The sequence below is a fragment of the Capnocytophaga sp. G2 genome (assembly GCF_035282625.1).
Classification (GTDB): Bacteria; Bacteroidota; Bacteroidia; order Flavobacteriales; family Flavobacteriaceae; genus Capnocytophaga.
Window position 1 is genome coordinate 1 of record NZ_JAYKBU010000019.1, and the last position, 48,902, is coordinate 48,902.

Here is a 48,902-nt window from a genome sequence, read left to right on the forward strand (position 1 = left end):
ATTTGTTGCTTTTCTAAGGCTTGAGGACGCAGGTACTTAAAGAGCAAATAAAGCTCAGTAAGTGAATTGGAAATAGTTGTGCCCGATAGAAAAGTAGCTCCCATATCCTTGCCAGTGCGCTCTTGAATAGTTCGCAAGGCAAAAAGCAGGTTGAGGGCTTTTTGACTGCCTTGAGAGTTTCCCAATCCTGCCACTCTATCGTGCCTTGTATTGAACATTAAGTTTTTGAACTTATGGCTTTCATCTACTAAGAGGTGATCAATGCCCATCATCTTAAAATCTACTGTATCATCGGTGCGCTCATTGATGTCGTGTTCTAAGGTTTTGAGCTTTACCTCTAAGTTTTCTTTACGCTTGTACATCCCCTTGATCATCGCACGAGAGACTTCACTGCCTTGTTTTTCCAACTGCCAAAGACTCTCTTCAACATCTTGGAGTTCTTCTTGCAAAATGCTCTGTTGCACTTCGGGGGATTGCGGTATCATCTTAAACTGGTCGTGGGTGAGAATCACGCAATCCCAATCATTGTTTTTGATGTCTTCAAAGATACGCAAACGCTTTTGAGGGGTAAAATCCTCCTTGCCAGGGTAAAGGATTTTAGCAAAAGGATAGGCACGGCGATAGGTCTCGGCTATTTCGTGTACATTGGCTTTAAGCCCTATAATCATCGGTTTATGCGCCAATCCTAAACGCTTCATCTCTTGAGCGGCACAGCACATAATAAGGGTTTTACCAGCTCCTACCTCGTGGTCGCAAATCGCCCCATTGTTGAGCTTTATCATCCAAATAGCATCTTTCTGACTATCATACAAATCCTCTATGCCTAAACTCTCTCTATCAAGTCCAGGGAAGGACTGAAAAGAACCATCATATTGCGGACGTACAAAACAGTTAAAAGACTGATTGTACTGCTCAGCTAAGCGGTCTTTAAACTCCTGACTCTGCTCTAAAAGCCACAGAGGGAAAGCATTGCGTATTTCATCAATCTTGCTGTTTGCCAGTTGGATTGCCTCCATATCGCGCACCTTGACTTCCTTGTCGTCTATCTTTATTTTCTTGGTAATATCAGGGGTGGTATTTACCAAGGCGTGTTTGAAGAGGGCAATACCATCGTAGGTTCTGCTCTCACTTTTTACAGCGTATTTCTCCCAGATATGTAAGTTCTTTTGTCGGCATTCCACTGAAAACTCATCGGTTTGAGCACTGTATTGCACACCTACCTTGGTATCGAAAAGCGAAGAGGCAAAATCACTATAGATTTGTGGGGAGATCCAACGCTCTCCCAAGTTAAAATCCAACTCTTCAAAAGGAATAGGGGTAGGAATTACCTGCCTGAGTTCCTCTAAAGCGTGCTCAATTTCTGATTGCTTAGGATGTTCAGGGTGAGTATTTTGATATGCTTCTACGGCTTTGATTTTAGTAAAGACATCCCCCGCTTGCCACTTTTGGGCAATTTGGTATTCGTCCTCTATAGGATTGTAAAAGAGTTTGCCCTGTAACTGCGCTTTGACTTCTTCCTCATTGGTGTTAGAAAGCTCAGCTATGTAGGGAATATCCACCCGCCCCAATTCACTTAGGGAAGTGAGTAGCGCCTCTTCAGTAGAAATGTTTTCATTCTTCCTCATAGAGAATACCACAGGCTTGTGAAAGATATCTGCTTTTTGATAAACACCGTTTTTGATACGCTCTAAGTAAGGGATTTCAGCTCCTGAGGCATCGGTTTTTATTAGCTTGATATTATCAGCACTATTTAGCCGACCATAGTTCTTGACAAAAGTATCGTAAAGGGCATTAAGATTTTCTCTTTCCGTAGGATAAGGGATATAGGTGGTAGCCTCTTTATGGTACAAGTTGGAATAAGCATCACGCAGAGTGATATAGGCAATGGCTTTTTGCCTTTCCAAAGAAGAAAGCGCAAGAGGCACAAAGGTAGCAGCTGTTTTGTTCTTATTGAGATCTTGCAAAAAGCCCACTGTATCAGCTTGTACAACCAAAGTATCTTCTCTGAAATGAGGAAAATATTCTCCCTCAAAAGGTACAGGTTCTTTTAGTAATGATACCGCAGGAGGCGTGTAATACAAAGCAGGAGAAGCTTTTGAAAGCACCTCTGTTTCATTCCCTTGATTGACAGGATAAGTAAAAGAAAACAAGTCTAACTTTTGAGCATTCCCTAATTGAGAGGTAGTTGTTTTCTTCTTTGTTTTCTTTTTAGCTCCAGTGGGTATAGTAGGGACTGTTTTAGCTGAAATGTTGGGAGGACTCACTAAAGTAGCGGTGGCTTCCTGTTCTGATAGAAAATCAAAGAGACTTAGCTGAATGACTTTGGGTTCAACTTTTTGATTCTTAAATTCTTTTGACTCTTTAGAGGTGAGATTAACATTGGAAATAGCAAAGGAAGACTCGTTGATTTTACTTTCAATTTCAATAAATTCTTGCCGTTCAACCTTTTTTACCTCAATTTCCTTTACCTCAATTTTTTGTGAATTAACCTCTTGTAGCTTGATTTGTGGTGTTTGGCTTTGTTGTGGTGTTTCAGGCGATAGATAATGTGCTTTAAAATCGCTTAGGATTCTTTCTTTTACCTCCTTGGCAATACCTTCTACTCCTTCACTATGGGTATAGACCATTGCGGGCTGTCCGTATAGGTTGGTACCTGCAAGAGCATCCGTACAAATAACGTTTTCTCTTTGTGAAAGATACTCGTTTTGTAGCATCCCCTGTGGTAGCCTTGCTGTATTGCAAAACTGCTCTTCTATAGGGTTTAAAGCGCCTCTTTGACTGTCTTTTTGAAGGATAATAAGATCGCTTCCTGCTTCGGTACCTGCATAATCGGTAAAGAGGTTGTTAGGCAGGCGCACGGCAGAGACAAGGCGCGCATTGGAGAGCATCGCTTGGCGAATAATCTCATTTTGAGGGCTATCGGCTACCCCTTGAGAGGTGATATAGGCAAGGAGTCCCCCTTCCTTTACCATATCTAAGCCCTTTAAGAAAAAGTAGTTGTGTACCCTACGGGAGGCTTGTACCTTAGCAGGATCGCTACTACGAGAGTAACTCAAATCAAAGACAGCAGTATCGGAAAAAGGGATGTTGCTGGTTACCAAATCAAACTGATTTCTTTTCAGTGGGCTGCTTTGTTCGAAGCCATCGATATGTACTTGCTCCTGAGGGTAAAGATGAGAGAGCACCTTGCCTGTGAGTAAGTCCTTTTCAAAAGCAGTGACAGCAAGAGAGGGGTGCTCTTCTTTAAAAGCACGGATAAAATTGCCTCCTCCTGCTGAGGGTTCTAACATTGTTTGCAGAGGTACGCCTGTTTCCTTTATTGCTGAAGCGATAGCCGAGGTAAGACGCATTGGGGTATAAAAAGCCGTTAGTACAGAATTTCTAAGACTTTGTACATAGTTTTGGAATTGCCTTTCATCAGTGGAATGTTCTCTAATAAGGGCATACAGACTCCTTACATCTTGCCAAAAGACTTGGTCAGCCTTTGCCCAGTACTTTAAATCAGCTTCAGACTGGTGGGGATTGAGGATAAATTTCAATCCCCCGAAGCCTGAATAGTGTTGTAAGAGTTCTCGCTCTTCTTGGCTTAGAAGCGTGCGCTTTTGCTTCTCTAAATCGAAAGCCAATGCCAGTGCACGAGCATTGCGATTAAAGCTCAGTCGTTTAAGATATGCCATTTTCTTCTATCCATAGTTCGATGGCACCCGTAAGTTCTGTGTAGAGGGATTGATAGGCAGCGGAGTGCTGAAAATCCTCATCGATTTCATTCTCGTACTTTTTAAAGTAAGGAACCAGTTCTGGGAAGATTTTTAGAGCAAAGGGGCGCAAATCCTCATCAGCTAATTGAGTGTCGAACTCCTGAGAAACGACCTCAAAAACCATATCAAAGGGAGAGAAGAAAAAAGATATTATGAAAATAGGAGATCAAGTAAAGATAAGCCGATACACTACAGACCCCGCAGGGCAACAAGGAAACATCGGGACAGTGATAGGGGTTTATGACGAAGGCGAAATGACTACCGTGGTAAGAGTAGTGTTCGCAACAGATAAGGGTGAGAAATTCTCCGCCCTATATGATATAGATTGCTTAATTCCTGTAAGTGAGGACGATTTAGAAGATTAATTAAAAAAATAGCATTATGAAAAGAAAAACAGTACTTCTGCTCAATGGCCACTTAGATGTGATAGGCAGGGAAATTATCACCACTTTCTTAGGGATCGTGGTCAAACGAGAAAAAATATTGTATAACCGAGCTGTAAAATACCGAAGGTAATGAAAAGAAAGGTAAAAAAACAGATTGCTTTATTGGTAAATAAGTTAGTTAAAGAGGAATTTAGGAAACTAAATGAACAGGTTAAAAACTCGCTAATTATAATAGCTTCCAACATAGGAAAGTCTAATGAAAATGGCACTCTTGACGATAATGAGGAAGATTCGGCGCTTCACAACAATAGTAAAAAATATATTACTGTTGGGTTTGATAGAGATTATAAACCTAAAAGTTGGAAAACTTTCACCTTTAATATTAGTTAGTTTGAAATCCCTAAGTCAGTAGGACAGACAGTCGAAAGGTTGGCGAAGCGAAATCGCATTAGGGAGCCATAAACGGATAAAAATAAAGCATTATGGAAACAAAGAAAAACAATGGCGTACGCTTTTCTGCTGATGTAAAGATAAGCGAAAAAGGAATTGGCAAGGACGTAAATATTGATATTCGCTATATAGACCTTACCAATCCTATTGAATGGGATCAATTGCAAAAGTGGCTTAGAAAGTTAAGACGTACTCTTGAGGTAACTTTTGGTAATGAGGAAACATTGGATTGGTTTTGCAATAGCGAGCATGAGCCAAGACGTAGTTGGGATGTATATATAGGAGAGTCGCAGTCACGAACTTGGTTGAATTAGTTTGAAATCCCTAATAGGCTAAGAGCCGAAGCGGTAACGTAGCAGGTCGCACCTGCATTAGGGAGCAAAGGCAAAAGCCAAAAAAACACACAAATGTACGCATACAAGAACAACATATTATCCATACCTGCACGGCTCCTATACGATGATTGGGGACTGATGAGCTATGACTACTACAAGAAGCTATGTAGCCGTGGTAAGCTCATCACTACCCAACCAGGGAAAGGCTTAGGCAACGAAGCGTGGGTGTCATTCCACGAGTTGCCTGTGGTGAAAGGGGTTAATATCAAGGAGGTTTGCGTGAGAATGTTGGGCAAGCCCGAAGATAGTAAGATCTTACAGAATGACCTCGAACCTCTATTGGTGCCCGACCTGGAAGCTATTAACTTCTTTTCAGGTCACCGCAAGCCCAATGGAAAGCCTCTAAAGATAGAAGAGCAACGGGAAAAAGCTACTTCGGCTATGATTTTAAACGCTATTGAAAGCCTCTTTAAAGGGCGTATCAAAAACCCTCTTTACAAAGGGAAAAAGGTGGAGATATGGAAAAACATTAGCGAGGCTGTCAATACACTGAATTCCGAACGTTGGCACTTTGACTTGCCGAATAATCCAAGAAGCCTGCAACGCAAATATAACCAGTATCTCAGTGAGGGCTACTATGCTTTTATCCACAAAGGAGAGGGATCGGACAACGCCAAAGTAGTAACGGAAGTAATGGAGAGGCTTTTTATCTCTATCTGCTGCATGCCAAACAAACCCTATATGAGTTCAGTGTATGATATTTATAGACAGTTCCTTTATGGCGAGATAGAAATCTTTGACAAAGCCACAGGTGAACTTTTCAATGTGGAGCAGGACTTTTGCGACGAACATGGAAACATCTTAGAAGTCTCTGAAAGCACCGTAAAGCTATGGCTGAACAAACCCGAAAATCAGTTGGTTATCAAAAAAGCTCGCAACGGAGAATATGACTTTAGCCACAAGGAACGTCCGCACGTCAATCGTCACGCACCGCTTTACTCTATGAGTAAAATCACCTTAGATGACCGAGACCTAATGCACACCAAACTGCCCAATGGCGACAAGGTTATGGCCTACTATGCTTATGATGTGATGAGTACAGCATTGATTGGTATTGCACACAGTAAAAAGAAAGACAACGAATTATTCTTGGACTGCTTCCGCTCTATGTTTCGCTTTACGGCTCAATATGGATTAGGTACCCCAATGCAGATAGAAGTAGAGCGACACCTTACAGGCGAACACGTGGAGGGCTTGCTCAAAGCCAATAACATTTTCCCGTTTGTGCGATTCTGTAACCCAACCAATTCGCAAGAGAAGTATGCCGAGACCATGATACGAGGTAAGAAGTACGGGATAGAGAAAGACAGACACCAAAATGTAGGGCGACACTATGCACGACGAGACAGCAACCGAGTAACCACACAAAAGATATTTGACGAGTTCAATGATAACTATAAGGAGGCTAAGGCTACCTACGAAGAGATAGTAGCTTCGGAAATGGAAGAGCAAATCCTCTATAACAATCAGCTACACCCCGACCAAGAGCGCTTCCCTGGAAAGACACGTTTGCAGGTGTTTTTAGAAAATGTAAATCCGAACCTACCCAAACTCAACCGAGCCCTCTTGGCGCAATATATAGGCAGATGTGTGCCTACTACCATACGCAGAAACCAATATGTAGCCGTACAATATCAAAAGTACCAATTGCCCAACCCACAAGTTATTTCCTTGCTTTCCTCCTATGAGGTACAAGCCTATTACCTCCCCAATGAGGAGGGTGTAGAGGAGGTGTATTTGTACCAAGAAAACCAATTCTTATGCGAGTGTAAGCGCCTTAAATCCTTTAACCGAGCCAATGCCGAATGGACAGAGGAGGATAAGGAGATATACCAAGAGCAAATGCATTATATCAAGCAGTTTGACCAATATACGAAAGAAAAAACCACTGAAAAGCTCTCAAAGGTAGGCACGCTTTCGGTAGAGAAAAAGACACAAAAAGTAGCTGCTTCTGCCCCCACTGTAGCCTATGAGGAGCAGAAAACTACTAACTACAAAGCCTATCAGAAAACTAAAACAGAAATGATAAATAAAGCCTTATTAGACCTATGATCACAACAGCATTAAAAGAAAAAATCATTTTGGCGATTGCCGAAAACAGAAAGAACTACCAATCCGACAGCAAGCACGCACAGAGCTTGGGGATTAACACAGCGCAGTACAGCCGTATCAAGAAAGGAGAATTGGAGGGCGTGCTTAGCGATGCCAATTGGGTCAGCATAGCCCGCAGGCTCCAAGTACAACTCAAGGACGAACGTCCCTGGGTTACTGTAGAAACAGAGACCTTCCAATACATCTACCTGCAACTTTCAGCCTGCCAAGAGCGTTCCATCTCGGCTATCCTATGTGATAGGGCAGGAATTGGCAAGACACACACTGCCAAAGTGTATGTGAGCAAGAACAAGAATGCAGTGTATATAGACTGCTCCCAGGTAAAGACAAAGCAGAAGCTCATTCGCAAGATCGCACAAGAGTTTGGTATTGCCCATACTGGGCGTTATGCCGATGTATATGAAGACTTGGTATTCTATGTAAAACAATTGGAAAACCCACTTATCATCTTGGACGAGGCGGGAGACTTGGAGTACCACGCTTTCCTTGAGTTAAAAAGCCTATGGAATGCTACCGAGTACGCTTGTGGTTGGTATATGATGGGTGCCGACGGCTTACAGGCAAAGATAGACCGCAACAAGGACATCAAAAAAGTAGGATATGCAGAGATATTTGACCGCTACGGCTCCAAGTATAGCCGCGTAAGTCCTGCCCAAGACAACGAAGCAATTACGGCTTTTCTCTTGGGACAAATAGCCCAGATAGGCGAAGCAAACGGCTCTACCCTTACCCCCGAACAGCTCTTTGCTCGTACCAAGGGAAGCCTTAGGAAAGTACGTACGGTAATAATGACGAGTGATAAATGACTAATGATAAGTAACAAATGACTAATGACTGACAACAAAACAACTATACCAAGGGCTTACACCTATGAGGACTTGGCGAGAAAGAAATATAAGACATTGCCTCTGAAAGGGGGATGGAAAGAACACTTAGGGGAGATAGAGAGAGCAGGGAGTATCCTTATCTATGGAGATTCAGGGCACGGAAAGACAACCTACGCACTACAATTGATGCGGGAGTTATGCCAAGGGGAAAAGGTGTTATACAACTCTTTGGAAGAGTGTGGAAGCCTGTCACTACTTACAAATTTGGAACGTACAGGGCTTAAACAATATAAAAACAAATACCTGGTGTGTGGAGAGCCTTTGGATAAACTGGTACAACGTCTTAGTCGCCCACAGCAACCTAAGATAGTCTTTATAGATAGCGTGCAGGCTTGTTTTAGAGGACAGAAAGCAACAGCTTATCATGATCTTATCCTGCAATTTCCTCAAACCCTATTTATTGGAATCTCACAAATGAGTAAGGGAATGCCCAAAGGAGCCGTAGCGGAGGAGTTTTACTGGTTTTGCCAAGATAGAATCTTAGTAAAGGACTTCAAGGCTTATATAGACAAGACACGAACGGGAGGAAATGAACTGGAACCCTACATCATCTCCGAAAGCAAAGCAGGAGAAAGAGAATTGAAAATGATTAGATAATAGATAATAAATATGGGAACAATAGAAAAGCAAAAAGCATTCAGGGACTGTCTGCTATACTACTTGGACTATAAACCTTTAGGGTATGAGCACTTACAATGGCTATACTTCGAGGATTGGTGTGATATTGTGAACAAAACAAAGCAAATCTCAAAAGATGTATTAGCTCTAAAGCTAAATGACCATTTACTAAATTGGTTTGCCCAGCAGTGGGAGGTGTATGTGGAGCGTGATATAGAGAGATATTACGGCAAGGCACTCAGGGAGGGCATATTTGACCGAGAGGATGTGGAGCTGATGATACACTTACAGGCGGAGGAGATTAATCATATATATCCCAAGACACTATTACAGGCAATAAGCAAAAATGTGAATGATAGATAATAATAGTACAATGAAACAGCTATATATGGAAGTACTAAGGCTGGATAACTTTCTACAAGCCTTAACAGCACAAGAGCGGATGATGATACACCAGTATCACGTTGGCTACAGGATAAGTGTACCAATAGTGGTACTTACCATTTACGAATGGATACGAGAGAATAGGTGGGAAGCTCCCAACTTCAGATATAACCAAGATAGGGTATTGACTTGGTACAATCGGGATACAAAGACTTGGGAGCCCGTAGAAACCCACGAACTATATAAAGCAAAAGTAGTAAGATAATTTTAAAAATAGAATATAATGAACGTAGATTTATCACAGATGAGTGCGGAAGCACTAAAACAATTAGAAAATCAGTTAAAAGAGAAGCAAAGAGCTGATAGACTGGCTAAACAGAAGAATAGACAGACACTTCTGGAACTTGAATCCGAATTGGTAGACAACAATATTGATTTCTGCCTTTCCCAACGGGAGGATGTAGAGGATTTGGTTGCAAAACTCTTTCAGGAAGCAACTACTATTATTGAGCTTCGTTCAGAGCTTTATGGCAATAAGAAAGAAGCACAAGACTCACATACCTTTACCAAGCCCGATGGTTCGGCAAGTATCCGTATAGGTTGGAATGTACGTCCCGCCTTTAATGGTACAGAGAGTGAGGGGCTTAAGAAAATCAAAACCTATATGTCGTCTTTGGCAGGAGATAGTGAGAATGAAAAACTTCTATTGGAGTTCCTCAATACGGCATTAAGGACAGATGCACAGGGAAACTTAAACCCACGAGAGGTGCGCAAACTGGGAACACTGAGACAAAAGGCTAACAGCGTTCTCTTTGATGAGGGTATGGATATTATAGAACAAGCTATCATAGATATACGTACCAGTATGTATATACGAGGGTATAAGTTAGTTACCTTTGAGAATGGGATAGAAAAGCGGGTTAATTTTAACTTTTCTATAGATTAGCGGGTAGCACCCGCAGGCAATTATTAGGGGCTTGTCGCCTCTATAATTAAACAACCTTTAAAAACGATTTAAAATGAAAGAAAAACCAACACATTACTATTGCTATTGTACGGATAGAAATAAGCCTAAAAACAAGTTACAAGCCGAATTCTTAGCTCTCTTGGAGGAGCTAAATGGAGACCTGTACGAGGCGAATAGAGTAGATGTTTTGAAAACCTATATACTTGAAAGCGCTAAAGAAATTAATGAAAAGCACTCGCAATGTACCCCTTTGCGTCTTTCCTTTGAAGATTATACTACCGAAAATTTCTATTTGGTGGGTTTTGAGGTAGCTTTATTCCAACTAAAGGCTGCTTACTTAATAAACGCTTCTAATGTATAATAGGAGGGCAAATTAAATAACCTTTAAAAACGATTTAAAATGTATTTTATAACAAAAAAAGATAGTGAAACAGGAAAGAAGTTTCAAAAGATAGTTGACAAATTCGATATTTGCTTTGAAAATCAAAAAGCATTAGCTAATAAGTATGGTTTTACCTCTTGGAGAGGAGCCTATTGGGTTATAGATGGGGGTATTTCCTCAGTCATATTTCCTAAAGATACTATAGTAGATACTAAGGTCTGGAAAAAAGTAAAAGATAAGGAAAATGAATATACGCCTCGGTTGAACACCAAACAAGGAAAAGCTGTACAAGCAGACTTTGACCAGGCACCTACTATCACCAGATCCGAGCTTAATGCCTGTATCGGTTGGGATGAGGCATTTAGTAATATAGGATTCGACAAAGGAAATGATAAGTACTTTGGTTTTTGTGTAAATGAAGATTGTGATGTTGTTATTCCAAAAGATTGTGAGGAAATAACAACTACTACGTATAGGGAACTTTTTGGGAAATAGTTATGATTAGCACACGACAACTAAAGATCCTACAAAGCCTCTTAGGAAAGAGGTTTAAGGATAGAGAGGGACGGCTGGCTTTCCTATCGGACTTTGCCCAAAGAGAGCTGGGCTCAAGCAAGGAGCTGACAGAGGCAGAAGCCTTTGAAGTGTTAGACTGGCTGAAGTATAACTACAGCAAGGAAGCGTACTTTGATAGCCATAACGCACAACACCTTAGCCTGTTGGCTAAGTGCCACGAACTGGGTTGGGTGCGGGCGGGCAACCCTAAGATCCCTAACCTTCAGCAATTGGGTAAGTGGCTCCTTTCCAAGAGGTGCCCCGTACAGAAGCCATTAAAGGAAATGACTACCAAGGAAGTCAGTAAGGTGATAGGGGCATTAGAAAAGATAATTGAGAAGAGATATGAGAAAAAGTAAAAAGCGAAAAGTGAAAAATGAAGAGTGCAAGCATATCCACCAAGTCTTGCGTACGATAGGCGGGTACTGTACGGTAGCTGTAACGGCTGTATTTTGTGCAGATTGTGGAAAACAACTAACAAAGACAAAAGTAGAAGTGTAAAATGACCTATATAGTAACCATACGCAGTTGTGCAGTTGTGCTAAAACTCACATATAAAGGTGGAAAGTTCTCTAAGTTAGAGGTCAAAAAAGGTACTTTAGAGGGGGAATACCTCAAGCAAATAGGTTTGCTTATTCCTCCCTTGGAGAGCCTTATAGAGGAATGGCAAGGGACTTGGGGGGATAGAGTTACCTACCGAGAGGAAGAGGCGAACCCGCCGAGCTTATACACCCTATTCTTAGATGAGTGGTTTGCCTTCTACCATAGACAATTTGGTTTGTCCCCAAAATTCACTGGTGCGGACGGCAAGGCGCTGAAACAAATCATCACCTACCTGACAGGTAACTCTGCCGACGAGGAGGAAGCCCTTGCCACGTGGCTGTACCTACTGCAACACTGGGGGCAGTTGGATGAGTTCCACCAGCGGAACACCGATTTGAAGTACATTAATTCACAATTAAACAAGATATTACAAAATGCAAAACGAGGTAATAATAAAACAAAAGGAAGAGTTAGCGACCATTTCAAACGAGAAATTCTTAGAGGTCTATGCCCCGAATAACTGTCTTATGCGCAGTGTAAATCTCAAACATATAGGGGATGCTATGGATAGGAAGACTTATTCTCTTTCGGATATTAGAAAGGAGCGAGGAGAGGAGTATCTAAGGAGTTATATTCTCTTATGGCTGGTGTATCTTAATGAATTATTAGACTTAAATAAGCCTCTGAATGAAAGTCAAATGCGCCTATGTGCTGAGGAGATACTTGCCGATTATGGTTATTTGAAAATCTCGGAGATAGCCTATATATTTAAGCGCTTAATCAATGGAGAATATGGTGCGTTATATGAGCGGTTGTCTGTGGCAAAGGTAATGAGTCTTTTTCGCGATTATGACAAGGAACGTATTGACTTTGTCATAGAAGAGCGAGAACGGGAACATAATGAGTTCCGTTATGAGGAAAGCCGAGAGGAGACCTACTCGGAAGCCTTTAAGAGAAAGGTAAAAAGGTTGATACGATAGATAGGCTTTAAATATTCCTTATTTCACGTTGAATGTCCGCTTTTCCAATTTGGAAATTAGCGGGCATTTTTTTAACTTTGCAGACGTAAAACCTATAATTATGCAGTCCTATACGATACGGAGAAAAGAGCGTTTAAAGCAACGTAATGAGAGCATTCGCAAGCTCTTTGAGAGCCTTAGCCAGCGCCACCCTCAGTGGCGGACGGAGGCTATTATTGCAGAAGTTGCCACGCAGATGTACCTTTCCTCTCGCACTGTAGAAGCAATAGTTTTCTATGAGGGTATCTACGGAGAAAAATAATTGAAAAAAGTTTTGGCAATTTAAAAAATAGTCGTACTTTTGCAATGTTGATTCTGCGGATTCGGCGATACCAACGCCTATGTTAAGATTTATCTTTTCATAGGCGTTCGGGTTTATTGTAGGAACTCTATCTTTTCTAACTCTCCACCTTCTTTTAATATCCATACTTCACTTATCTGTTTCCCTTCTCTAATACTAAACTTAATGAGCTTTTTAAGATGCTCCATTGTATAATTACCCTCCTCTATTATAATACAATCAGATTGTTTTAAACCTCTTGATAGCATTTTAGATAAAGCATTTTTAGAATTATTATGTCCCTCGTGTTCATAAAACTTATTCCCTACTTTAAAGTCGGGACATTTACCCCAATAAGGGGTTCCCCACAAATCGGCATAAAGTTGCTGATAAAGTTCACTCTTCAAAGGTGAGTTAAAGCGTGGTAATATAGTGGTTTCCTGTCCTTGCTTAGCAAAGAAGTCGCAACAGTTATATACACGCTCATAGTCTGCTCCCTCTGTATTCACAAGGTTAGAGATGTTTATTTTTCCTCCGTTAGGGTATTCTTTTATCACCTTCTCTATATAGTTTTCGCCGAGCTTTTCCAATCGTTTCTCCACCTGCTTTTCTACTTCCTTAACGGCTTTTTCACTCATTCCTTTGGTGTATGGTATTACGGGAAATATCTCTCCTGAAAGAGCAGGGTTATTAGCAAAGGCTTCTTTTATGGGTACCTCTTCTGTACGTATACCCTCGGTTACAGGGTCAGCAGTAGGCTCTACGTAGCAACGGCAACCCCAATCATTAGGGGGTAGGTGTGTTTTCCAAAAGGAATGCTCTACAGGTAGCGTAAGCCCATCCCAGGCACGGTGGCTTTCACGGGTACGGTCGTCGTGCACAGCGTGATAGGTAAGGTTAGGGTATATGCGCTTATTGGCTATATACTCCTCGTACTTTTGTGCTGAGAGTGCATTAGCCACTGTTTGGTTATACTCGGTTTGTAACCAACGCCTATTATATTCTATATTCAGTTTATTAGCTTCGGCTTTGAACTCTTGCCACGAAAGCACCTTGCCTTCTTTTATAAGGGCTTGCTCTATCTGCTGTTTAAAACTCGTTTCTTTGAAAGCTGAGAAGCGTGCAAGGTTGTGCTTTAGTGAGGTTACGAGTTCGGTATTAGTTTCCTCAATAGTAGGGTTGTAGCCCTCTGCTAAGGCTTTATTTAGGTGCTTGTAGTAGTATAGCCATAGTTCTTTGCTTTGTGCCTCACTAATACTACGCTCTTCAAAAGCCTCACGTATGTACCCCTCTATGAGCCTACTCAAATTGTTGTCTTCCTTACTGAGCTTTATAGGCTCGTGCTGTGGGCAACAATGGGTATGATAATGTAACTTGAGTAGGCTTAGGCTTTTTTTGACTCGTTCTGTTCCTCACCCTGTCCCTCTCCCAAGGAGAGGGAGGAGGTAGGCATACTTTCTATTTCTACCCCATAAGTACGCTCTATATAGTCCTGGGTAAGGATATAGCCACGTCCCAAGAGTACCCCGTCTATGGCGATTTGCTCATTGGGGTCTGTTGTTTTTTCTACGGCTATTTTTGCATTGTCAGGAATAGGGTAGCCAATGGCACGCATAGCGGGCAAAAGTTGGTTATTGAGGAAAGCCAACATCTTCTTTTCGTCGGCATACACAACTTCCTCCAAAGTGTTCTCGTGTACCGTACCTTGTGCCTTGCTACTGCCGTTTTCGGTAGTCATTGTTTGGTGAAGAACGAGTTTTGATAACTCCTTGTCTAAGGCTTCAATTTTGCGATAAAACACTTGGAAGGCATCGGCTTTGCTGTTCTCCTTAATATCTACTTCTGTACCAATAGGAAATACTCCATACGAAGCTGAACCCATTTCCTCCAACCAATGGGCAACTTCCTCTTTCACACTATCACTTTGCGAAGCAATTTTGGCAATACGTATAGGAATACCGAATAACTCCTCGAACTCATCCCACGAACCCCACGAATGGCGCTTGAGTATCGCATAAGGAGTCGCTTTTTCCAATAAACCCGAATGCTTGTAGAATTGTGCTACTAATACTACCTCTTGTATATCTCGTAGGTCTATGCCAGTAGTAGCATCGTAGTCTTTTAAAAGTACGTGCTTTTCGGGGATTACCAAGCCTCTATCAATAAGTTCTACGGCTTTGATTTCGCCCTTGGTTACCTCTTTGAGCCATATAGGTGAATGCCCGTGATAGATGCTTTGGTGAGCGAACTCAATAACGTCCTCAAACCATTGTTTGTCCTTGATATACTCGGTTAAGGTGTCGTCCTTAATCTCATCGATGGCGATAATATAGTCCTTATTCGTAGTTCTTAAAGTACGGTTTTCGGTGATACCAGTAAGGTGTCCATCGAGGAGTACATCCTGGTATACCTCCTCCAGAGGGTAAGTACGAGGGTATTCCACACTATAGCGGGCATAACGTGCCGAGTGCCAATGGTTGAGTTCAGTACGCCATAGCCTGCGTTGTCTTTTGATGATGTCCACCATTAGATTGGTTACCTGCTGAATGTTTTGAGCTGTGTTTTTGCCCAAATGTACCTTTTTATTAAGTGCATTACCACTAAGGGTGACACTCTTTTCTATACGTTGTTTATGGAGTTGCTTTGCCATTATTTTAATTGATTGAATAAACGGTCTATTTCCTTTTTGACATTGTTGAATAAGGTTTTGGAGTCACCTATAAATTGGCGCTTAGGCATACCTTTCAAGCCCTCGTTGTGTCTTAGGGCATACTCCTTATGGGTGTAGAAGGTAACCTGGTGCGAGCCGCACAGGCAATTAAATGAGTGTCGTAGCTTGTTGCCTCCTGAGTTGTATCCTGTAAGGATAGCACGTCCTTGGTTACGCTTACCAAAGGGGGTAAGGGTGCCTTTTTTGCCTACCCTATCCGAACGGTAACGAGTAAGGTCTCGCCCTCGTGTATCGGTAGTTTTGCGAGGTTGCCACTTCTGTAAGCCCTCATCATTAAACCCCTCATCTTGGAAGTTCTTTTGAATAAACTTGAGCCCCTCTGTTTTAAGTACAATAGGGATATCCTCTTTCACTAAGCGTGCGAGGGCTTCAAGCTTTTTGCGGAGTTCTTGTAAATTGTTATTAGACATAATTACCAATGATTTTTATAGGTTTTGCGTCCTCCAAGCTTCATAAAAGGGGTGGGCGTATCAGGGGTGCCGTCACCATCAGTGTCTCTCAGACGTTTGGGGAGGGCGACTTCTATTTCGCCTTTGGCTATTTTTTCAAGCCATAGTATAGCCTCGTCATACCTAAGCTTTGCCACTTGGTTGAGGGTTTTAGTTCGTCTTATATAGATTTCATGGATAACAATATCCTTGAGGTACTTGAGCAGTATTTTGCTACGCTCATCTCCCTCTTTGGCAAAGATAGCTTCGGTATCGTAATACTTGTACAAGTAAGAAGCTATTAGGTCTATGCTTTCAGCAATGATTTCTGTTACTATCTGCTCGTCGCCTTGGGTGATAAGGTCTATCACCTCTTTAGTGGCTACGGTTTTGAGTTCTTCTTTGGTTAAATACATGTTACTAATGATTAGTTGTTAATGATTAATTGCTTGCGATTTGCAATCTTCTGCCCGTATAGGGGTAGGGTGTGCGCCTATAAATGCGCGTGGTAAAGGTTATGCGATAGCTCATAATGCCGTCATCACTTAAGCGCAATTCCTCCTCTCGCACCTGTTGTACAGGCTTGAACTGTTCGCCTTGCAGGAATTGTATGGTATCGGTGATTTTGTCCAATATATCCAACTCCATAAGCCCCTCTTCGGCATCAGCAGTGCCTAAGTGTTGGTCTGTCCAGCCGTCCTTGCAATAAAAGTCTATGTGGAACTCACACTCACCCTCTTGCACGTGCTGTGTCATCGTTTCGTAAGCAATAGGCATTACCTGAATGAGAGCGGCAGTCCATATTTCGGGGTATCCGTTTTCTGGATTGTCAAACTGACCGCGTTGTAGGTCTATCAGCTCAATGCCTTCAATGGTGGCAAGGGCTTTTTTTACTTTTACAAATAGTTCTTTTCTCGGTGTCATAGTGTGAGCCACACGGGCAATTTTTAGATGAATAATTAGGTTATACGCTACGTCTTTTGTGTTTGGCAATAAAAGGTCGCCCGCTTTGCAAGGGTTTTTCTGAGTAGCCAAAATACTGTTGGGCAAGGGTAATGGCACGCTCTAAGGTATCGGGGGCGTCATCGTGCGAGGTAGTCCCTTTTTCAAAGGAAAGTACTTGTTTGATAAAAGCGTTATAGTCCTTTTCTGAACGTTTAGGCAAAGTTTCGTCCCAGTACAATATTTTACGAAAGAGCGCATTGGTAATACCCGCCGAGATACGGTTGTGCTTGTCGCCCTCCTGATGTAAGCCTATAGGGATATTAGGGCAAGCGTTGTCCTCGGCACTTTGCATAATAATAGGGGTATAGACGGCTTTCTGTGCCATAGTAGCATCAAAGAAGCCCATAGTGTTAAAGCCTTTTTTAAGGTACTTCTTTACCCACTGGGCACGTACTTCCATCGCTGCATTAAGTTCACACCTTTGGCAGAAGACTTCCAACACATACAGCTTAATACCTTTGATACCAATGAGTACTCCTGCTTTATAGTCCCCCGTAGCGGTATAAGACAAGTCCCAATGGTCAAGCAAGCCGTCCCACGCCTCATTATCTGCTATGCGTACCAAGGCAATATCTTTCGCCTTAAAGAGCTTACCCTCTTCAATAGGGTTATTGAAGTCCTCGCGCTGTGAGGTATAGTAGTCATCATTCATTAGGATACGAATAATATCCTCCTTAGTATCGCGTTCTTTCCACGAGGGCTCCCACTCTACATCCATATAGTTCTCGCGGGTGATATTGGCAGTAGCCAAATTGGTAACAGAGTCGTGCAGGTGTGGGCTATCTTTCCACTTGTCATAGAGGTAGTCCAATATGCCATCTTTGACGATATAGTTGTTATTGATGATAAGCCTGCCCCGCTTGCGGTGGAAAGCCTTCACTAAGTCGCCCGTAATTTTTTTGCCGTACTTCTCTATCATATCGGGGCGTTTGGCACGGTCTAAGTCTTCTATATCATCCAAAATAGCCAAGTCGGGGCGGTACATGCCAAAACGCAACCCTCTGAAAGGTTGGTTGAGCCCCAACGCCTTAAAGTGCTTGCCGTCCGTAGTTTGAAAATCACCATCCGACCAATCCCCATAAGAGAGTTGCAAGCCAAAGTCCTTGATAAACTTTTGATTGTTCTCCAAGTGTGCTTGTAAGTCGGATAGTAGTATTTTAGCCAAGCCTTCGTTAGCTCCTATAAGGATAGGAAAGAAGGTGAGGTTGTTCTGCTTGAGGTGACAGATATTGCCCACATTGGATTGTATAGACTTTCCTGCACCCCTAAACTTCTTTCTAAATTGTCGTATATAGGGGTCTTTGTAGAGACGAATATAGTCGTCAATATGAAACTTAGGTGTCTTAGCATCCCCCAAAGGCAAACCACTGTCAAGCCCAAAATAGTAATCGAAAAACTCGCCGTAATTTTCGGGTTTTAGTAGCCGTTTGATACGTGCTTCCTGCTCATCGGTTGTTTCTTTCTCTATCGCCTCGTAGGTAAGCTCTCGTATCATTTTGGACTTCGCAAAATAACGTTCTTTAGCTTCTTTGAGTTCTGTTTTAGTCATCTCCTCGTTGTAACAATTGGGTTATAAACATATCAAAGTAGGGGCGTATAGTTTTGATAAGCTCCATATAGGCTTCACGCTTTTTGCCCGTGCTTTGTCCTGCTTTCTCTAAGATAAAATTAGAGAAGCCGTCGAGGCTCTCCATAGTGTATACCGCTATCTTATTATGGTCTGTAATTCGGTCGAACGCAGCCACAATCTTAGTAATATCATCTGCCTTATAGGGCAAAGGTTCACCCCGTTCAATAGCCTGCGCACACTTGAGGGTGAGTTTGCGAATATTAGAAGGCTTAAGCGTTTGTAATTCTTTCTCATCATCCCACTTGCCCTCCTCTCGCCATTTGCCGAGTGTCTTAATGCCTATACCTATCATTTCCGATATATTAGCAATGCTAAAGCCTTTGGCAAATAGTTCCTTTGCCTGTGATTTCTTATAATCTGCCTCAACGGCGGTTAGTCGTGCCATATCTATTGTAGTAATTCATTTATCTTGTTATTAATCTCGTCAAACTTTGCCACGTTGTTAGGGGCGAAGTTACCAACTCCTGCGGGGGTTTGTATGATAGCTGTTTTAAGTTCGTTTAAAAGTTCGTTTAAAAGACTTTTAAAATTTACTTCACCCCTTTGTAAGTGTATGCCAGCTTTGTCTATGGTAAGCTGAGTGTTTTCTATCCGTAGGCTCACGCTTTCAATTTCGCTATGAGCCACCACATAGTAACGGTTTTCGTCCTCCCCAATAGAAGCAATCAGTACGCTACTTCCTACCTTTGGGAACAGGTAAAACCGCTCGGCATTATCGTTAATTACCGAAGCCAAGCGCACAATATATTGTAGCTCATCGTCTTTCACCACGCACGTGCCTTGCGCTTTGTCTACTGATACCACTTCTACGGCTATGGTGGGAGTTTTGCGTTTGCCTATCTGCCTAAGCCCTTCTGCTAATTCTCTATCTATACTCATAATCTTGCTCCTATGGTTACTTGTCGGCGTGCCCCATTACGCCCAAAGGTAGTTTCTACCTTCTTAATGAAGTAACGCTCGTCTATGTCTTTCAGTTCTTTGTCAATAATATGTGCCTGCATACCACGTGTGGCATAGGGAACTAAGAAACTCGTTATAGAGCCGTCAAAGCCGTCATACTTTAGCTTTTCCATTTCCGCTCTTGCCATAGCTCGTAGCTTAGCCTCATCGCTCACCACAGAGGTGTGAAAAGTTCTTAACTCGCCATCAGGGTCGCCCTCTTCTACAGTTTTCTTTTTGTTGTTCTTATCTATGTAGGTATATCGTATTTTTAGCCTACGTTCGTCCTTGGTACGATATTCCAAGTCGTTCGCCACAATGTTGTAATTGAGGTCATAGCGTGCTGTTTGTCCTATATTGGTAAGCTCCGAAAGCCCCGCGTATAGCTTGCCCTCATCGTTGATAAAGATACTTAGCCTAAATTCCTCTTTGAGTTTATCCAACACCTGCGTACCATTGGCATTACGAATGAGCCATTGGTCTAATTGCATTTGTGGTATATTATCAGCCAAGACAATAGGCGTGTCTTTCACTACCTCCTGCAATACTTCTTTAAGGCTTGTCTTTTGCCACGATTTGTTGATGTTTTTTCGTCTAAGCAAATACATAGCGTCTTCACATTCTATGCTTACGGGAATGCTTGGCTTGACCTTCTTTACATAGCCTTCAAACTCTACTCCGCTATATACCCCCTCATAAGCAAGGGTAATGCTCACCTTATCGCCTGCTTTGATTGCCTTTTCCGTATAGAGGCTATCACCTCCTTTAGCTACTTTAAAATGGGTGGGTAGTTCAATAGTACAGGTGTCGGCTAATTCGTCTACCGATTTGGTGATTTTCACACTATGCACAGACTTGAAGGTGTAATCCCCTATTTTGATAATTGCCTGTAATACAAACATTAGTATAAGTTATTAAGTTGGGTTCTTTTTTCGTCAAGTTCGGCATAGAAGTCCATATCCGATACCGCTTTAATGGTATACTTCTGTATGCCTTCTTTACCCTCCATTGCTTCAAAGCTAATATCTTTCAAAACAATGTTACGAATATCAAAGAGGGTAAAGAGTTTGTTACCCATTACCTCCAAGCTTTCGTTTTTCTCAAAGAGTCGGTTAAGGCTTTGCACTTGTGCAGTAGGGTACAAGTCGGGGTTGTTAGTGTCTATGCAAAGTCCCTTGATAGTAATTTGCCAATCTTCGGTAGCTATATATTCTTTTACCTTACCCCTGCGGTGTTTGCCTACCGTTGCCGTCTCTACAATAGTTTTAGTGAGTGAAAAGCTCACTAAAGGTTCGTTAGGGAAAAGCGTTTGCACGCCTGCTTTATCGGCTACTTTCAGTGTCATAAAATACTGACTACCATTGCTACGAGCCTCGCTAATATTCGAGAGGCTTGGAAGTACATATTTCGTTTTATTGTTAGCCCACCATGAGGGGAAGGCTGGACCTACGTAGTCTAAAAATGCTCGTGCGGTCAGATCTTTGAGGTCAAATTCCATGATACTCCTTGTTTTTCCGTTGCAAAGTTCGTGGTATTGAAGGAGGTAGCGAAATTCTTATACAAGCCTTGTACTGATTTTGTACAACCTTTGTACTGATTTTGTACAAGGCTTGTATGCCGATTTTCCTCGTCGTAAAACCTGCAATACCTTTGCACCCAAATTAAAGAATTAACCCAAAAGAAAAGCCAATGAAGCACCAATTTATTATCAATACTGAAAATGTAAATAGTTACGGCTACCGTATACTTACTAACGGCATTGATTACAAACAATATATGCGCAACCCCATTGTGCTCTTTATGCATGATAGAGACGGCTATGGTAACAAAGGTAGCGAAGTCATTGGACGTTGTACGAGGCTCTACAAGGAAGGGACTACCCTTATAGCTGAAGTAGAATTTGACGAACAAGACGAGTTTGCTAAGAAGATAGCTGGTAAAGTAGAAAGAGGCTATATACGTATGGCTTCTATGTTTGTTGAAATCAAAGAAGTGTCTACCCAACCCCAGCATATATTGGAAGGTCAAGTATATGAGACTGTAACTGCTTGTAAGTTAGTGGAAATCTCCATCGTAGATATAGGAGGCAATGACAACGCCCTAAAGCTCTCAAAAGATGGCAAACCCTTTCAACTTAAAAAAATAGTAACACATAATACAAACAATATGGATATTAAAGTGATAGCCCTTGCCTTGGGTATGGGCGATAACGCAAAAGAAGAGGCAGTACTCAGCACTATACAAGCGCTCAAACTCGCTAAAGAAAAGGCGGAGGCACAAGTAGTGTCTTTGACTAAAACTATCAAAGAATCACAAACCGCTGAAGCTATTACCTTGGTAGATAAAGCTGTACAATTAGGGCTTATCCCAGAAGCCCTCAAAGAAAGTCAGCTAAGGCAATTTGAAACTGATTTTGTCGAGCAAAAAGCGGTGCTTTCAAGGCTCATTTCCGACAAAGAAACCGAAAACACCCAACAAAGCAAATCAGGTGTTGTACGTGAGGTAGTGTTAGGGGCGGGGGCAAAGTCAACATCCACTACCGATGAGAGCTTTGATTACTTACAAAAACATAACCCTGCCAAACTCCGCTACCTTAGAGACAAAGAGCCTGAAGAGTATGCCCGCTTAGCTAAAGAATATGCTAAAGGTATACGCTACACCCAAAAGTAATTTAAGAACCCTTTAAAAACAGATTAAAAAGTATGAGATTATCATTAAAAGCATTATTTGTTAATGCATTATTGGCACTTATTGCCTCAATGTTGATTGCCCCTGTGTTGGGTACTTCAGTATCTGTGGTAGCTACTACCATTGTAGCGATTTCCACTATCACCCAATACATAGCCCCCTCTTTTTTCAAAGGAGTAGCTATGGAAGGTTTGCAAACTGAAGTATGGATAGCAGGCATCAAAGAAAATCCTATCCCCGACAATTCTTTTGTATATCAAAGTGTGGACTTGTCGCAATATGTAGAGCATAACAAATTACACCTTGCTGAAGCAGGCGTGGAACCCGCCGTACATGAAGATTATTTTGCTACAGCTAATAATCCACTTCCTGTTACTGATATTGCTGATATAGCCAATGAGGTAGTGCTACACACTTACTCTACTGAGCAAACACGTCACAGAGAGTTGCAAGAGATTGAGCTTTCTTATGACAGGAGATCCAGCGTAATACAACGTCACCGCGTGTCTTTAGCTAAAAACATAGGAAAACGCGCCGCCTACGCGTGGGCTCCTAAGCAAGATGATGCAGGCAATAAGGTGTGTAACCTCTCCGCCAGTGATTCGGTGATTGACGCTATCATAGACCTTAAACAGTTTATGGAGGAAAACGATATCCTTGAGGGTGTGAACATCTGCTTCACCCCTGAGCACTTTGCTCGCATTCGCAAGGAGGACAAACGTCTCTATAAGGACATCCTCAACGAAAAGCAGATGTATGGCATTAAAGTATTTCAATACAGCCAAAACCCATTATACACTTCTGCGGGTGTGAAAAAGCCTTTTGGTAGTACCAAAGAAAGTACTGATAAGCGTGCTACCTTTATGTGGGTAACCGATGAGGTATTCCGTTGCTTTGGCGATGTAGAGATGTACGCTACCCTACGCGACTCTGGGTTACAAGCTGATACCCTTTCCTTCGCACAACGTGCCTTAGTAGGGGTAATTCGCGCCCGAAACCCTAAATTCTTAGGAGCTATATTGTAGGAATATAGTAGGGTGAGAGGACGAGTTCAATGGTATCCACACCTCACCCTACTCCTATATTAACTTTAAAACAAAATACAATGACAACAGCAGAAAAAGCAAAACAATATTTTGAGGAAAACAAAGCGACAAAAGAGCTCTTTGCTACCTCCGATGGGTTCCTCTTCTTACTAAAGAAAGATGCACAAAACCACGCACAAACCTTAGATGATAGCGCCGTGGAGAGCTATAATTCTTCCGACTTATTGGACGAATCAGATGATGAGCAAATGGGAGATGTAGATCCTACAAGTCCTGATATTTTACAATTAGGTAAAAAGAAGTTGGAAAAAACTATCGCGACTATAGAGGATATAGGGCTATTAGAAGCACTTATCTTACAAGAAGAAAACGAACAAAACCGATCAGAAGTACTATCCCTCCTTGCGGGTAGAATAGAAATCATTAAAAATCAAGCATAATGGCATTACCTAAAGTATTATTTAATATCGCCAAAGACGGATTAGGCAGGACAACGACTATACAAAAGACTACAGGACTTATTGCAACGGGAGTTACAGTGAGTAGCAAAGTAGAGCTGGGCAAGTCGTACCAAGTCTTCTCACTCAAAGAAGCCGTAGCTTTGGGAATTTCGGAGACTGAAAACGCTTTTGCTTACAAGCATATCAAAGCGTTTTATGACCAAGCCTCAACGGGCACACCTTTATGGTTAATGCTTGTATCGGATGCCACTACTATGACGGCAATGCTTGACAAAGATGGTGTCTTTGCTCCAACTCTCATAACAGATGCCAGAGGAGCTATCCGTGTACTCGGTGTAGTGAAAAAGGCTACCGGTAGTGAGACTGTAACCGCAGGCTTAGATGCCGATGTACAAACGGCAGTAGTGAAAGCACAAACCCTTGCTCAGCACTTTGAGAAGAAATATATGCCTTTTAGGGTAGTAGTATCGGGCAATTGTTGGAATGGCAAGGTAGCTGACCTTACTAATTTCTCCGAAAACGAACTCAACAAAGTGGCTTGTTTTATCGGGAATGACGATAAGGAGAAAGAAGCATCAGTTGGTTTGTTTTTAGGCAAAATAACCAAAATACCCGTACAGCGCAAAATTCACCGCGTGAAAGACGGAAGTGTATTGCCTTTGGTAGCATACTTCACTGATGGCACGACTATTGACAGCAAAGCCGACCAGTGGGATGCACTTGACGACAAAGGGTATATCTTCTTTCGTACTTTCGTAGGTCGTTCTGGCTATTATTTTTCGGGCGATAATACCCTTACCAAGCCCACCGACGACTTTAAAAGTCTTAGCAACGGCTTGGTAATGGACAAGGCAATGCTCCTAAGTTATGGGGTATTGGTAGAGGAACTCAGCGACGAGGTGTTACTATCAGAAGACGGCAGTATTCACCCCGCGATTATCAAGGGTTGGCAAACCAAACTTGAGAGTACCCTGCAAATCCAAATGGTATCGCAGGGTGAGCTTTCGGCAGTAAAGATTGATATAGACCCCACACAACGTGTGCTACAAACGGGTAAAGTAGTGATAGGTATCAAACTGTTACCCGTAGGTTATGCCGACTTTATAGAGGTAAATATTGGCTTTACTACAACAGTTACCCCGTAAGGTAATTAACCATTGATAATTAATCATTAATCATTAGAAAAAATGGCAACATTCAACAGTAAACAATATGCGTGGTGTGAACTCTCTATCGCCTTTGGAGGACGTATCCTCATAGGAGTTACGGAGCTGGAATATACCGAAAAGCGTGAGAAAGACTTGCTTTATGGACGTGGGTGCAAACCTCACGGAATTGTGTCAGGCAACCGTAGCTTTGAAGGCAAAGTGAGCCTTTGGCAGAGCGAGCTTGAGGCAATGACCCGCGATGCCCCGAATAACGATATACTTAGCCTTAGCTTTGACCTTGTTGCTTCCTATGTGCCCTTAGATGGCGGACAGATAGTCACCGATATTCTCAAGTACGTGGAATTTACCGAAGTGAAAAAAGGAATGAAGCAAGGCGATAAGAATATGATTATGGAGCTCCCTATCATTTTTACAGACGTTAAGAGACAGGTGTGAGCTACACGGGCAATTTAAACAATTTTAAAAAAACGATTTAAATGATAACTAAAGAACAAATCCAAGAATGGAAAAAGCAGTACAAGGACATCTTTGTAATTAGTGTAGAAGACAAAAAAGTATACCTGCACACACCCGACCGCAAAACCCTTAGCTGTGCCTCAACCTTGGCAACTAAGGATCCGCTGAAGTTCAATGAGGTGATACTTGAGAACTGTTGGCTTGGGGGTGATGAGGAGATAAAGACAGACGATACACTGTTTCTTGCCGTAAGTAGCAAACTACCCGACCTTATACAGATTAAAGAGGCTACTTTGGAAAAGCTCTAAGTGATGCGGAGATAGACGAGGGGCGGGATTGGCTTCGTATCACCAACGCTTCTCTGCGTTATTACATGCACATTGCCAATCCCGATGCTCTCACCGATACCCAGTGGGCAATGCGAGTAAAAGAGCTTGAATGGCTTAGGCAAAAAGAAAAGGAATAATACAAGTAGTATAGGTAGTTCGCTGTTCCTCTTCGCGCTGTTTTTGGATACCCTTTGAAATCATAAGAGAAAGTATCCCTATCAAAAAGAAGGTAGTAGCACTAGCAATAGCCGTGGTAGTATATCTCCTCTTAGTAGAGGACTCCTTTTCAGTAAAAGCCTTATAGGTAGCATAAAAGGGTACACAGAGGAGGGCTACTCCATAGAAAAAGCCCGCTCCAATAAGTAACAATAAGCCTATAAAGGCAAGTAGGTTAAAGAAAAATAGTAAGACTCTCATTGTGGCAAATATTTTAGAATATACATTAACGCTTAAAGACTTAGTTAGTGCAAAGTTACAAAAAATTAATGTAACTAACGATACTATGTTAGATAAATTTGGCGAGCTACAAGCAACTCAAGCAAAAGTCACTAAAGCCTTTGCACAAATGGGGACTTCTGTGCAAACCTTACAGCAAAAAATAGCCTTACTCAAAGCCGAAAGAGACTTATTGCCTATAGGTAGCCTTTCGGCTATTCGCAAGTACAACAGTGAGATTAATAAGTTAGAGCGTAGTGTTACTAAGCTACAAACTCTCAATGGAAGTAAGCTCAAAACGTGGTTTTCGGATGCTTTGAACAGCCTGCCCGGCATAGCTACTAACCCTCTTATATTGATGGGAGCTATGATAGGGGGAAGTATCAAAAAGGGAATGGAGGCTGACTTGCAACAAGCTAATATCACTACTTTGCTTAGGGGTGATGTAGAAAAAGCCAAAGCCTTATATGCTCAGCTCTCTGACTATGGAGTAAAAACACCTTATGACAAGGCAGGACTTATTGAAGCACAGAAGACAATGATGTCCTTCGGGCTTTCCTCTGAGTTCGCTTTTGGCAAGCTCAAGAACATAGGCGATATTGCTATGGGCGACACGCAGAAAATGCAAAGTTTATCACTTGCTTTTTCGCAGGCTACTTCGGCAGGTAAGCTACAAGGGCAGGACTTAATGCAGATGATTAACGCAGGCTTCAACCCTTTGCAGGTGATTAGCGAACGTACGAGCGAAAGTATGGCACAGCTTAAGGAGCGAATGAGCAAAGGCGGTATCTCGGCTCAGGAACTTGCTCAAGCCTTTGAATGGGCAACCGATAAGCAGGGGCTGTTCTACCAAGGCGCAGAAAAGGCGGGACAAACCCTTAGCGGTAAGTTCAACAAGATGATGGATTCCATCACCGAACTTGCCCTAAAAGTGTATGAAGCCATTAGCCCTATGCTCGGTCCCTTGGTAGAGTTTATGTCCGCCGTTTTTGAAAGTATTAGCGGAGGTATAGGCTGGCTCATTCAGAAGTTTCAAGAGGGGAATCCCGTTATATGGGGTATTGCAGGAGCTATAGGTATATTCACCACTGCATTGATACTACACAATACCTATACAGCTATTGCTACTGCTTGGCAAAATAGACTTACTTGGGCAGTGATAAAGACAAACCTTGCCTTTTTGGCTAATCCTATCACGTGGGTAATAGCGGGTATTATCACCCTTATAGCTATGATTGCCTATTGCATTGTAGGAGTAAGTGGTTGGGGCAAAGCGTGGGAGCATACTGTGCAAGGTATGAAATATAGTTGGGAGGCTTTTATCCTTACTTATCAGGCTCATTGGAACACGGCAGTCAATGCCTTTATGGCGGGGGTAGATGCTTGTAAGCTCGCTTGGTATAAGTTCAAAGAAGCAGTAGGCTTGGGTGATAGCAAAGAGAATCAAGCGATGATAAGTCAGATACAAAACGATTTGCAGGAGCGTGCTAAATCGGTAACAGAGGGTTACAGGAAGGCAAATGAGGCAGAGACTAAAGCCAAAGAAGCCTTTGGAAAAGCTTGGGACTCCTTAGAATTTAAGAACTTTAAAGAAGTGAAAGACGGGCTAATGGGCAAGCTGGGGATGAAAGCCGAAAGCAGTCCAACACCAGGAATGAGCTCTATTACAGGAGACACTACAGCCACCACAGGAGAAGGAGCTAAAACCAAAGACAACATCGTATCAGGAGGCACCAGACAAACCCATATCAACATACAGATAGGCAATGTAGGCACCGATACTAAGGTATATGTATCGTCCATACGTGAAGGAGTAGAGAACTTTGGGGCAATGGTGAAAGAGGAACTCCTTAGGGCAATTAACAGTATAAACCAACTACAGACGAGTTAATGAAGGATATACTCATAGACGACAACAATGATCTGCGCCTATTGGCGGGTGATTTTGAGGTGGGGGACTCCGATAACCAACAACAAAAGGCTATCCTTACTACCGAGAAGGGAGAATGGAAAGAACACCCCGAAGTAGGGGTAGGCATCGTCCAAATGCTCGCCGATGACCTTTATACTGAAATACTCATCGAAATAAAGAAACAGTTAGAGTACGATGGTATGCAGATTCACGATGTAGCCCTACAAGAGGGAGGAAAATTACTTATTGACGGAACCTATAACAGCAATTAACATTATGTTAAATAAACAAGCCTTAAAACAAGGCATTATCAGCCTGCAAAGAGATATGCTCACAAAAACTGAGACCAGTATAGAGGAGTATGCCGAACGCTTGGCTACTCTTATAGACACCTTTGTCAAGAGTGGTGAAGTAATTGTACAAGCAGGCATACTCGTAAGCACAACGGGTACAGCAGCAGCCCAAACAGGAGCGACTACAAGCACAGGAAAAGGAACAATAAACTAAAAAGCACAATAACAGTGGAATGGATATTTGAAGGACTTAAAGAACACATCATATCATTTATAGGAATGGTACTCTCAGGTTTGGCAGGTTGGTTTTTTGGCAGACCCAAGCAACAAATGGAGCTACAGACCAACGAATTAGACAATGTAGACAAAGCTGTGAAGATATACCGCGAAATGATAGAAGACTTAGGGGCTAAGTATGCTAATGCAATCGAGGAACTCAAGAAAGCCAATGCACGCATTAAGGACTTAGAGGCTTCCGTAGAGGAACTCTTGGCAGAACTTAAAAAATACAAGCAACTCAACGGCAAGCGGTGAGCCACCGCAGGCAAATAAAAATAAAGAGAATGCAGATAACAGTCCTACATAACCAGTCGCTCCTTGACCTTGCCCTACAACACACGGGTACCATTGAGAGTATCTTTGAGTTGGCTATACTTAGTGAAAAGAGTGTTACCGATGATATAGTAGCGGGAGCTTCCCTTGATGTTCCCTCTCTCCTTCCGGAAGGAGCAAGAAACAAAGATATATTAGCCTACTACACGGCAAAGAATATACAGCCCGCTACCGCTTTTACTAAAGAAGATAAGCAGGTTTTTGAACGACAAGAGGGTATTAGTATATGGGCAATAAACTTAGATTTTATAATAGGGGGATAACAAAACCTTTAAAAAATGAATATAGAAGAGAATAAAGAATACGAAACGTTTGTAGAGAAATTCAAACCTAAAAAGACAACCGATGACTGTTATACCCCCCCTGAGGTGTATGAGGTAGTACTGCAATATGTACGTGAGAAGTGTAACATTGAGGGGCTGAAGGTCCTCCGCCCATTCTACCCTGGAGGTGACTATGAAAGTGTACAATACAATGAGAATTGTGTGGTGATTGATAATCCACCTTTCTCTATCATTTCACAAATCATTCGCTTCTATAATGCTAAAGGGGTAAAGTACTTTCTATTCGCTCCACATCTTACTCTATTCAGCACTAATCAAGATTATACGGCTATTGTTACCAGCACCGATATAGTATATGAGAATGGTGCTAAGGTAAAAACATCCTTTGTAACCAATATGATGGGAGATGTAAAGATATTAGGCGATGCAGAACTGAGAAATCGCCTTAAAGCGATTGCTAATACTAATAAAGTAAATTTGCCTACCTATCAATACCCAAACAATGTAGTTACTGTATCAAGGATAGCTTCTATTGTAGAGAAAGGTGAAAGTATTTACCTAATGAAGAAAGACTTGGCTTTTTGCCGACAATTGGAAAGCCAAAAACCACACAAAAAGGCATTATTTGGTTCGGGCTTCTTAGCTTCACACACTGCTGCAAAAGAATTAGCTGTAAAAGAATCAACTGCAAAAGAATTAGCTACAAAGAAAGAGGTTCTTTATTGGGAGCTTTCAGATACCGAACGCACAATCATAAAACAATTGGGATAATGGCACGAAGCATTCAAGAAATACAAACCCTTATTCTCCAAACTAAAGCGCAAGAGCCCGCTTTAAACGAACTCAACAGTACTTCCAAAGTAGCTATATGGCGACTGTGGGTATATATCATTGCAGTGGCAATATGGAGTTTGGAAAAGCTATTTGACCTACATAGAACGGATATAGACAAACGTTTGACAGAGCTTAAACCTCACACCGCTCGCTGGTATAGGAGTAAGGCGTTAGCGTTTCAGTATGGCTTTGACTTATTGCCCGATAGCGACAAGTTCAATAATCAGGGGCACACCGAGGAACAGATAGAAGCAAGCAAGATTGTGAAGTACTCAGCTGTGGTGGAGAGTTTGAACGAGGGACGTTTGATAGTAAAAATAGCCACCGAAACAGGCGATACTCTTCAACCTATTACAGAGGGACAGAAAAGAAGTTTTGAAGTCTATTTACAAGAGATAAAAGACGCGGGAGTGAGACTTTCAGTAGTGAATTACGAGCCCGATGTACTCCATCTGCAAATGAAGATAGTGTATGATCCTTTGGTGTTAGATAGCAATGGGAAGAGTATTACCCACGCTTTTAACCCTGTTGAAAGAATGATTAAAGAATATCTAAAAAGACTTCCCTTTAATGGGGAATTGGTACTAGCACACCTCATTGATGCCCTACAACAGGTCGAAGGAGTTAAAATACCTCACTTAGTATTAGCACGGAGCAAACATATTGGCACTAATGGTAACTATGGAGATTTTGAGGTTATTGAAATAAGCAAAATACCTACCGCAGGCTATTTTACTATTGATAATTTTGATGATATAACCTATATAAGTAATGTATAACATCAATATAGACAAGTTAACGGTGCTTCTCACCCCTATTTCCTTGCGAAAGAAAAGGTTGGTAGCTTGGTTAAGGATATTGGCTATGCCCTTGAATAAGCTATTAGATGACTTTAAAAGGGAGAGAAGAAAAGACTTGTATAACCTTACTCACAATAGCCAAGTCTGTTACCTGAGAAAAATACTCAATGATGAGTTTGATTCCACTAAAAGGCGCATTAAGATAGAAGACGGCAAGCGGAATATAAGGCGATACATCTACCAAAGAAATGCAAATAGACCTCTATACTTAGGGAGAGTCTTCCTGTACCAAAGAGGAGAGTATATAGATGGTGGGGTAGATTTCGTAGTGGTATTGCCACAAGGTTTGGAATATGACAGATACAAGTTAGAAGCCTTAATAAATTTCTATAAACTTGCGGGCAAGAGATGGACTATAAGAATTGATTGATATGAACAAATTAAACCTAACACATGAGGCAGGGTATCCTTTTGATGTAAATTTCCTTGCTTTCATGCAGAATGCCTATAGCCTTTTTAATCATTTTGGGCATCTTGCAGGTAATAAAGTAATTATCTCGGGGTGTGAGCAATCAGGCAATACCCTTTCGGCAGGTACCGTGTTCCTCAATGGAGAACTATTACCCTTTGAGGGAGGTGTCAAAGATAGTACGGTATTTATCAAAGAAATAACTAATGAAGTGACTTTTGAAGATGGATTTTTACGACCCTTAGAGATTATTAGGAGTGTGGTTTTTGGTAGATCTACCCCAGAGAAAACCTTTGATTGGACAGATTTTAGAAGAATAAATAACCTGCAAGACTTAGGAATTAACAAAACAGAGAAAACCGATTTTGAAAACTTAAAAAGGGAAGTAGAAACACTCAAAGCACAAAAACAAGCTGTCCCTATTGGGCTCATTGCCTTATGGGGAAAGCCTGCTAATGAAATTCCCGCAGGCTGGCGTGAATATGTGAATTTGCGGGGTAAAATGCCTATAGGTTTAGACCCTGATTATAATCAAAAACCTGAAGACTCTCAAGACTATGGACTTAATCAATTATTAAAACAAGGTGGCGAACACTCGCACAAACTCACCATTGAGGAAGTACCAAGACATAACCATGGTTATGAAGATACTGTGGCAATTGCGGATATGGATGAAGGAGATGCAGAATGGTTTAAGAATAGAGGTAATAATATAGATGGCTATGCTCGTACGGGGCAAAACCTACCTGGTTCGGGAGATAATAACAATTATATGCGGTTTTGGAAAAATCGAGACACTTCTATTACAGGAGGAAATCAACCTCATAATAATATGCCTCCCTATAGGGTAGTACAGTTTATCGAATATGTAGGTTTTTAAAGTATATATAAATGTTTCAAAAATTAAAAAGAAAAATTATGACTGCAATTACAACACTAAAAAAATGGTTTTCTAATTTCAAACGTCCTACCCAAGAGCAATTCTGGGAATGGTTGGATAGCTTTTGGCACAAAAACGAGAAGATTCCAATGGATAGCGTAGAGGGACTATCTATAGCTTTGGAAGGCATAGCTTCCACTGAACAATTAAGGAGCCACTTGAATGACTCTCAAGCTCACAAAGAACTTTTTGATAAAAAAGTAGATATGGAGGAAGGAAAAGGATTATCTGCTAATGATTTTACTGACGAACTAAAAAAGAAGTTAGAGAACTTACGGCAAGAGGAGAATTACGGACAGCATTTTTCTGGAAATCTCATTAAAGGAGATACAAAATTTATTGAATTCAACTACAGTGGTAATAATATCCATTATTTTGAATTAGAATACGGACTGGATACAGATATATACCTATTAGGTTTCTTTGGGGAAAAATTAGGAGATAAATTGTCTATGAAGCTAATAGGAACTGAAGAAAAAGAAGTAATTGTTAAAGAATTAGATAATGGTTATTATTTGTTAGACAATACTGATGGAAAATATGGAAGTTATGCAAATCGACTAAAAGTGGAGATATTAGGAAATCAAACCCGAATTGCTAACCTTCAATTACGTAAGTATTTAAAATATCCAGAATGGACACCAAATAATACCTTATTACAAAATCTATCTGATGAGATTAAAAAGTTAAAAAAAGTGATAAGGTTTGTAAGCAATAACTTAGTAAAGGTTTATACTATAAAACCATCAATTTCTCCTATAAAAGTTACCATTCCTTTTGTAAATCACATCACATTTACAGACAAATATTTGTTAGTTTACAAAGGAAATGTAGAGATAGGCAAAGGCTTGGAAATTACTACTTCTGGGGAAAAAGAGAATGGACCTATACACTATACGTTATTAGAAAAAATAGAAGGTAAATCTGCTTCTGGAATGCCTTCTGTATATATGTATGAAATAAAGAAGGAAGGAATGGACGAGGATATGGTTGAAGCACTAACTTTTAGTGTAATAAAAGAAGTAAATATATCAGAAATACAAGTCAGAAGAATATTATTATATCCGGACTTTACACCAGCGGTTAACCCTTAAAAGAAAACATTATGAGAAAATATATCATCAAACTCTTTGCACTTAGTTATATAGTGTCTTTCGGAGGTAAAACAAGGAGTTTTACACGCTCCGCCAACATTATCTTTCCTTTAATGCTTGTGGGTGGACTTATCGTCTGTGCAGAGCTTTATAGTTGGCTATGCGTGCTATTGCCCTTACTGGCATTAGCTTGTTTCTTTAGCTTTGGGTACTTCCACTTTTTCCCACTTACCAACAAAGATTTTTCCCTATTAGACAACTCTCAACGTTGGCAGTATGAAGTTCTTCATAGCCCTGTAATCTCAGAGCCCAAAAGCTACAATGTTCGTTGGGTACTATGGGTAAACCCAATAGCAACAGTTATAACTCTCATTTTATTATTCACTTTAATATTATAAACAAATGAAAAAAAGTATACGTAACATCCGCTACCTCGTAGTTCATTGCTCCGCTACCCCCGAAGGGCGTGACCATACCGCCAAAGATATTGACCTTTGGCACAAACAACGAGGCTTTAATGAGATAGGATACAACTATATTGTACGATTAGATGGTACAATAGAGTTAGGCAGAGACGTGAACAAAATTCCTGCTCACGTTACTAATCACAACAAGGACAGTATAGGTATATGTTATATTGGAGGCATCGACAAAAACACCCTCCAACCCAAAGACACCCGTACACCTGCACAGAAGGAAGCCTTAAAGAAGCTCCTCAAAGAGCTCAAAACCCTATACCCCGAAGCACAAATCTTAGGGCACAGAGACTTCCCTGGTGTAACTAAAGCCTGTCCTTGCTTCAACGCAAAAGAAGAGTATAAAACAATTTAAAAATGAGAAAATTAACTCTATTACTATTAATGTTTCTCACCCTTGTTGGGTGCAAAACCAAAAAAGTAGAAACCTACACACAAAGGCAAGTCCAGAAGGAGCACTTTATCACTAATAAAGATAGCTCCCAGCTCTTTGTTCAGCAGTCTCACAAGTCTGAATGGTCTGACCTGTCCGTCACGTCTTTCGAGATTGAACTCGAAAACGACAAAGACAGCCTCGGCAATGCTAAAGAGCTCACTTATACCTGCACTCGCGACGGCAATAGTGAGACTATAAGGGTACGCAATGGCAAGGTGAAAATAAAAGCTATCAAAGCCCATTCTAAGAGCTTACAGCAGGCTGATACTACTCTTTATAAGCAATCCTACGCAAATGCTCAAACTGAAGTTCAAAAGCACGAAATACAGCAAGCTGAGCAAATACGAAAACACTCCCAAAGTACACCATTAAGGTATATTTTTTGGTTATTATTGCTCGTAGTCTTAGCTTATGTATATTGGAGATACAAGCCATTTCGGTGGAAGATTTAAATAGCTTTTAAATGAAGTTTAAACTGCTAAAAAGGAGGACAGCAGTATAAAAATGTCCTCCAACCAAATTAAATAACTTCCTACGGTAATTTAATTAAGCACAAAAGTCCACAGTTGGAGGACGAAAGTCTTCTGATTGTGGCTTTTTATGCTTATTACCGTAGGAGTTGCAAAAGTACAACTATTTTTTTAAACGCCAAAATTCATAAAATTTTCAACATAATACAAAATGAAACCAATATCCAAAATTTGGCAACGTACGCCAATATCCTACTACGGAGGCAAGCAAACAATGTTACCATACATTTTACCTCTCATTCCATCTCATAGAGTATATACAGAAGCCTTCTTTGGTGGCGGAGCAGTCTTTTGGGCAAAAGAAAAAGCACAGGTAGAGGTTATTAATGACTTTAATGCCAATGTTTATACCTTTTACAAAGTCTTAAAAACTCGCTTTACTGAGTTGAAAACACTTATAGAGCAGTCTTCTATAGTAAGCCGAGAAGCCTATAAATCAGCCTTAGTGATATACCACGCTCCTTTTGCTTTCAGTGAAATACATCGTGCTTGGGCTTTTTGGTATACAACCAACTGTGGCTTCTCCTGCCAAGTTGGCAATTGTCGTATCACTACCAATGGCAAGAATGCCACTTGCTTACACAACAAAGTAGACACCTTCACAAATAACTATTCAGAGCGTCTCAGAGGTGTACAAATAGAGAATAACGATGCTACTGAAGTTATTGCCCTACGTAATACACCCGACACATTCCACTACGTAGATCCACCCTATGTAGGAGCCAAGCAAGGACACTACGGAGGATATGAGCAAGAGCACTTCAATCAGCTATTAGCTACCTTAGCCACTGTCAAAGGAAAGTTTCTACTTAGTTCCTACCATAATGATGAACTAACCAAATACGTACAGCAATGTGGTTGGTATCAGAAGGAAATATCTATGCACTTAGGCAGTAGTAATACTATTGGAAAGAAGCGTTTAGAGGTGCTAACAGCGAATTATCCTATATAGACAATAAAAAAGCACGGAGTATTTCCGTGTTTTTTATTTACCTTTGTCCATTGAATTTTCTGCTCAAAAAATGTACATTTCGTTTTGACTTTTGGTACATTTCGTTTTGCCGATTATATATCTTTAGTTCGTGAAAACTTAACTGAAACACCAATTGATAATAGTAACCTTATTATTTATTTCGATTTTAATAGTGATTTGTTTGAGCTTTCATCAACTGAAATCAAATTTACAGAAGTTCCTTTGGAAAGGAACGGAAAATTTAAAGAAATAGAATTTACTTGTAAATCACCTCCAACACAAAATACAGAGATTAAAATAAAAGTAAAAGAAAAAGGGGCTTCCAAAGATGAAAAAGACCCTGAAGTAGGAAAGTTAATGGTAATGAAAAACGATGTACAATATAAATTAAATGTACGCTTTGTAGAGGTGGAATTTAGAGGTAGTATTGAATATGAAAATACTTCTTATAAAGGGACTTTTGATTTTTCAAATGATCTTAAAGTTATGACTAATAAAATTAAAAATATGTCAAGTCCTCCTGATGAAAGTTTGTATATGTCAAACACTATTAATGAATGGAGAGAATATATTGAAAGCAATAGAAATCTTTTTGAAAATTTACTTACTCAATCTTTAATAAAATACATTCCTTATGAAAATAAAAGAAAAAATATAGATTATGAGAAATTATCTATTAATTTTAAAAGATTTAAAATAGGGACTTTAAATAGTAATGTAGTTGGAATTGAAAAAATTGAAAAATCTATTAAATCTATAGATTATTCTGGAATGGCTTGTGTTTTGGAAGACTTTTTAGAAGGTGTAAAAGAATATTATATATTAAAAAGAGAAAAGAGAAAAAAAATAGAAGAAAAAGGAGTTACGATCTTTTTAATACCTATCCCTCTAAGATTCCCAGTAGAATACGTATCTATGAATGAAGTTTTTGAAGCATATTCAGATGATATTTTTAAAGAAGGTAGATATGTCATGCTTAATAATCTAAACAATATTAACAATCTAAGCAATTTAAGAGATGCTGTTTTAGTTCATGAAATAGCACATACATTAGGGTTAATTCATTCTTTCCCTGAAGCTGTGACAACTGATAAAGGCAGGAATATGCCAGTCGTACCTCTTTTTAAAAAAGGAGAAACAAATAATGTAATGGATTATATAAATGAAAAATTTAGAAATGGTATTAGAAACTATAACCTCAAAACAGAAATGTTTTTTAAATGGCAATGGAAGATGATGCAGATGGATAATATTGACTTAATTCCTATAATTCAAAATGAAGAATAAGACTTTATATTTACTTATATTTTTATATAATTCTTTACTTTATTCTCAACAGGATACTATCACTATACAAGAAAATGATATTATTACTGTTGAAAATGACATATATACTCACAATCCAAGAACAGGAGTTTACAGTACAAAATATTATGCTTTAAAAGGGAGTGTAGATTCTTTAAAAGGATTTTATAAAATAGTTAAAGATAACAACCATTTTTATACTTGCTATTTTGAAAAAGGTATAAAATCTTTAAATAAAGAACCTTTTTATAATATTGTAAAATATTATGAAAAGGATAAAGATTCTTCTACTTATAAAATCTATAAGATAGATGTATATTTTCCTTATTTTTTTTCTAATAGTATTTATTACACAACTAATACTTTTGATTGTAAGGCAAAAAAAATTATAATTAATCAAATTGATATTTGGTCAAATCAAATAATGAGAACTTTCTATGTGAAACAAAGAATAAAAAAAAAGAGTTTAAAATGGATTTTTAAAGGAAAATTATCAGGAACTATCTCTTTTCCTAAAAAGGGAATCTGTGAACCTTAAAAAGGATAGTTTTATTATCTGAATATCTTTATAAGTTTATTCGAACGCTCTAATATCAAACTCCATTTTACTTTCTACAGTTTTGCAACGCCTTCTCCAAGAGTGTACTCACTTTAAGAGTCGCTTGGGACATAAGGATTTTATAAAAAAGGAGAAAAAGAAGTTTATAGTCTAAGGATTTTTTGTATCTTTGTAACGTGAATAAAATGACACACTGTTCTTAGCACTTTTTAAATCTTAAAACCATGGGAATTTTCAAGAAAGCAAATAACATATATATTACCGTTCGTGATACTTATACCTCTATAAGTGGCTCTTCCTATGAAGAGGCAGAGGAAGTTATCATAGAAGCTACTAATGGTGATTTAGAGCTTATTAGTCAAAAAAAGGTGATAATGCAGGGGTTAGGGAAAGAAGATGAAGAACAAGAAATTGAACAATCAGAACCTAACAATAGTGATAATGAACCTGACTTTTTTATCCATTTTCGCCTACCAAAGAAATATGATGGAGATTTTGGCTTTGATTGGCTAAGAAAAGAATATTTACCAACTAGTGAAGGGGGTGCAGGTATTTGCGTTTCAGATATTAATGCCTTAAAAAAAGAATATTACAGTGAAGATGTAGAAAATCCTTTTTCTTTAAGAGGTAAGGACTATTATTGTTCTTTTTTAAATATTTTTCCAAATAAAGAAATAAAACTAAGTCTGTTCCGTGAAAACTTAACAGAATCCCCCCTTAACACTAATGATCTTACTTTATATTTTGATTATAACAAGGAACTATTTAAACTTTCATCAACTGATATTGATTTGAAAAAAATTCCATTCGATGGAGATAGAAGTAAAGTAGAAATAAAACTCACTTGCAGCTCTGCTTTAGATAAAAACACAGAAATAAAAGTCAGGGTAAGAAAAACAAGCGAACAAAAAAATAAAAATGATCTAGAAGTAGGTAAATTAATGGTGATGAAAAATGATGTAAAATATAAGCTAAATGCTCAGTTTGTAGAAGTAGAATTTAAAGGAAGTATTGAATATGACACTGCAAAAGATGAAAACAATACTGACATTAAAAAATATCAAGTAATACAAGATTTTGACATCATTGATGAAAGAGGAGAAAAAGGTAAAAGTTCTTATAAAGAAGATGTATCTTCTACTGTAAATACTTATTTATCAATGAATCAATATATCAAAAACTGGAAAGAATATGTAGAAAGAGATAATTTATTTAAAAAACTATTTAAACAGGCTCTCATTGAGTATTTTCCAAATAAAAATAATTATAAAAAAATAATAATTGATTTCAAAAAATTTAACATAAATAATAAACCAACAGGAGAAATGAAAATTGATAGAATAAAAAAATCTATCTCATCTATTACAGCCTTAGATATTGAATGCAATTTATATGAATTTTTAAAAGGACTAAAGGAATGTTATGAATCTGTATTTTCTAACAAAGAGAAAGGAATTATTGTCTTTTTACTTCCTATAAATGTTAGAGTTACAAAATCTTTAATACAGCAGAATAACCTTCCTTTTAATATAAAGGATACAGATTTTGATGCTTTTGCAGATGAAATAACCTCAAAAGGGAAGTATATAATGTTGACTAAATTTCATCAGGATCTCATAAAATCAACATTAGTTCATGAAGCAGGTCATACATTAGGACTAACACATACTTTTCCAGAACCTATGGAGGAAGGAATTATACCGAAGCATCTTTTTTCAAAAAATGATACCGAAAATATTATGGATTATCCTAAGAAAGAAAATCTTAATAAATATATAGAAACTTTCTTTAAATGGCAGTGGAAGATAATGCAAAAAGATAGTGATTTAATATCTCAAAGACAATGAAAAAAGTGATATTATTTTTTGTTTTAAGTATTAACGTATATTCTCAACAAGATACTATTACTGTTAATAAACAGGATATAATTTCTATTGGACAAGATATTTATACACAAGACCAGAGAACAGGGTATTATAGTGTAAGATATTTTGCATTAACAGGAAGCAAAACTCCCCTAAAAGGTCTCTATAAAGTGATTGATCAGAAAAATTATTACCATATAGTCTATTTTGAAAATGGAACTGAAATTCCTTCTTCATACTTGAATGTTGTCAAATATTATTACCTAAATAAAATTTATAAAATAGATATATTTTTAGCTCCTGCTTTAGGAGGAAAAACTTTCTATTATTCTGTTAATAATTTCAGATGTAGAAAAAAGAGATTAAAAATTTATCAGAAAAGTACTTGGTACGACAGTGTTGAGAAAGAATTTAGTGTTAAACAAAAAATTGAAGAAGAGTATTTGGTATGGTATGGAGATAGTAAGTCTACTTTTGATATATTAAAAATTCCTAATGAGAATATTTGTAGTTGTAAGAATAAAGAACGATCAATAGAAAGTAGCAAATGATAGAAATAGAGAATATCTTCTCACACAAACTCCCTAATATCAAACTCCGTTTCACTCTCCGTAGTTTTAGGCAACGCCTTCTCCAAGAGCGCACTCACTTTAAGAGTTGCTTGGGGTAAGGCTTTTTCTATGGCTTCTAATAAGCTGGTGCCCTCTACTTTTTGCAGTAACTCTATGTTCTCGGTGGTAACTTCTTCTTTGTCCTCAGAGAGGAAAGTAGCAACCTTTTCCAAGTCCTCAAACGAAAGCCCTGTGGCAAAATCATTGTCCTCTGCCTCTGTGCGATAACTGCGTAAATCCTCTTCTTCATCTTCAAGGTTTATGGTAGGTTCCTCTTCCCATTCTGTCAGAATATCCTGTTGCTCTTTTTCTGTTAAGGGGATAGCTGTAGCGGCTACCTTTGCAGGAGGCACAAACCTACTTTCCCCCATTACCGAAGTTGAAGGAGCTGTTTTGGGTATAGGGGTCGCTTTAGGTTGAGGAGCTCTCTTTTTGGATAGTGTTATAGGCATTTTGTCTGATAGTAACAACAAAATCACCACGATAAGTAGTAAAATGATAATCTTTTCCATTGTTAAAATATAGGCTTGTATTTCTGTTCAAAACTCTGCGTGATTTCTTCTTGGTACTGCTCAAAATGCGCTTTAAGTACATTGTCCAAATAGTTGTACAGACTGATCTTGTCTTCTCCTATCACCTGTACAATACGGGCTATTCGCTGGTGAAACTCTGGGCGTATATACACCGATTTCCCTTCCCTTGCTGAAGTCTCTCCCTGCTCAAAAAAATAACTTTCATACTCATAGAGTTCTGCCTTTTTCTTCTTGGTAGGAGCTGGTTTCTGGGGTGTTTTCTCTGTCTCTATCGGAGCCGTAGCAATGGCAGGGGCAGGCGTGGGTTGCTTGCCTGCCATTAACTCCATTAGTTCGTTTTCGTCTATGGGTTTTACTGTCTTCATATCTTTAGGGTTTACTGAATAATCTGTACCAACTCATTGATAAAGTCGTCCAAATGACAACCACTCATCAACTTCTCATCAGCAGGCATTAAGGTAGAACGGAATACCAATCGTTGGTTTTCTGTGCCGTCTTTTCGAAAACGCTTGCTATCAGAGATGTAGGCTTGCATTAGGTTCAAACCTAAATCAGTAATCACTTGCTCATAAATCTTGTACAAAGGCGACTTCTCTCTCCCATCTACCTGATTCCAAAATAAATGCACGCTCTTGATAGCACTTTCGGTATTCTTAGCGATGATATTCGAAAGTACCTCAGTAAAACTCAAAGTACTTTCAATCACCACTCTATCGGCAGTGATAGGTGAGAAAATGTGATGCATTTGTGCTAGCAAGGTCAATATTCCTGCGGTGTTTACTGTTCCTGGCATATCAAAAAGTATAACCTCTATAGGGAAAGGTGTCTCTGCGATAAGCTGATGTGCCTTTTCAAGGGCTTCATTGGGCTTACATTGTATTATGGGGTATGCCTTTTTGTTTAGCTCACTAAACTGTCTATGAGCAGCTTTCTTAAAATGCTCGTTGTTCATCACTGTTTTAAGATCTTGCTCTCGCATTCGGTGTAGGCTGTATTGTGGATAATCACAATCCATCACCGCTACATTATAGCCCATTCGGTAGTGTAGCAAGCTGGCTACTAAGGTAGTAAAAGTGCTTTTTCCTACCCCTCCTTTCTGGGTGGAAAAGCTAATGAATTTTGTCGTTGATGTCATATATATGTGTTTAAATATGTTTGTAATTCAGTAAGTATATAAGTGTATAGCTATTCAAATACAACTATCTGTAATTAGCCAATTATCTAACTACCTCTATAAGTAAGTATTTACTCACATAAGTAATTGACTAATTATCTAATTACTTGCGTATGTACATACTTCTGTAGCTTTATAGCTTTGTAGCTACATAGCTACCTAATTGCATTTTTACTTTCGTACATACTTGCTTTGGTATGCGGGTGCAAAGGAACATACAAATATACATACAGCCTTATGTAGGGTTGTAAATGGCTTTGTAAGGAAGTGATTGTCTTTGTGTTATATACAAATCCTTTGCTAAGAAATCACTTGTTTTGCACCCTGAAATCATTTTACCCGCTCGTAGTGTTAATTTCTCTCTTTATGGCTAATTAAAATTCGACCGTTAGGGAGAATTTTCTGTTCACCGGAACAGAGCAAGTTGTGTTTTGAGGCACGCATTAGGCGTGTAGGCACCTCAAAACCACTTGCCCTTGCAGGGAGCTTAAAACGCACTCCGAAGTCGTGTTTTTTTTACTAACACTGAATTTATATGACCTTACAGAAAACAACTCACAAACGCCCCATAGGTAGGAACAAAAAGATAAATCCTACTTCTTTTAGATATGTTTTTCGATTGAATGAAGAAGAAAACAATCAGTTTCTCTCCCTTTTTGAGCAATCAGGAATGAAAGTCAAAGCACATTTTATCACTTCTTTGCTTTTTAACCGAGAGATAAAAGTGGTGAAAATTGATAAATCTGCTTTAGATTATTACACTAAACTCACTGAACTCTATGCACAATTTCGTTCGGTAGGGGTCAATTACAATCAGATTGTAAAGATACTCTATCGCAATTTTTCGGAGAAGAAAGCGGCTGCTTACCTCTATAAATTGGAGAAAGAAACTACCCAATTGATTGCTATCTGCAAACAAATATTAGAGCTTTCGCAGCAAATAGAGCAAAAACTAAAGTAAGTTTTTAAGACGAAAACAGCGACTTATGATAGCAAAAATACATCGAGGAGGGCAGCTGTTAGGAGTACTTTTGTACAATCACAACAAGGTAGCTAAAGGACAAGGAGAGGTATTATACGCTCAAAAAGTGATACAAACTCTGCAAGGAAGTGTAGGCATTTCGGAAGTATTTCGTTCCTTTGCCCCTTATCTCTATGCCAATGTGCGGACAGAGAAACCTATCCTACACATCTCTCTCAACCCCGATCCTAACGATAAGGTGAGCGATGAGACCTTTGTAAAGTTGGCTACTGACTATATGCAGCAAATGGGCTTTGGCAACCAACCTTTTGTGGTTTACAAACATTCGGATATCGAGCGCAAACACATTCACATTGTATCACTGGGGATAGATGAGTATGGCAAGAAAATCTCTGATACTTTTGAAAAAATACGCTCAATGAAAGTATGCCGAGAGTTGGAAACGAAATACCAACTTATCCCTGCTATCACCAATGATTCACAGCTAACAGATGATGAACTCTTGCCTTTATCTAAATTAATCCCCTTAGATTACCGACAAAACGATCTTAAAAAGGAGTTGATACATACTGCAAAACAATTGCTAAAACACTATCATTTTGCCTCGTTAGGAACGTTCAACGCCTTGCTCAATCAGTTTAACATAGCGGTAGAAAAGGTAGAAGGCGAACTGCAAGGCGTTCCTAAAAAGGGCTTGGTGTATGTGGTATTGGATGAGAATGGTAACAAAGCAAGCCATCCTTTTAAAGCCTCCAAGCTCGGCAAAACACTGAGCTTACCTTATATCGAAAAACATTTACAAAAGGAACAAGATCACTTAAAAGGACAAAACACCACTTCCTTAAAGGCACATATCACCTTTGCCAAAGAAACAGCTCATGGCAAAAGTGAATTTGTTCAAGAACTAAAAGCTAAAGGTATTGAGGTTGTCTTTCGTGAAAACAAAGAAGGGAGAACGTATGGAGTAACCTTTATTGACCACAATAGTCGATGTGTGTATAATGGCTCTCAGCTGGGAAAGGAGTTTTCTGCCAATGTTTTTCATCAGTGGCTAAAATTGTTAGAAGAGCCTGCTACGGCTTTAACCTCTGAGGTAAATATGCCGTCTGTAACTACTTATGCAAGTAAAAATCACGACAATACTAACACTGTTGAAGAGGATACTTTCTCTGATACTTCTTGGACACATTACCAAGAGGATTTTGGTAAGGACTCAGCCTTAAATGCTTTCTTTACTCTTTTCTCTTTGGATGATCAAGGGGTAGACTACGAAGAAGAGGATTTTACCAGAAGAATGAAACGTGCTACTGCCAAACGGCGAAAAATGAAAAACAAATCTTAGGTGTGGTCAGTGAGCTGACATAGCTAAGTATAAAATATTGACAAACACTAAAAACAGAAACAAATATGCAAAACGATGATGATTTAAGAGCATTAGCCAAGATTATGGCTTTTATGCGTGCAGTAAGTATTCTCATAGTACTGATGCACCTCTATTGGTATTGTTACGGCTTTTTCCAAGGCGAAAAATGGATATTAGCCGTAGTAGATAGAATCCTGACCAACTTCCAACGAACCGCAGGACTATTCTCTCACCCTTTATACACCAAATGCTTTGCGCTCTTACTTTTAGCCCTGAGCTGTTTGGGAACAACAGGCGTAAAAAACGACAAAATTACTTGGCGAAAGATTTACATCGCTCTGGGAGTAGGAGCAGCTCTTTATTTTGGTAACTTTTGGATTTTGCACTTGCGACTTTCTGCTTCAGTAGTTGCCTTTTTCTATATCCTTACCCTATCTTTGGGCTACATAGCTCTTCTTATGGCAGGTTCGTGGATGAGTCGCTTGTTAAAAGATAACCTTTTAGACGATGTTTTCAACAATGAAAACGAGTCGTTTATGCAGGAAACTCGCCTGATGAAAAACGAGTATTCTGTAAATTTGCCTACTTTGTTCTACTATCGCAAGAAGTGGAACAAAGGTTGGATCAATGTGGTAAATCCCTTTCGGGCAACCATAGTGCTCGGTACTCCTGGTTCTGGTAAGTCTTATGCCATTGTGAACAACTATATCAAACAACAGATTGAAAAGGGTTTTGCAATGTACATCTACGACTTTAAGTTCGACGACCTCTCCACCATTGCCTACAATCACCTCTTAAAGCATTTAGATAAGTACAAGGTCAAGCCTAAGTTCTATGTGATAAACTTTGATGATCCTCGCCGTAGTCATCGTTGCAATCCTATCAACCCTAACTTTATGAGTGATATTTCCGATGCTTACGAGTCTGCTTATACCATTATGCTCAATCTCAATCGCTCGTGGATTCAAAAGCAAGGCGATTTCTTTGTAGAGTCACCTATCATTCTATTGGCAGCTATTATTTGGTTTTTGAAGATTTACAAAGGTGGTAAGTACTGTACTTTTCCACACGCCATCGAGCTATTGAACAAGCCTTATGCTGATGTCTTTACCATTCTCACCTCGTATCCTGAACTTGAGAATTACCTATCGCCTTTTATGGATGCTTGGCAAGGAGGTGCACAAGACCAGCTACAAGGGCAGATAGCCTCAGCTAAAATACCACTCTCCCGAATGATTTCGCCTCAACTCTATTGGGTGATGACAGGTGATGATTTTTCGTTGGATATCAATAACCCTAATGAACCTAAAATACTTTGTGTGGGCAACAATCCTGATAGGCAGAACATTTACTCGGCAGCTCTGGGACTCTACAACTCTCGTATTGTAAAGCTCATCAACAAAAAAGGACAGCTCAAATCCTCAGTGATTATTGATGAGCTACCCACGATTTATTTTAGAGGATTGGATAACCTGATAGCCACTGCCCGAAGTAATAAGGTAGCAGTGTGTTTGGGCTTTCAAGATTATTCACAGCTCACTCGTGATTATGGAGATAAGGAAAGCAAGGTAATACAAAATACTGTGGGGAATATTTTTAGCGGACAAGTAGTAGGGGAAACTGCTAAAACCCTTTCTGAACGTTTTGGAAAGGTATTGCAGAAAAGGCAATCTACTACTATCAACCGCAATGATACCTCTACCTCCATATCTACACAATTGGATAGTTTGATTCCTGCCAGCAAAATATCCAATCTTACTCAAGGGATGTTTGTAGGAGCTGTTTCTGATAATTTTGACGAGCGTATCGATCAGAAGATATTCCACGCACAGATAGTTGTAGACAACGCCAAAGTAGCCGCAGAGACCAAAGCCTACCAGAAAATTCCCGAAGTTCTCTCCTTCACCGATGCCAACGGCAACGATACCACCAAAGAATAAGTAGAAGCCAATTACCGCCAGATAAAATTAGATGTCATTAAAATCATTGAACGCGAAAAGGAACGTATCGCCAACGACCCTGAACTAAGGCATTTGGTGGGGGAGATAGGAGAATATGTTTGATATTTCTGTTTCTAATTTTTATTATTTAAAAGTTAATCATATTCTTTTTTTTCATAATCCAATATATACAAAAAAAAAGAAATAAAGATATAGAACAAGGAAAAATTGAATGATCTATTACGTATTCTTCAATCTCTCTTTCTGAAAAAGTTGACCAACAAGCTTCTCTATTTGTAAATTCTATTTTATTGATATAAAGCCAAAGAAATAATAAAACAAATAATGATGTATATTTATCATAAGACTTAAAAATATAACTATTAAAAAACATAATTATAAATTGAATTGGCATAAATCTAAATATCCCTGAAATGACATCACTACTTAAGTCATCACAATAGGAACCATCAGGAAGGAATATTACCATTTGTATACTTCCTACAAAAATAGATAGTATAGCTATTTTAAAACTTCTCTTTATATTTTTCATTTCTTTGGAGTATATTTATAGAATGTATCAGGAACAGAATCTGGGGTCGTACCTGGTTTAACATCAATGTAAGCGCCATTAATATTCCATACTGCTCCATCAATTATCTCTTGATGTGCTCTATATTTAGAAAATTCTTTCATATCATCAGGATCTGGTAGCATATCATATAAATCTGATTTAAAATTTTCCCATATATTTTCTCCACTATCATGATCAGATTCGTATGTTCTTCTATGTGCTATTGTTCCCCAAGTATTTTTGTAATCTGTTTTTCTCATATATGCAAAAACTGTTATTTTTCCTATATTTGCCATATGTTGAGCTAAGCTATTATTTTTCTTAGGGTCAGTTATTCCCGTAGTTGATGAAACTCCAATTCCTGTTCTACAAGCATATGAATACAATTCTGTTCTGTTATTATCTAAAAAAATATTATTATCAATTTTAGAAAAAGAAGATTTATCTAATTTTTGTTCATTTATCTTATTGTCATAATCAAAAGCTATCACACCTTCATGTTCATTATTTTTTTCATATACATACCCATGAGAATATATAAAAATACTTTTTACCTTTCTGATACTTTTATCTTTTTTATTACTAATATCTCCTGAGTTTATGATATTTATAACATCATCAATAGTATTGACCCTTTGACATTCTACTCTTTTATTATGATAAATAGCTGAAAGTTCTATCTTTGATAATTGATCTTCTGTATAACTTCCAGTAAATATAATAAAGCGTACAAAAGGATATTTAGCAAATTTAGTACGTAATTTTCTTATCCCCATAGCGGGAAATATTAATTCTTTCTTCTTATTTTCTGTTCCTATAATTATTAAAACTTCTTCTCTTATTATTTTTGTTTTCACACTAATTTTCTCTACAGGCTCTTTAAGATAAGGCATTACACTAATTTCTTTTCCTGCCCATTCTTCTTTTATAGTTAACACTAGTTTTTCGCCTTTTTCTTTTAAAACCTCTTGTTTATCATCAATTTTAATAGCCCATTGTATACGATTCTTATCAGCTTCAGTTACTTTTTCAGAGAAATTATATTGCGTAACTTTATAAGTTACCTTCTGATTAGGTGATACATCTCCTTTAGGTTCGCTCTCTACTTTTGTAATAAGAAGAGTGCCTCCTTTTCCTCTAAAATCCATTTTCTCAGGATTAGTCCCAATAATGACCTTCTCAGCATTGGCAAAATCATTTTTACCAGCAGCTGAGATGATAGTATCACCCTCTGTATACATCTTATAATCACCTCCTGTGATTTTAGTGTATACTCCTCCTACAATTCTTGTTCTACTCATAATTATGACATTCTTGTATTTTCACCACCATTTATACGAACTTTTTGCTGCGAGTGGTTTTCTATAGCACCTTCAGAATTTACGACCATACCTCCTGTGCTATTTTCTGTTCTCGCATTCTTTGTTTCACTATGTAAATCACCTTCTATCTTTTCAGTTAAAGCACCATTAACATATACAAACATATCTCCACAAATATCACTTCTCTTAGCCTTTCCAGCCGTTTCAGTGATATTTACATTAGCATCCAAATCAATACTATCATTTGCCTTTAAGTTGATGTTCTTAGCCGTAATATTAATCGTCTCAGGAGCAGAAATCTCAATGTTTTTTCCTTGAGTATCTAACTTAATCACATTGCCATTCTTATCAGTAAGTAAGATACTTTCATCTTCGGTAAAGATGAGCTTATGTCCACTTTTCGTATGAATTGCCTTTACGCGGTTATCAGCATTATGATAGCCACTCTTTGCCTCACCATTATAATGCGCTCCAAGCACAAACGGACGTTCGGCATTGCCTCCTTCAAAATCCACCAATACCTCTTCACCTACCTCAGGGATAAAGTAAAAACCTTTACCGCCTCCTGTATAAGGTTGCACTACACGTATCCAAGGTGTCATTTCATTGCGTTTTGCCTGCCATAGGAATTGCACGCGTACACGTCCCATTCCTAAAGGATCGTTGTTGTCCTTTACAATTGCTGGTTGCTGCTCTGAGTGCGGAAAAGCATTCTCATCAAAATCAGCAGGGGTACGCATCATAGGGATACCCTCAAAGGAATTGTAATACTCCATACCACTGTGATAGTGTGATATTTTTATGACCCTATAAGTCTCCATTGCACGTGCATTAATGTCGGTAAGACACGCAAAGGTATTCATCCTGAGACGCGGGTCGCGGCTTTGTCCCTTTACTTTGAGCAACAATTCGCGTTTGTCTTTCTCTAAGCGTACTACATCCTCTAAATCTACACTTGATTGCTCTAA

62 protein-coding genes and 1 pseudogene are annotated in these 48,902 nt (G+C 39.3%); 44 read left to right on the forward strand and 19 right to left on the reverse strand.

What is annotated here, in order from left to right; translation table 11 throughout:
- Together VJJ03_RS10030 and VJJ03_RS10035 are read right to left on the reverse strand one after the other, a co-directional pair.
- Nucleotides 1–3,677 (reverse strand): N-6 DNA methylase (locus VJJ03_RS10030; protein ID WP_323975354.1); only part of this gene is annotated, 3,677 nt, incomplete at its 3' end.
- Nucleotides 3,664–3,882: a DUF1896 family protein gene (locus VJJ03_RS10035; RefSeq protein ID WP_238423886.1), complete on the reverse strand. Its 219-nt coding sequence runs from the start codon at nucleotides 3,880–3,882 to the stop codon at nucleotides 3,664–3,666. The genes VJJ03_RS10030 and VJJ03_RS10035, both read right to left, overlap by 14 nt.
- A 28-nt stretch (nucleotides 3,883–3,910) precedes the next feature.
- On the opposite strand from VJJ03_RS10035, the gene VJJ03_RS10040 reads away from it, so the two are divergent.
- From VJJ03_RS10040 to VJJ03_RS10120, 17 genes are all read left to right on the forward strand, one after another.
- Nucleotides 3,911–4,123, forward strand: a complete 213-nt coding sequence (locus VJJ03_RS10040) for a hypothetical protein (RefSeq protein ID WP_323975356.1) — start codon at nucleotides 3,911–3,913, stop codon at nucleotides 4,121–4,123.
- Nucleotides 4,124–4,139: 16 nt separating this feature from the next.
- Complete coding sequence (locus VJJ03_RS10045) at nucleotides 4,140–4,274, forward strand: hypothetical protein (RefSeq protein ID WP_298823170.1); 135 nt, start codon at nucleotides 4,140–4,142, stop codon at nucleotides 4,272–4,274.
- Nucleotides 4,274–4,534, forward strand: a complete 261-nt coding sequence (locus VJJ03_RS10050) for a hypothetical protein (protein ID WP_323975359.1) — start codon at nucleotides 4,274–4,276, stop codon at nucleotides 4,532–4,534. Before VJJ03_RS10045 ends, VJJ03_RS10050 begins: the two co-directional genes overlap by 1 nt.
- 92 nt (nucleotides 4,535–4,626) lie before the next feature.
- Complete coding sequence (locus tag VJJ03_RS10055; protein ID WP_323975361.1) at nucleotides 4,627–4,908, forward strand: hypothetical protein; 282 nt, start codon at nucleotides 4,627–4,629, stop codon at nucleotides 4,906–4,908.
- A gap of 93 nt (nucleotides 4,909–5,001) precedes the next feature.
- Nucleotides 5,002–7,041: a hypothetical protein gene (locus VJJ03_RS10060; RefSeq protein ID WP_323975364.1), complete on the forward strand. Its 2,040-nt coding sequence runs from the start codon at nucleotides 5,002–5,004 to the stop codon at nucleotides 7,039–7,041.
- On the forward strand, nucleotides 7,038–7,907 hold the full coding sequence (locus VJJ03_RS10065) for an AAA family ATPase (RefSeq protein ID WP_323975366.1): 870 nt from the start codon (nucleotides 7,038–7,040) through the stop codon (nucleotides 7,905–7,907). The genes VJJ03_RS10060 and VJJ03_RS10065 overlap by 4 nt, the downstream gene beginning before the upstream one ends.
- Before the next feature lie 24 nt (nucleotides 7,908–7,931).
- On the forward strand, nucleotides 7,932–8,585 hold the full coding sequence (locus tag VJJ03_RS10070) for an AAA family ATPase (protein ID WP_323975367.1): 654 nt from the start codon (nucleotides 7,932–7,934) through the stop codon (nucleotides 8,583–8,585).
- Nucleotides 8,586–8,597: 12 nt separating this feature from the next.
- The gene (locus VJJ03_RS10075; protein ID WP_323975368.1) at nucleotides 8,598–8,969 is read left to right on the forward strand and encodes a hypothetical protein; all 372 of its coding nucleotides are present in this window, start codon (nucleotides 8,598–8,600) and stop codon (nucleotides 8,967–8,969) included.
- 10 nt (nucleotides 8,970–8,979) lie between these two features.
- Entirely contained in the window at nucleotides 8,980–9,255 is a 276-nt protein-coding gene (locus VJJ03_RS10080; RefSeq protein ID WP_323975370.1) for a hypothetical protein, read from the forward strand.
- An 18-nt stretch (nucleotides 9,256–9,273) separates the two neighbouring features.
- Nucleotides 9,274–9,936, forward strand: a complete 663-nt coding sequence (locus VJJ03_RS10085; protein ID WP_323975372.1) for a DUF3164 family protein — start codon at nucleotides 9,274–9,276, stop codon at nucleotides 9,934–9,936.
- A gap of 73 nt (nucleotides 9,937–10,009) precedes the next feature.
- Nucleotides 10,010–10,318: a hypothetical protein gene (locus tag VJJ03_RS10090; protein WP_323975374.1), complete on the forward strand. Its 309-nt coding sequence runs from the start codon at nucleotides 10,010–10,012 to the stop codon at nucleotides 10,316–10,318.
- A 39-nt stretch (nucleotides 10,319–10,357) separates the two neighbouring features.
- Nucleotides 10,358–10,834: a hypothetical protein gene (locus VJJ03_RS10095; RefSeq protein ID WP_323975376.1), complete on the forward strand. Its 477-nt coding sequence runs from the start codon at nucleotides 10,358–10,360 to the stop codon at nucleotides 10,832–10,834.
- Between the two features lie 2 nt (nucleotides 10,835–10,836).
- Nucleotides 10,837–11,253, forward strand: a complete 417-nt coding sequence (locus VJJ03_RS10100) for a hypothetical protein (RefSeq protein WP_323975377.1) — start codon at nucleotides 10,837–10,839, stop codon at nucleotides 11,251–11,253.
- Nucleotides 11,240–11,395 (forward strand): hypothetical protein, encoded by a 156-nt coding sequence (locus VJJ03_RS10105; RefSeq protein WP_323975379.1) that lies wholly within the window; start codon nucleotides 11,240–11,242, stop codon nucleotides 11,393–11,395. Before VJJ03_RS10100 ends, VJJ03_RS10105 begins: the two co-directional genes overlap by 14 nt.
- A gap of 1 nt (nucleotide 11,396) precedes the next feature.
- On the forward strand, nucleotides 11,397–11,957 hold the full coding sequence (locus VJJ03_RS10110) for a hypothetical protein (protein ID WP_323975380.1): 561 nt from the start codon (nucleotides 11,397–11,399) through the stop codon (nucleotides 11,955–11,957).
- A 7-nt stretch (nucleotides 11,958–11,964) separates the two neighbouring features.
- The gene (locus tag VJJ03_RS10115; protein ID WP_323975382.1) at nucleotides 11,965–12,417 is read left to right on the forward strand and encodes a hypothetical protein; all 453 of its coding nucleotides are present in this window, start codon (nucleotides 11,965–11,967) and stop codon (nucleotides 12,415–12,417) included.
- Nucleotides 12,418–12,517: 100 nt separating this feature from the next.
- Nucleotides 12,518–12,718, forward strand: a complete 201-nt coding sequence (locus VJJ03_RS10120; protein ID WP_323975384.1) for a hypothetical protein — start codon at nucleotides 12,518–12,520, stop codon at nucleotides 12,716–12,718.
- A 113-nt stretch (nucleotides 12,719–12,831) separates the two neighbouring features.
- Here VJJ03_RS10120 and VJJ03_RS10125 read toward each other — a convergent pair whose 3' ends face one another.
- The 10 genes from VJJ03_RS10125 to VJJ03_RS10170 form a co-directional block, all read right to left on the reverse strand.
- Nucleotides 12,832–14,043 carry a phage minor head protein gene (locus tag VJJ03_RS10125; RefSeq protein WP_323975386.1) on the reverse strand — a complete coding sequence of 404 codons (1,212 nt, stop codon included), beginning with the start codon at nucleotides 14,041–14,043 and terminating at the stop codon, nucleotides 12,832–12,834.
- 77 nt (nucleotides 14,044–14,120) lie between these two features.
- Nucleotides 14,121–15,386 carry a phage portal protein family protein gene (locus VJJ03_RS10130; protein ID WP_323975387.1) on the reverse strand — a complete coding sequence of 422 codons (1,266 nt, stop codon included), beginning with the start codon at nucleotides 15,384–15,386 and terminating at the stop codon, nucleotides 14,121–14,123.
- A complete protein-coding gene (locus VJJ03_RS10135) occupies nucleotides 15,386–15,877 on the reverse strand; it encodes a phage morphogenesis protein (RefSeq protein WP_323975388.1) in 492 nt (163 codons plus the stop codon). The genes VJJ03_RS10130 and VJJ03_RS10135 overlap by 1 nt, the downstream gene beginning before the upstream one ends.
- Before the next feature lie 2 nt (nucleotides 15,878–15,879).
- Nucleotides 15,880–16,311, reverse strand: coding sequence for a phage protein Gp36 family protein (locus tag VJJ03_RS10140; RefSeq protein WP_323975390.1), 432 nt, complete (start codon nucleotides 16,309–16,311; stop codon nucleotides 15,880–15,882).
- 25 nt (nucleotides 16,312–16,336) lie between these two features.
- Nucleotides 16,337–16,831: a hypothetical protein gene (locus tag VJJ03_RS10145; RefSeq protein WP_323975391.1), complete on the reverse strand. Its 495-nt coding sequence runs from the start codon at nucleotides 16,829–16,831 to the stop codon at nucleotides 16,337–16,339.
- 28 nt (nucleotides 16,832–16,859) lie between these two features.
- Nucleotides 16,860–18,449 carry a hypothetical protein gene (locus tag VJJ03_RS10150; protein WP_323975393.1) on the reverse strand — a complete coding sequence of 530 codons (1,590 nt, stop codon included), beginning with the start codon at nucleotides 18,447–18,449 and terminating at the stop codon, nucleotides 16,860–16,862.
- The gene (locus VJJ03_RS10155) at nucleotides 18,442–18,915 is read right to left on the reverse strand and encodes a terminase gpP N-terminus-related DNA-binding protein (RefSeq protein ID WP_009420092.1); all 474 of its coding nucleotides are present in this window, start codon (nucleotides 18,913–18,915) and stop codon (nucleotides 18,442–18,444) included. The genes VJJ03_RS10150 and VJJ03_RS10155 overlap by 8 nt, the downstream gene beginning before the upstream one ends.
- Nucleotides 18,916–18,917: 2 nt before the next feature.
- Nucleotides 18,918–19,409 carry a hypothetical protein gene (locus VJJ03_RS10160; protein ID WP_323975395.1) on the reverse strand — a complete coding sequence of 164 codons (492 nt, stop codon included), beginning with the start codon at nucleotides 19,407–19,409 and terminating at the stop codon, nucleotides 18,918–18,920.
- Entirely contained in the window at nucleotides 19,406–20,371 is a 966-nt protein-coding gene (locus VJJ03_RS10165; protein ID WP_323975397.1) for a late control protein, read from the reverse strand. The genes VJJ03_RS10160 and VJJ03_RS10165 overlap by 4 nt, the downstream gene beginning before the upstream one ends.
- Nucleotides 20,371–20,967: a DUF6046 domain-containing protein gene (locus VJJ03_RS10170; protein WP_323975399.1), complete on the reverse strand. Its 597-nt coding sequence runs from the start codon at nucleotides 20,965–20,967 to the stop codon at nucleotides 20,371–20,373. Before VJJ03_RS10170 ends, VJJ03_RS10165 begins: the two co-directional genes overlap by 1 nt.
- Before the next feature lie 191 nt (nucleotides 20,968–21,158).
- On the opposite strand from VJJ03_RS10170, the gene VJJ03_RS10175 reads away from it, so the two are divergent.
- The 6 genes from VJJ03_RS10175 (at nucleotide 21,159) to VJJ03_RS10200 (ending at nucleotide 25,597) form a co-directional block, all read left to right on the forward strand.
- Nucleotides 21,159–22,139, forward strand: a complete 981-nt coding sequence (locus VJJ03_RS10175; protein ID WP_323975401.1) for an HK97 family phage prohead protease — start codon at nucleotides 21,159–21,161, stop codon at nucleotides 22,137–22,139.
- Nucleotides 22,140–22,171: 32 nt separating this feature from the next.
- Nucleotides 22,172–23,182, forward strand: coding sequence for a hypothetical protein (locus VJJ03_RS10180; protein WP_323975403.1), 1,011 nt, complete (start codon nucleotides 22,172–22,174; stop codon nucleotides 23,180–23,182).
- Nucleotides 23,183–23,262: 80 nt separating this feature from the next.
- On the forward strand, nucleotides 23,263–23,643 hold the full coding sequence (locus VJJ03_RS10185; protein WP_323975405.1) for a hypothetical protein: 381 nt from the start codon (nucleotides 23,263–23,265) through the stop codon (nucleotides 23,641–23,643).
- On the forward strand, nucleotides 23,643–24,809 hold the full coding sequence (locus tag VJJ03_RS10190) for a DUF2586 family protein (RefSeq protein WP_323975407.1): 1,167 nt from the start codon (nucleotides 23,643–23,645) through the stop codon (nucleotides 24,807–24,809). The genes VJJ03_RS10185 and VJJ03_RS10190 overlap by 1 nt, the downstream gene beginning before the upstream one ends.
- Before the next feature lie 42 nt (nucleotides 24,810–24,851).
- Nucleotides 24,852–25,268 (forward strand): hypothetical protein, encoded by a 417-nt coding sequence (locus tag VJJ03_RS10195; protein WP_323975409.1) that lies wholly within the window; start codon nucleotides 24,852–24,854, stop codon nucleotides 25,266–25,268.
- A 41-nt stretch (nucleotides 25,269–25,309) separates the two neighbouring features.
- Entirely contained in the window at nucleotides 25,310–25,597 is a 288-nt protein-coding gene (locus tag VJJ03_RS10200) for a hypothetical protein (protein ID WP_323975411.1), read from the forward strand.
- Between the two features lie 135 nt (nucleotides 25,598–25,732).
- Here VJJ03_RS10200 and VJJ03_RS10205 read toward each other — a convergent pair whose 3' ends face one another.
- Nucleotides 25,733–26,035: a preprotein translocase subunit SecG gene (locus VJJ03_RS10205; RefSeq protein ID WP_323975413.1), complete on the reverse strand. Its 303-nt coding sequence runs from the start codon at nucleotides 26,033–26,035 to the stop codon at nucleotides 25,733–25,735.
- Between the two features lie 85 nt (nucleotides 26,036–26,120).
- Between VJJ03_RS10205 and VJJ03_RS10210 the strand changes: the two genes are divergently transcribed.
- The 18 genes from VJJ03_RS10210 (at nucleotide 26,121) to VJJ03_RS10295 (ending at nucleotide 39,986) form a co-directional block, all read left to right on the forward strand.
- Nucleotides 26,121–27,944, forward strand: coding sequence for a tape measure protein (locus tag VJJ03_RS10210; protein ID WP_323975415.1), 1,824 nt, complete (start codon nucleotides 26,121–26,123; stop codon nucleotides 27,942–27,944).
- Nucleotides 27,944–28,237: an oxidase gene (locus tag VJJ03_RS10215; RefSeq protein WP_323975417.1), complete on the forward strand. Its 294-nt coding sequence runs from the start codon at nucleotides 27,944–27,946 to the stop codon at nucleotides 28,235–28,237. Before VJJ03_RS10210 ends, VJJ03_RS10215 begins: the two co-directional genes overlap by 1 nt.
- Nucleotide 28,238: 1 nt before the next feature.
- Nucleotides 28,239–28,472 (forward strand): hypothetical protein, encoded by a 234-nt coding sequence (locus tag VJJ03_RS10220; protein ID WP_323975458.1) that lies wholly within the window; start codon nucleotides 28,239–28,241, stop codon nucleotides 28,470–28,472.
- Between the two features lie 65 nt (nucleotides 28,473–28,537).
- A complete protein-coding gene (locus VJJ03_RS10225; protein WP_416377853.1) occupies nucleotides 28,538–28,792 on the forward strand; it encodes a cell wall anchor protein in 255 nt (84 codons plus the stop codon).
- 29 nt (nucleotides 28,793–28,821) lie between these two features.
- Nucleotides 28,822–29,133 carry a hypothetical protein gene (locus VJJ03_RS10230; RefSeq protein ID WP_323975421.1) on the forward strand — a complete coding sequence of 104 codons (312 nt, stop codon included), beginning with the start codon at nucleotides 28,822–28,824 and terminating at the stop codon, nucleotides 29,131–29,133.
- Between the two features lie 15 nt (nucleotides 29,134–29,148).
- Entirely contained in the window at nucleotides 29,149–29,925 is a 777-nt protein-coding gene (locus VJJ03_RS10235) for a chromosome partitioning protein ParB (RefSeq protein ID WP_323975423.1), read from the forward strand.
- On the forward strand, nucleotides 29,925–30,767 hold the full coding sequence (locus VJJ03_RS10240; RefSeq protein ID WP_323975425.1) for a nucleotidyltransferase: 843 nt from the start codon (nucleotides 29,925–29,927) through the stop codon (nucleotides 30,765–30,767). Before VJJ03_RS10235 ends, VJJ03_RS10240 begins: the two co-directional genes overlap by 1 nt.
- On the forward strand, nucleotides 30,760–31,218 hold the full coding sequence (locus VJJ03_RS10245; RefSeq protein WP_323975426.1) for a hypothetical protein: 459 nt from the start codon (nucleotides 30,760–30,762) through the stop codon (nucleotides 31,216–31,218). Before VJJ03_RS10240 ends, VJJ03_RS10245 begins: the two co-directional genes overlap by 8 nt.
- 1 nt (nucleotide 31,219) lies before the next feature.
- Nucleotides 31,220–32,137 carry a phage baseplate protein gene (locus tag VJJ03_RS10250; RefSeq protein WP_323975428.1) on the forward strand — a complete coding sequence of 306 codons (918 nt, stop codon included), beginning with the start codon at nucleotides 31,220–31,222 and terminating at the stop codon, nucleotides 32,135–32,137.
- Nucleotides 32,138–32,175: 38 nt separating this feature from the next.
- Complete coding sequence (locus VJJ03_RS10255) at nucleotides 32,176–33,291, forward strand: hypothetical protein (protein WP_323975430.1); 1,116 nt, start codon at nucleotides 32,176–32,178, stop codon at nucleotides 33,289–33,291.
- An 11-nt stretch (nucleotides 33,292–33,302) separates the two neighbouring features.
- Complete coding sequence (locus tag VJJ03_RS10260) at nucleotides 33,303–33,689, forward strand: hypothetical protein (protein WP_323975432.1); 387 nt, start codon at nucleotides 33,303–33,305, stop codon at nucleotides 33,687–33,689.
- Between the two features lie 4 nt (nucleotides 33,690–33,693).
- A complete protein-coding gene (locus VJJ03_RS10265; RefSeq protein ID WP_323975434.1) occupies nucleotides 33,694–34,122 on the forward strand; it encodes an N-acetylmuramoyl-L-alanine amidase in 429 nt (142 codons plus the stop codon).
- 2 nt (nucleotides 34,123–34,124) lie between these two features.
- The gene (locus VJJ03_RS10270) at nucleotides 34,125–34,655 is read left to right on the forward strand and encodes a hypothetical protein (RefSeq protein WP_323975436.1); all 531 of its coding nucleotides are present in this window, start codon (nucleotides 34,125–34,127) and stop codon (nucleotides 34,653–34,655) included.
- Between the two features lie 229 nt (nucleotides 34,656–34,884).
- Nucleotides 34,885–35,685, forward strand: coding sequence for a DNA adenine methylase (locus VJJ03_RS10275; protein ID WP_323975438.1), 801 nt, complete (start codon nucleotides 34,885–34,887; stop codon nucleotides 35,683–35,685).
- An 84-nt stretch (nucleotides 35,686–35,769) separates the two neighbouring features.
- Nucleotides 35,770–36,993, forward strand: coding sequence for a hypothetical protein (locus tag VJJ03_RS10280; RefSeq protein WP_323975440.1), 1,224 nt, complete (start codon nucleotides 35,770–35,772; stop codon nucleotides 36,991–36,993).
- Nucleotides 36,983–37,549: a hypothetical protein gene (locus VJJ03_RS10285; RefSeq protein ID WP_323975442.1), complete on the forward strand. Its 567-nt coding sequence runs from the start codon at nucleotides 36,983–36,985 to the stop codon at nucleotides 37,547–37,549. The genes VJJ03_RS10280 and VJJ03_RS10285 overlap by 11 nt, the downstream gene beginning before the upstream one ends.
- 245 nt (nucleotides 37,550–37,794) lie before the next feature.
- Nucleotides 37,795–39,417 (forward strand): hypothetical protein, encoded by a 1,623-nt coding sequence (locus VJJ03_RS10290; RefSeq protein WP_323975444.1) that lies wholly within the window; start codon nucleotides 37,795–37,797, stop codon nucleotides 39,415–39,417.
- Nucleotides 39,414–39,986 (forward strand): hypothetical protein, encoded by a 573-nt coding sequence (locus VJJ03_RS10295; protein ID WP_009744745.1) that lies wholly within the window; start codon nucleotides 39,414–39,416, stop codon nucleotides 39,984–39,986. Before VJJ03_RS10290 ends, VJJ03_RS10295 begins: the two co-directional genes overlap by 4 nt.
- Before the next feature lie 20 nt (nucleotides 39,987–40,006).
- On the opposite strand, the gene VJJ03_RS10300 is transcribed toward VJJ03_RS10295, so the two are convergent.
- Genes VJJ03_RS10300 through VJJ03_RS10310 form a run of 3 tightly spaced genes read right to left on the reverse strand, consistent with a single transcriptional unit; the run spans nucleotide 40,007 to nucleotide 41,714 of the window.
- Entirely contained in the window at nucleotides 40,007–40,558 is a 552-nt protein-coding gene (locus tag VJJ03_RS10300) for a hypothetical protein (protein WP_323975446.1), read from the reverse strand.
- A 2-nt stretch (nucleotides 40,559–40,560) separates the two neighbouring features.
- Nucleotides 40,561–40,944 (reverse strand): DUF3408 domain-containing protein, encoded by a 384-nt coding sequence (locus VJJ03_RS10305; protein ID WP_178977236.1) that lies wholly within the window; start codon nucleotides 40,942–40,944, stop codon nucleotides 40,561–40,563.
- Nucleotides 40,945–40,955: 11 nt separating this feature from the next.
- On the reverse strand, nucleotides 40,956–41,714 hold the full coding sequence (locus VJJ03_RS10310) for a ParA family protein (RefSeq protein ID WP_323975448.1): 759 nt from the start codon (nucleotides 41,712–41,714) through the stop codon (nucleotides 40,956–40,958).
- A gap of 574 nt (nucleotides 41,715–42,288) precedes the next feature.
- Here VJJ03_RS10310 and mobA point away from each other — a divergent pair.
- The 3 genes and pseudogenes from mobA (at nucleotide 42,289) to mobC (ending at nucleotide 46,161) form a co-directional block, all read left to right on the forward strand.
- Complete coding sequence (mobA, locus tag VJJ03_RS10315; RefSeq protein WP_323975450.1) at nucleotides 42,289–42,714, forward strand: conjugal transfer protein MobA; 426 nt, start codon at nucleotides 42,289–42,291, stop codon at nucleotides 42,712–42,714.
- 25 nt (nucleotides 42,715–42,739) lie between these two features.
- Nucleotides 42,740–44,077: a conjugal transfer protein MobB gene (mobB, locus tag VJJ03_RS10320; RefSeq protein ID WP_323975452.1), complete on the forward strand. Its 1,338-nt coding sequence runs from the start codon at nucleotides 42,740–42,742 to the stop codon at nucleotides 44,075–44,077.
- Between the two features lie 65 nt (nucleotides 44,078–44,142).
- Nucleotides 44,143–46,161 (forward strand): annotated as a pseudogene (mobC, locus tag VJJ03_RS10325) (conjugal transfer protein MobC).
- Between the two features lie 25 nt (nucleotides 46,162–46,186).
- Here mobC and VJJ03_RS10330 read toward each other — a convergent pair.
- From VJJ03_RS10330 to VJJ03_RS10340, 3 genes are all read right to left on the reverse strand, one after another.
- Nucleotides 46,187–46,591, reverse strand: a complete 405-nt coding sequence (locus tag VJJ03_RS10330; protein WP_009744737.1) for a hypothetical protein — start codon at nucleotides 46,589–46,591, stop codon at nucleotides 46,187–46,189.
- Entirely contained in the window at nucleotides 46,588–47,913 is a 1,326-nt protein-coding gene (locus tag VJJ03_RS10335) for a hypothetical protein (protein ID WP_323975454.1), read from the reverse strand. The genes VJJ03_RS10330 and VJJ03_RS10335 overlap by 4 nt, the downstream gene beginning before the upstream one ends.
- A gap of 2 nt (nucleotides 47,914–47,915) precedes the next feature.
- Nucleotides 47,916–48,902: phage baseplate assembly protein V (locus VJJ03_RS10340; protein WP_323975456.1), on the reverse strand; the 987-nt coding region annotated here is incomplete at its 5' end.

What these genes read in the sequence shown, in the direction of transcription:
- VJJ03_RS10090 (WP_323975374.1), top strand. Translation starts at nt 10,010, where the DNA reads ATGAAAGAAAAACCAACACATTACTATTGCTATTGTACGGATAGAAAT.
- VJJ03_RS10230 (WP_323975421.1), top strand. Translation starts at nt 28,822, where the DNA reads ATGCAGATAACAGTCCTACATAACCAGTCGCTCCTTGACCTTGCCCTA.
- VJJ03_RS10240 (WP_323975425.1), top strand. Translation starts at nt 29,925, where the DNA reads ATGGCACGAAGCATTCAAGAAATACAAACCCTTATTCTCCAAACTAAA.
- VJJ03_RS10095 (WP_323975376.1), top strand. Translation starts at nt 10,358, where the DNA reads ATGTATTTTATAACAAAAAAAGATAGTGAAACAGGAAAGAAGTTTCAA.
- VJJ03_RS10215 (WP_323975417.1), top strand. Translation starts at nt 27,944, where the DNA reads ATGAAGGATATACTCATAGACGACAACAATGATCTGCGCCTATTGGCG.
- VJJ03_RS10310 (WP_323975448.1), bottom strand. Translation starts at nt 41,714, where the DNA reads ATGACATCAACGACAAAATTCATTAGCTTTTCCACCCAGAAAGGAGGG.
- VJJ03_RS10050 (WP_323975359.1), top strand. Translation starts at nt 4,274, where the DNA reads ATGAAAAGAAAGGTAAAAAAACAGATTGCTTTATTGGTAAATAAGTTA.
- VJJ03_RS10250 (WP_323975428.1), top strand. Translation starts at nt 31,220, where the DNA reads ATGAACAAATTAAACCTAACACATGAGGCAGGGTATCCTTTTGATGTA.
- VJJ03_RS10080 (WP_323975370.1), top strand. Translation starts at nt 8,980, where the DNA reads ATGAAACAGCTATATATGGAAGTACTAAGGCTGGATAACTTTCTACAA.
- VJJ03_RS10205 (WP_323975413.1), bottom strand. Translation starts at nt 26,035, where the DNA reads ATGAGAGTCTTACTATTTTTCTTTAACCTACTTGCCTTTATAGGCTTA.
- VJJ03_RS10190 (WP_323975407.1), top strand. Translation starts at nt 23,643, where the DNA reads ATGGCATTACCTAAAGTATTATTTAATATCGCCAAAGACGGATTAGGC.
- mobA (WP_323975450.1), top strand. Translation starts at nt 42,289, where the DNA reads ATGACCTTACAGAAAACAACTCACAAACGCCCCATAGGTAGGAACAAA.
- VJJ03_RS10055 (WP_323975361.1), top strand. Translation starts at nt 4,627, where the DNA reads ATGGAAACAAAGAAAAACAATGGCGTACGCTTTTCTGCTGATGTAAAG.
- VJJ03_RS10155 (WP_009420092.1), bottom strand. Translation starts at nt 18,915, where the DNA reads ATGGCACGACTAACCGCCGTTGAGGCAGATTATAAGAAATCACAGGCA.
- VJJ03_RS10065 (WP_323975366.1), top strand. Translation starts at nt 7,038, where the DNA reads ATGATCACAACAGCATTAAAAGAAAAAATCATTTTGGCGATTGCCGAA.
- VJJ03_RS10270 (WP_323975436.1), top strand. Translation starts at nt 34,125, where the DNA reads ATGAGAAAATTAACTCTATTACTATTAATGTTTCTCACCCTTGTTGGG.
- VJJ03_RS10165 (WP_323975397.1), bottom strand. Translation starts at nt 20,371, where the DNA reads ATGTTTGTATTACAGGCAATTATCAAAATAGGGGATTACACCTTCAAG.
- VJJ03_RS10300 (WP_323975446.1), bottom strand. Translation starts at nt 40,558, where the DNA reads ATGGAAAAGATTATCATTTTACTACTTATCGTGGTGATTTTGTTGTTA.
- mobB (WP_323975452.1), top strand. Translation starts at nt 42,740, where the DNA reads ATGATAGCAAAAATACATCGAGGAGGGCAGCTGTTAGGAGTACTTTTG.
- VJJ03_RS10305 (WP_178977236.1), bottom strand. Translation starts at nt 40,944, where the DNA reads ATGAAGACAGTAAAACCCATAGACGAAAACGAACTAATGGAGTTAATG.
- VJJ03_RS10195 (WP_323975409.1), top strand. Translation starts at nt 24,852, where the DNA reads ATGGCAACATTCAACAGTAAACAATATGCGTGGTGTGAACTCTCTATC.
- VJJ03_RS10045 (WP_298823170.1), top strand. Translation starts at nt 4,140, where the DNA reads ATGAAAAGAAAAACAGTACTTCTGCTCAATGGCCACTTAGATGTGATA.
- VJJ03_RS10100 (WP_323975377.1), top strand. Translation starts at nt 10,837, where the DNA reads ATGATTAGCACACGACAACTAAAGATCCTACAAAGCCTCTTAGGAAAG.
- VJJ03_RS10120 (WP_323975384.1), top strand. Translation starts at nt 12,518, where the DNA reads ATGCAGTCCTATACGATACGGAGAAAAGAGCGTTTAAAGCAACGTAAT.
- VJJ03_RS10275 (WP_323975438.1), top strand. Translation starts at nt 34,885, where the DNA reads ATGAAACCAATATCCAAAATTTGGCAACGTACGCCAATATCCTACTAC.
- VJJ03_RS10175 (WP_323975401.1), top strand. Translation starts at nt 21,159, where the DNA reads ATGAAGCACCAATTTATTATCAATACTGAAAATGTAAATAGTTACGGC.
- VJJ03_RS10060 (WP_323975364.1), top strand. Translation starts at nt 5,002, where the DNA reads ATGTACGCATACAAGAACAACATATTATCCATACCTGCACGGCTCCTA.
- VJJ03_RS10115 (WP_323975382.1), top strand. Translation starts at nt 11,965, where the DNA reads ATGCGCAGTGTAAATCTCAAACATATAGGGGATGCTATGGATAGGAAG.
- VJJ03_RS10035 (WP_238423886.1), bottom strand. Translation starts at nt 3,882, where the DNA reads ATGGTTTTTGAGGTCGTTTCTCAGGAGTTCGACACTCAATTAGCTGAT.
- VJJ03_RS10160 (WP_323975395.1), bottom strand. Translation starts at nt 19,409, where the DNA reads ATGAGTATAGATAGAGAATTAGCAGAAGGGCTTAGGCAGATAGGCAAA.
- VJJ03_RS10075 (WP_323975368.1), top strand. Translation starts at nt 8,598, where the DNA reads ATGGGAACAATAGAAAAGCAAAAAGCATTCAGGGACTGTCTGCTATAC.
- VJJ03_RS10285 (WP_323975442.1), top strand. Translation starts at nt 36,983, where the DNA reads ATGAAGAATAAGACTTTATATTTACTTATATTTTTATATAATTCTTTA.
- VJJ03_RS10085 (WP_323975372.1), top strand. Translation starts at nt 9,274, where the DNA reads ATGAACGTAGATTTATCACAGATGAGTGCGGAAGCACTAAAACAATTA.
- VJJ03_RS10140 (WP_323975390.1), bottom strand. Translation starts at nt 16,311, where the DNA reads ATGTATTTAACCAAAGAAGAACTCAAAACCGTAGCCACTAAAGAGGTG.
- VJJ03_RS10130 (WP_323975387.1), bottom strand. Translation starts at nt 15,386, where the DNA reads ATGGCAAAGCAACTCCATAAACAACGTATAGAAAAGAGTGTCACCCTT.
- VJJ03_RS10255 (WP_323975430.1), top strand. Translation starts at nt 32,176, where the DNA reads ATGACTGCAATTACAACACTAAAAAAATGGTTTTCTAATTTCAAACGT.
- VJJ03_RS10105 (WP_323975379.1), top strand. Translation starts at nt 11,240, where the DNA reads ATGAGAAAAAGTAAAAAGCGAAAAGTGAAAAATGAAGAGTGCAAGCAT.
- VJJ03_RS10110 (WP_323975380.1), top strand. Translation starts at nt 11,397, where the DNA reads ATGACCTATATAGTAACCATACGCAGTTGTGCAGTTGTGCTAAAACTC.
- VJJ03_RS10170 (WP_323975399.1), bottom strand. Translation starts at nt 20,967, where the DNA reads ATGGAATTTGACCTCAAAGATCTGACCGCACGAGCATTTTTAGACTAC.
- VJJ03_RS10265 (WP_323975434.1), top strand. Translation starts at nt 33,694, where the DNA reads ATGAAAAAAAGTATACGTAACATCCGCTACCTCGTAGTTCATTGCTCC.
- VJJ03_RS10335 (WP_323975454.1), bottom strand. Translation starts at nt 47,913, where the DNA reads ATGAGTAGAACAAGAATTGTAGGAGGAGTATACACTAAAATCACAGGA.
- VJJ03_RS10210 (WP_323975415.1), top strand. Translation starts at nt 26,121, where the DNA reads ATGTTAGATAAATTTGGCGAGCTACAAGCAACTCAAGCAAAAGTCACT.
- VJJ03_RS10150 (WP_323975393.1), bottom strand. Translation starts at nt 18,449, where the DNA reads ATGACTAAAACAGAACTCAAAGAAGCTAAAGAACGTTATTTTGCGAAG.
- VJJ03_RS10225 (WP_416377853.1), top strand. Translation starts at nt 28,538, where the DNA reads ATGGTACTCTCAGGTTTGGCAGGTTGGTTTTTTGGCAGACCCAAGCAA.
- VJJ03_RS10235 (WP_323975423.1), top strand. Translation starts at nt 29,149, where the DNA reads ATGAATATAGAAGAGAATAAAGAATACGAAACGTTTGTAGAGAAATTC.
- VJJ03_RS10295 (WP_009744745.1), top strand. Translation starts at nt 39,414, where the DNA reads ATGAAAAAAGTGATATTATTTTTTGTTTTAAGTATTAACGTATATTCT.
- VJJ03_RS10245 (WP_323975426.1), top strand. Translation starts at nt 30,760, where the DNA reads ATGTATAACATCAATATAGACAAGTTAACGGTGCTTCTCACCCCTATT.
- VJJ03_RS10040 (WP_323975356.1), top strand. Translation starts at nt 3,911, where the DNA reads ATGAAAATAGGAGATCAAGTAAAGATAAGCCGATACACTACAGACCCC.
- VJJ03_RS10290 (WP_323975444.1), top strand. Translation starts at nt 37,795, where the DNA reads ATGGGAATTTTCAAGAAAGCAAATAACATATATATTACCGTTCGTGAT.
- VJJ03_RS10070 (WP_323975367.1), top strand. Translation starts at nt 7,932, where the DNA reads ATGACTGACAACAAAACAACTATACCAAGGGCTTACACCTATGAGGAC.
- VJJ03_RS10200 (WP_323975411.1), top strand. Translation starts at nt 25,310, where the DNA reads ATGATAACTAAAGAACAAATCCAAGAATGGAAAAAGCAGTACAAGGAC.
- VJJ03_RS10330 (WP_009744737.1), bottom strand. Translation starts at nt 46,591, where the DNA reads ATGAAAAATATAAAGAGAAGTTTTAAAATAGCTATACTATCTATTTTT.
- VJJ03_RS10180 (WP_323975403.1), top strand. Translation starts at nt 22,172, where the DNA reads ATGAGATTATCATTAAAAGCATTATTTGTTAATGCATTATTGGCACTT.
- VJJ03_RS10135 (WP_323975388.1), bottom strand. Translation starts at nt 15,877, where the DNA reads ATGTCTAATAACAATTTACAAGAACTCCGCAAAAAGCTTGAAGCCCTC.
- VJJ03_RS10260 (WP_323975432.1), top strand. Translation starts at nt 33,303, where the DNA reads ATGAGAAAATATATCATCAAACTCTTTGCACTTAGTTATATAGTGTCT.
- VJJ03_RS10185 (WP_323975405.1), top strand. Translation starts at nt 23,263, where the DNA reads ATGACAACAGCAGAAAAAGCAAAACAATATTTTGAGGAAAACAAAGCG.